The organism is Pseudarthrobacter woesei (assembly GCF_055412745.1).
This window is the reverse complement of record NZ_JBVAYU010000003.1, coordinates 1-57,671: the sequence shown is the minus strand read 5'-3', so window position 1 is coordinate 57,671 and position 57,671 is coordinate 1. Positions and strand designations below refer to the sequence as shown.

Here is a 57,671-nt window from a genome sequence, read left to right as displayed (position 1 = left end):
AAACGTCAGCTTGAACAGGAGTCCGGAGAAGAAGACGGGAGTGGCATAGCAGAGGATCGCGAAGATACGCAGCGCGGCGTCGGGGGCCTTGTCGCGCCGGTGCGCGGCGATCATACCCAGCGGGATGCCGACAAGCAGCGCCACGAGCACGGCGTTGATCGAGAGTTCGAGGGTGGCCGCGCCGTACGTGGCGAGCATTTCCGAGACCTTGCGGTTGTCGGACAGCGTGGTGCCGAAGTTTCCGGTGATCAGCTGTCCGAGGTACTCAAAGTACTGCACAAAGATGGGCCGGTCGTAGCCGGCGGCGGTGATCCGCTCCTGCAACTGTTCCGGCGGGAGCCGGCCGCCCAGGGCTGCCGTGATGGGATCGCCGGTGATCCGCATCAGGAAGAACACCATGGTGACCAGGATGAGGATGGTAGGAAAGATCAGGAAGAACCTGATCAGGATGTATTGGCCCAGTCCCCCGCCGGACGACTTCTTCTTTGACGGCAGGAGGCCGTCGGCGTCGGTTGGCGGCGCCTCAATAAATGTTGTCATTGGTACCTCAGTGTGTGATCCGGGAGCCTCGTGAGTCCCAGCATCTGTGTGTCCTGTCCCAGCACGAAAGGCGGGGCGCCGTGCAGGCGCCCCGCCTTTCGGCTGGTCAGAACCGGATGGGGAATTGGACCTACTTGGAAATCACACCAAGACGGGTCTTGAAGGAAGCGTCCAGGGTCTTTTCAACACCCTTGATGTCCTTGCCGGCGACCATCAGCTGGGCGCCCTGCAACAGCGGAAGCGTGGACAGGTCCTTGGCGACGGCCGTCTGGGCCTCGCCGAGAACCTTCTCGCGCTCGGACTTGTCCACGGTGGTCAACTGCTTGCCGATCAGATCCGTGACGGTGGAGTTCTCGTAGTGGTTCTTTAGGAAGTTGCCCGGGATGAAGAACGGCGTGAGGTAGTTGTCGGCGTCAGAGTAGTCCGGGAACCAGCCGAGCTGGTAGACCGGGTAGACATCCTTGGTGCGGTCCTTGTTGTAGGTGACCCACTCGGTGGACTGCAGGTCCACCTTGAACAGGCCCGACTTCTCCAGCTGCTCCTTGATCATGGCGTACTCGTCACCGGAGGACTTGCCGTAGTGGTCGGGGTTGTACTGCAACTTCAGCGTAATTGGACCGGTGACGCCGGCATCTGCGAAGGCCTTCTTGGCCTTGTCCAGGCTGGGCTTGCCGCTGCCGTCGCCGTACATGTCCTTGAGCGGCTTGATAGCACCGACGAAGCCGTCGGGAACGACGGAGTACGCGGGCAGGTAGGTGCCCTTGTAGACCTGGCTGGCAATGGCGTCGCGGTCCACGATGTTGGCCATCGCCTGGCGGACGGCGAGAGCCTTCTTGGGATCGGCGTCGGCTGCCTTGGCGCCGAACGGCATGGTGTCGAAGTTGAAGACGATGTAGCGCAGTTCACCACCGGGTCCCTTGTGGACCTTGACCTTGGAATCCTTCTCCAGGTCAGCGGCATCGGTCGCGGTCAGGCTGCGGCCGGCGACGTCGATGTTGCCCTGCTGGACGTCCAGCTTCAGGTTGTTGGAGTCCGCGTAGTACTTGATGGTGGCACTGTCGTTGGCCGGCTTGCCGAGCAGTCCCTTGTAGTCGGGATTCGCCTTGAGGCTGACGAGCTCGTTCTTCTTGTAGCTCTCGATCGTGTACTGACCGGCGAAGGGCTTGGCCTTGACGATTTCGTCGTCGCCCATCAGCTTGTCGGCCGGGAAGACCTCTTCGTCGATGACGGGTCCGGAGTTGGCTGCGAGGACGCCCGGGAAGACCTGGTCATTGCCGGCCTTCAGTGTGAAGACCACGGTGGAGTCGTCCTTGGCCGTGACCGAGGCCAGGTTACTGAACAGGGACGCGGGGCCGTTGTCGTCGGCGATCTTGACGATCCGGTCGACCGAGAACTTGACGTCGGAGGACGTCAGCGCGTGGCCGTTGGCGAACTTGAGCCCGGACTTGAGCTTGACGGTGTACTCCGTGGGGGTGGTGAAGGACGCGGACTCCGCGATGTCGGGGGTGGCGTCAGCCGTCCCCGGCTTCGAGTTCATGAGGAACGGGTAGATCTGGTTCATCACCATAAAGGAGCCGGCGTCGTAGGAGCCGGCCGGGTCGAGGGTGACGACCTTGTCAGTCGTACCGTAGGTGATGTTGCCTCCGCCGGCGGCGCTGCCGGAGGACGTTGCGCCGCCGGACGGGCCCGTGCAGGCGGTCAGTGCGAAGGCTGATACCCCGGCGAGCGCGATGGCGCTCTGCAGGGCCTTTTTGTTCATTGCCATCTGTGAACTTTCTGTTCGATGAGTACTGGTGCGCGGCCCGGAAATGATTGTTCTCATGACTCGGCGGGCAGCACGCTGTCCTGATTCCTTGATTCAACCAGAAAACCACGCGGTGAATCGTTACATCTTGTGAGATGAGACACAAAATTTACACGAACCGGAGGAACTCATCATTATCTTCAGCAATCCTGCCCGGGTTCCGGCAGTCGGCGGCTGCCCGGCGACACGGAACGCGAGTTAAGACAGCCGGAGCACCGCACATCGAATATGTGCGGTGCTCCTGCAAAGAATGCCTTTTTGTTAGAGCGCTGCGCGCTGCAGTGACCGGGCCGTGTCGATGGTCGCCTGTCCCAGCACGCGGGTGCCCTGGTAGAGCACCACCGTCTGCCCGGGCGCGACACCGCGCAGCGGCTCCGTCAGGGTGACCACGAGGCTCCCGTGCTCGCCGCCGGCGGCGTCTGTCCCGCCGTCACCGGCGTCCGCGCGTTCCATGTGCGCCTTAGCCGGCACGGGGTCCCCGTGGGCGCGGACCTGGGCATAGCAGTCGAACTCCTCGCCGGTGTGCACCTCGGCGATCGGCAGCCCGGCCCAGGAAACCTTGATGCCGCGGATCTCGTCGATGGCCAGGAGGGCCTCGGGCCCTACCACCACCTTGTTTTCCTTCGGCCGGATTTCGAGCACAAAGCGCGGCTTGCCGTCGGCGGCGGGCGTGCCCAGCTTCAGGCCGCGGCGCTGGCCGACGGTGAAGGCGTTGGCGCCTGGGTGCTCGCCGACTTTCGCGCCGGACTCGTCCACGATGTCCCCGGTGGTCATCTCGATCTTCTCGGCCAGCCAGCCGGCGGTGTCGCCGTCGGGGATGAAGCAGATGTCGTGGCTGTCCGGCTTGTTGGCAACGGAGAGGCCGCGGCGTTCAGCTTCGGCGCGGACCTCGGCCTTGGACGGGGTGTCCGCCAGCGGGAACATGGAATGGCTGAGCTGTTCATGGGTCAGGACGCCGAGCACGTAGCTCTGGTCCTTGGCCCAGTCCGCGGCACGGTGCAGTTCGGGGTTGCCGCCGGCGTCGCGGATCACCTTGGCGTAGTGGCCGGTGCAGACGGCGTCGAAGCCCAGCGCGATCGCCTTCTCCAGCAGCGCGGCGAACTTAATCCGTTCGTTGCAGCGCATGCACGGGTTGGGCGTGCGTCCGGCGGCGTATTCGTCGATGAAGTCCTGGACGACGTCTTCCTTGAACCGCTCGGAGAAATCCCAGACGTAATACGGGATGCCGAGCACGTCGCAGGCCCGCCAGGCGTCGCGGGAGTCCTCGATGGTGCAGCAGCCGCGGCTGCCGGTACGCAAAGTGCCGGGCATCCGGGACAGCGCCAGATGGACCCCGACGACGTCGTGTCCCGCCTCGACGGCGCGGGCGGCGGCAACGGCGGAATCAACGCCGCCGCTCATGGCTGCAAGAACTCGCATACTGGCTTTCTCTAGGGTTCGGGGGTGTTGCCGGCATTGGCGGCCGCTCTTCGCCACGGCCTGTTCACGGCCGGCTATTTCCAGCCGGCTATTCACGGGCGGCAATTCGCGGCCGGGGCCGCAGGAATAACACAACGCCTGCCGCCCCATTCTATCGCCACGCCGGATCCTCCCCAAAAGCCCTTGACGGGGCCACGCCACCCTTCTAACGTCAGGATTACCGGTTTTAGAATCAGAGGCACGCACCAGCGGGATTCGAGGGGACATGGCGGAGAATATCGTGATCGTCGGCGGCGGACTGGCCGGCGCCATGGCCGCCAAGACCCTGCGTGCGGAAGGGTTCACCGGGCCGGTGATCCTGCTGGCCGAAGAGCCCCACAACCCGTACCTTCGCCCGCCGCTGTCCAAGGACTACCTGCTGGGCAAGGCGCAGGACGACGCCCTGCCGGTGGTGCCGGCTGGCTGGTATGAGGAGAACGGCGTCGAACTTCGGCTGGGCGCCCCCGCCACGTCCCTCGATCCGGCCGCCCGCACCGTGAGCCTTGGTGACGGCAGCCGGCTGGAGTATGGCTCGCTGCTGCTCGCCACCGGCTCACGCCCCCGGGCCCTTCCCCTGCCGGGCAGCGACCTTGATGGGGTCGGCACCTTCCGGACGGTGGATGACAGCCGCAGCCTGCGCAAGCAATTATCCGTCGGCGGCCGGAGCGTTGTGATGATCGGCTCGGGCTGGATCGGCATGGAACTGGCCGCGGCGGCGAGCGTCTATGGCAACACCGTGACCCTGCTGGGGCTGGAGGAGGTGCCGCTGGGGGCGGCGATCGGCCCCGAGTTGGGCGGGTTCTTCCGTTCACTGCACGAGGCCAACGGCGTCCGCTTCAGGCTCCCCGCCTCAGCCGCGGAGATCACGGGCCGCTCGGGACGCGTCACCGGCGTCGTCACCGACGCGGGTGAGGTCCTGCCCGCGGACCTGGTGGTCATGGCCGTGGGCGTGGTCCCGGCGGTGTCCCTGGCCGGGGCCGCCGGCATCGGACTGCAGAACGGCATCCTCACCGACGCCTCGCTGCGGACGTCCGCGCCCGGAATCTTCGCGGCTGGCGACGTCGCCAACGCCCTGCACCCGTTCACCGGTGAGCACCACCGCAGCGAGCACTGGTCCAATGCCCTCAACGGCGGCAAGGTCGCGGCCAGGTCCATGCTGGGCCAGGCCGCCGTGCTGGACGCGGTCCCCTACTTCTACACCGACCAGTTCGACGTCAGCATGGAGTACTCCGGTTTCCCGACGCTGATCACCGGGCCGCCCACAATCCGGGGCTCGCTCGAGGCCAAGGAATTCCTCGCCTTCTGGCAGCGCGACGGCCGGGTGGTTGCGGGAATGAGCGTGAACTGGCCGCGGTCTGGCAGGCCGCAGAAGATGATCAAGGCGCTCATCACCTCGAAGTCGGGGCTGCGCCCTGATGTTTTGGCGGACCCGGCCGTCCCGCTGGATCAGCTCCTTCCAGGGGCCTGACGGGCGGACTCACGGGCCACCGTTCCGGCCGTCCGGATGGTGGACTCGTGCCCGGCCATGCCGGCCTGGCGCGCACGGGAGACGGCGCCGGGCAGGGCGGCCAGCAGGGCGTCGACGTCGGCGCCGGTGGAGGAATGGCCCAGGGTAAAGCGCTGGGCGCCCCTGGCCGTGCTCTCGTCCAGGCCCATCGCCAGCAGCACGTGCGACGGCCGGGGAACCCCCGCCGTGCACGCGGAACCGGTGGAGGATTCCACCCCGGCCAGATCGAGAAGGAAGAGCAGGGAGTCACCTTCGCAGCCGGGGAAGGTGAAGTGCGCGTTGCCCGGCAGCCGGCCGGGACCGGGAGCCCCGCGGAGCACGGCCCCGGGCACCGCCTCGAGGACGCCGTCGATCAGCCGGTCCCGCAGCGCGGCGATCCGTGCGGCCTCTTCGGGCAGCTTCGCGGTGACGGCTCCGGCGGCCGCGGCGAAGGCCGCGATCGAAGCCGTGTCCAGGGTTCCGGAGCGGACGTCGCGTTCCTGTCCCCCGCCGTGCTGGACCGGGGTCAGTGTCACGGCGCGGCCCAGGATGAGAGCTCCGACGCCGACGGGGCCGCCGATCTTGTGCCCGGAGATGGACATGGCGTCAAGGCCGGCGCCGCGGAAGTCCACAGGAACGGAGCCGAAGGCCTGGACGGCGTCGGAATGCACCGGCACGCCTGCAGCGTGCGCCAGCTCCACGATCCTGGCGACAGGCTGGATGCTGCCGACCTCATTGTTGGCCCACATCACCGTGACCAGGGCGATGGACGAAGGATCGCGGGACAGCTCGGCCGCCAGTACCGCAAGGTCCACGACGCCACCGGCATCCACCGGCAGCCAGCTGACCTCGGCGCCCTCGTGCCGTTCCAGCCACTCCACGGTGTCCAGCACCGCGTGATGCTCGACGGCGGCGCACAGGATGCGGGTGCGGGCCGGGTTCTCGGCGCGCCGGGCCCAGAACAGGCCCTTGACGGCGAGGTTGTCGGCTTCGGTCCCGCCCGAGGTGAAGATGACTTCGGAGGGGTGTGCCCCGGCCGAGTCGGCCAGCACCTCGCGGGCGTCCTCGACGGCGCGCCGGGCGCGGCGGCCCGATCCGTGCAGCGAGGAGGGGTTGCCGGTCCGGGCCAGTTCGCGGGTCAGTGCCGCCAGAGCCTCCGGGGCCAGGGTGGTGGTTGCGGCGTGATCAAGGTATACGGGCACAGGACAATTCTACCCGCGGGCCCTAGCCGCGGCGTTGCCGGGCCGCCTGCGGCAGCGCAGGCCGGAGCCGCCCGGCAGGACCCGGTACTGGTGTACATTCGAGCGGTGAAAGCGTCCCTCTACCTTGTGCTGGCCACCCTGTTCTGGTCCGGCAATTTCGTCGTCGGACAGGCCGCGGTGGCCTCCATGACCCCACTGGAGCTGACCTTCTGGCGCTGGGCCCTGGCGGCCGTGCCGCTGCTGCTGCTGGCCCACTTCATCGAGAAGCCGGACTGGCGCGCGGTGCTGCGCCGCTGGCCGGTGCTGCTGTTGCTCAGTGTCCTGGGCATGAGCGGCTACACGCTGTTGCTCTACGGCGCGCTCGGATACACCTCTGCGATGAATGCCTCGCTCATTACGGCCGCGAATCCGGCCCTGATTGTGGTCATGGCGGTGGTCCTGCTCGGCGAGAGGACCACCCGCCTGGGCTGGCTCGGCATCTGCCTCGGCCTGCTGGGTGTGCTGCTGGTACTGACCCGGGGTGAACTGGAGCGCGTCTTCAGCCTCTCCATCAACACCGGCGAACTCCTCATGATCGGCGCGATTGTGGTCTGGGGATTTTACACGATCGTCGCCCGCCGGCTGGATGTGCCGGCGATCTCGGCCACCGCCGTGCAGGTGGTGATTGCGACCGTGACGCTGGCACCCTTCGCCGTCGCCATGAACGTGCAGTTTCCCGACACCGCGGCCGAAGGCTGGTCGCTGGCGTACATCGCCATATTCCCCTCGCTGGGCTCCTACCTGTTCTGGAACCTTGCGCTGAAGACCACCCCGCCGGGAACCGCCGGGAACTTTCTCAACCTGATGGTCGTCTTCACGGCCATCATCACGGTGCTGTTGGGGACCCCGCTCAGCCTCGTGCAGATCGTCGGCGGACTCATGGTGATCGCCGGTGTCCTGCTGACCGGAGCCAAGGGGCAGGCCAGGCTCAAAGTGGCCTGATTTCAGGGCCGGAGCCGGTTAATGGGCTTAGAGCGGCCTGATCCGGGCGCAGCACTGCGCCGGCTGCGCCGTGCCCCGCGTCCTGAGATCCTCGATGTCGAGCGCCTGTACGCGGTCCGGGTCGAGGCCGCAGCCCGCCGCGGCGCCGCCGAGGAAGGCTCCGTTCATGGCGCAGACCACCCCGGTATGGCCTTCGGCGAGCCGATGGAAAGGGCAGTTCAGCAGCACGAGGCCGCCGTCGCCGTCGCTCTCGGGACGGTACCCTTCCGAGGCAAGGAACCCGGCGAACGTGGCCCCTTCGGGTGCGGACCGGGCTGTTGCCTGGCCCCGCGCAAAGGCCGCCCGGACCAGCGCCTCCCGGGCGGAGACGCCGTCGGCCGCCGCATCTTCGATGGCGGAGACCATCAACTCGGCGGCAAGGTCGTAGTTACGGTCCGGCACCGAGGCGGCGATCTCCTGGACGGCGGCCACGTACAGCTTGGCCGGACGGCCCGAGCCTGGTCCTCCCCTGCCGCCCAGCTTCCGGAACTCCACGGCCAACAGGCCGTCCCGAACCAGCCGGTCCAGCTGGAAGGAAGCCGTGCTCCTGGGCAGGCCGAGGGCGGCTGCGGCATCGTCCCGGCTGACGGCTTCCGGGGCGGAGACCACGAAGTTGAACAACGTCCGGCGGCTCTCGTCGCCCAGGGAGGCGACGGCCGCAATCCTGCGGTTCCACGGGGCTCGGATCATGGAATCAGCCTAACTCTAAAAACAAGGTTCATTGCTTAATCTGCCGCACCATTCTAAAATCAAGTTATCCACTTTTAGAAGGAGAACCCATGAAATCCTCGCCAGCCCTCTCATCGGCTTCAAGCCCCCCGGCCACGGCCCCGGAGCGGCAGGCGTTCCTGCTGCTGCGCACCGTCTTCACCGTCGCCCCGATTGTTTTCGGCCTGGACAAGTTCACCAATCTGCTGGCCGACTGGACGATGTATCTGGCGCCGGTTGTCACGTCCGCGGTCCCCCTGCCGGCGCAGAGCATTATGTACATCGTCGGCGTAGTGGAAATCGTCGCCGGCCTGGCGGTGGCGCTAAGGCCTCGCTTCGGATCGCTGCTCGTGGCGGTCTGGCTGCTGGGGATTATCGTCAACCTCATCCTGCTGGGCAGTTTCTTTGACGTGGCACTCCGGGATTTCGGCCTGCTGGTGGGAGCGCTGGCGCTGAACAGGCTGTCGCCGAAGAGGGCCCCATGAACCGTTCCTGAACGTGGGCGGCCGGAGCCGTGGTCCGGCTTGGTCCGGTGCGGCTTGGTCCGGTGCGGGTCAGTCCGACGGCGGGACGACGGCGAGGCGGGCCGCGACGTCGGCCCGCGCCGCCGTGAGGCTGGCGGCGTCCGGGCATGCGACGGAGACGTAGACGGAGGAGCCCGCCTTGCTGAAGAGCCGGGAGTAGACGGCCGATGACCGGCCGCCAACCGGCGCTCCGCCCTCGAGCACGAGCACCTCGACGCTCGGGGCGGGCTTGCCCGGCTCCCCGCCCCAGCGCAGGGTGTCCGGCTTCAGGAAGGACGGCAGGATGGTTGGGTCCAGGTACTGGAAGAGTGCCTCCGTGGACGCCTTGTCATCCCCCGCGACGGTGAGCGGTCCCTGATTCGCTCGGACCCGGGCTGAAACCACGCAGCCGTCAGCCTTCAGATATTCGCTGACACCAGCCACATCCTGTGTGCCGGGCGTCCAGCCGGGGGCCCCGCGGAGCCCATCGGAGAGTTGGACGGGCACGCCGGCGGCCAGGCTATCCCCGGCGGCGAAGGACATGTCGCGTGCGGCGACGGCCGCGGAGTCGTGGCCGGGGGTCACGGTGGGGGTGGCCAGGGTCGGCGCAGCCGGAGTCGCCTTGGGCGCGGCCGGATCCGGGACTCCGACGCTGCAGCCTGCGAGAGTTGCGGCGATGATCAGCGCCGGCAACGCACTGATCCCCCGGTACGCCCGCTGCCCACGCAGGAAAACGGGCATGGTGACGCTTTTCGCTGCCAATCCTGCTTCCGGACAACTGCCCATGCCTGCTCCGCCGTCCAATGTGCCCTGCCGGTCAATCCGCCCGGGCCTCCGCACGATTCTAGACCGGCTGCACCCCGTGCCGACGATCCTGGCCGCCGTGCCCCGCTACGCCAGGACCCGGACAGCGCCCGGAACCACCTCGATGGTGAGCGGCAACGCCCCGATCCGCTCGCCGTCGGCATAGGCCACAACATTGTCCGCCGCCAGTTCGACGCTGCGGACCCGGCGGATGTGCACCGACGGATGTCCTGTGTGGCCGCCGGAAAACACCTTCGGGAACACCGCCAGAAGGCCAATCCTGGACAGCGGCCCCACGATGAACAGGTCCAGGTAGCCGTCGTCGAGCACAGCATCAGGGGTGACCTTCATGCCGCCGCCAATCGACTGCCCGTTGGCGACGGAGATGAGCATCGCGCCCTGTTGCCAGCGCTCGCCGTCGGCCGTCACGGTGTAGTTGATCGCACGGAAGGACGCCAGTTCGCGGAGCATGGCGAGGTTGTAGCGGCCCTTGCCGCGCGGCCAGCGCCACGCGTTGGCGCGTTCGTTGACGGCGGCGTCGAACCCCGCGGAGACCACGCCGGCGAACCACCGGGACGCCCCGCCTGAACCGATCCGCCCGACGTCGATCAGCCGGCCGCCGGTGGCCAGGGCCGCCAGCAGTTGTTCACAGGCGGCGGAGACGTTGTGCCGCGGGAGGCCGAGCGCGCGGGCCATGTCGTTCCCGGTGCCGGTCGGAACGATCCCCAGCGGCACCGAGCCGTACGGGGCCCCCGAGCGGGCGAGCGCATTGATGCCCAGGTGGACCATGCCGTCGCCGCCCACCACAACGAGGGCGTCCACCCCGGATGCCAGAATCTTATCCACTGCGTCGGCGAGTTCCGCGTAGCTGTCCCTGCACAGGAGCACCACCTCGGCCCCGCTGGCGCGGAAGCAATCCGCCGCCTCCCGGCCGGCATGCTGCCCGCGGCCGAAGGATGCCCGCGGGTTGACGGCGACGGCGATAATCATGGCCTGAATTATGCCAGCAGCCGGGAACCATCCACGCCCGCGCGGTCGTTATTCCCCTAGCCGGTTAAACTGGCCACGCCGGACATCCAGGATGGACGGGCGCGATCAACCGGCACTATCAACGCAAAGGATTCTTGCTTGACGCAGGGCAACAGCTCGCATTACCAGGTCCTCCGGATCCCCGTAACGGCGACGGAGAAGGAAATCAAGGTGGCCTACCGGAAGGCCGCCCGCAAGTCGCACCCCGACCACGGCGGCGACCCCGCGGCCTTCCGGCAGGTGACCCTTGCCTACGAGACCCTCATCGATGCGAAGCGCCGCGCCGACTACGACCGTTCCTACGGCAGCGGATCCCGCGACTTCAGCGCGGGTCCGGCCGGAGAGGAAGCACATTTTGATGCCCCGGCGGCCGGAAGCCGTGCCTCCGCTACCGTCCGCCACCCCAACACGCCACGGAACACGGCCGCCGATGCCCCCGTCTACGTCCCGTCTTTCGAGGAGATGGCGCAGGCCGGCGGGGTGCCGCTGATCCCGGCGGATCTGGCAGGCCAGCAGGTCCACGGAATGCCGCGGAAGCGCGGCATCTTCGGGGCCGAAGCGAGGATCCAGCGGGAAATGCGGACTGTTCAGCTCATCAGCCGCCAGATCCTCCCCGCAATCCCGGCCGCACGGCTCATCAATGGCCTGCAGTCCCCTGCCGACATCAACCACATCGACCATGTTCTGCTGTCCGGCTACCGGATGGCGATCATCGGCTCCATGCTGCTGCCGCCGGGCGCCTATGCCTGGAACGGCAGCGCCCTGACCCACGGCGGCCGGGCCATCGCCCCGCCCCAGCTGGCCCAGGTGGTGCGCCGGATGCAGGACATCTTCCCGGAACTCAACGTCACCGGCTGGACTGTGGTCCACAGCACGGACGGCAACCTGCACGAACCGGTCATCGACCACCACCGCCCTCCCGGCCGGGACAACAACAGACGGGACAACAACGGACGGGACAACAACAGACGGGACAACAACAGCCATGGGCTGGTCCAGGTGGTCAACGCCGCCGGCCTGGCCCGCGGGCTCAAGCAGTTCCTGAGCTCCGGCCCGGCCCCGAACACCGTCAACGTCCCGGTGCTCGCCCGGCTGCTTCGCGGGATGCACTAGAAGCGCCGGGCCGCCGCGGTTCCACCGCGGCATTGACCACGACGGCGGCTCGCTAGGATGGGAGCGTGTTCCGCATCCTCTTCCACACCCCCGAAATTCCCGGCAATACGGGCAACGCCATCCGGCTGGCTGCCATCACCGGCGCCGAACTGCACCTGGTCGAACCGCTTGGCTTTGATTTCTCCGACGCGAAGCTGCGCCGGGCCGGACTGGACTACCACGACCTCGCCGTCGTGACGGTCCACCCGGACATCGAGGCGGCCTGGCAGGCCCTCAGGCCGGAACGGGTCTTCGCGTTCACATCAGACGGGGAGGCCTCCTATACGGAGATCAGCTACCGGCCTGGCGACGTGCTGCTGTTTGGCCGTGAATCCGTCGGCCTGCCGGAGGAGCTCAAGCACGACCCCCATGTGACCTCGCGCGTCCGCCTGCCGATGTTGCCGGCACTGCGCTCGCTGAACCTGGCCAACGCCGCCTCCATCGCCGTCTACGAGGCATGGCGCCAGAACGGGTTCGCCGGAGCCAAGCTGTAGGCGCAACCTTTCCCATGGTCCACCCATCCGCCTCCGCTGCTGTCCCGAATCACTTCTGAAGCCCGGTTCAGCCAAAGGGCGCAGATAGCGGCGAAGGGAGCGAGGAGCGGCAGGTGATAACAGTGCAGTTGGAACGACGTCCGGCCCATCGGGTTGCGGGCCACCACGGCAGAAGAACAACCCATCCTGGCCCACGATCGGCGGCGGGCACCTTATGCTTGAAGGTGATGGAAACTCCCAACGCCCCGAACCCAGAGGCCACCGCTCCCCCGGGCACTCCAGCCGACGTGAACCGCCGGCTCGGCGCACTGCTGGAACTGGTCGCCCGCGGCGACCAGGCCGCCTTTGCCGAGTTCTACGAACTCACCTCGCGGCGTGTTTTCGGCATGGCCCGGCGTGTACTGATCGATGTGGAACTCAGCGAGGACACCACCCAGGAAGTCTTCCTCCAGGTCTGGCAGAATGCCTCCAAGTTCAATCCCGAGGCCGGAAGCCCGCTCGCGTGGCTCATGACAATCTCGCACCGCCGCGCCGTGGACAAGGTCCGCTCCTCCCAGTCATCCACTGACCGGGAAGCGAAATACGGCGCCAGCAGCCAGGAGATCGACCACGATTCGGTCTCCGATGCGGTGGGCAGCCGGCTCGAGGCCGAGGCCGTGGTCCGTTGCCTGGAGACGCTGACCGACACGCAGCAGGAATCCGTGCGGCTTGCCTACTACGGCGGCCTCACCTACCGGGAAGTGGCAGAGAAACTCAATGCCGCGGTCCCCACCATCAAGTCCCGCATCCGCGACGGACTTATTCGACTGAAGACCTGCCTGGGGGTGAGTTGAGATGACCGACATAAACGCACAGAACAACGGCCGCGTCCCCAGCGGCTTTGCGGCCGATATCGCCACCGACCTCGCTTCTGGCCGCGCCGTTGACCTCGCCGAGGTCTACGCGCTGAACGCCGTCGACGACGTCGAAGGCGCCGCCATTGAGGACTACGTCGCCTCGGCCCCGCCAGCGGAACGCAGCGCCTTCAACGAACGCGTCCGCCAGGCCCGGGAGACGCTCGCCACAAGTTTCACCTCCGAGGAAGAACCGCCCGCCGGCCTGCTGGACCGGATCATGGTGTCCCTGCCGGCCCAGGCCTCCGGGCAGGTGCCCGGCGGCCACTCGCACCAGGCTCCTCCGAGGGTTCCGCCGGTCGTGGCCCGCCCCGTCCGGGAGACTTCCGAACCGTCCGTCACCGATGAGCTCGGCGCCGCCCGCCGGCGCCGAGAAGAGCGACGCAGGCCGCAGGGCATGCGCAACTGGCTGGTCGGCGTCGCGGCCGCAGCCGTTATCGCCTTCGGCGGAGTCGGCGTCGGCGCCTATATGGCGAACCAGAACGACCCGCTCAACCAGGTGCTGCAGGCGGGGGACGTACGGCAGGCGACAGTGAACGTCACCGGCGGCGGTACGGCCACCGTGTCCGTCTCCTCCTCGAGGGATGCCATCGTGGTAAAGATGAACGACGTCCCGGCACCGCCGCCCGGCAAGGTCTACCAGATGTGGCTGATCCCCAGGGACGGCTCGGCCCCGGTGTCACAGGGGTTGATGGACGCCGAATCGCTGTCCAAGCCGGCCGTCGTCAAAGGCATCAGCACCGCCGCGGCCCTGGGCATCACGGTGGAACCGGCCGGCGGCTCGACGTCGCCCACCATGCCCACCGTGGCCGCCGCTCCGCTGGGCGCATAGCGCCGGGACCACCCACCAACAAAGCCGCGCAGGCCTTGACCTCCAGAGGGTCAAGACCTGCGCGGCTTGTAGTTTAAGCCGGAACTGATGTTGGCAGCCCAGCCGGCTAAATGATGACCGACAGCAGCATGATGAAGCCGAAGCTGACCACGGAGATCAGTGTCTCCATCACGGACCAGGTCTTGAAGGTCTGGCCTACCGTAAGTCCGAACAGTTCCTTGACCAGCCAGAACCCGGCGTCGTTGACATGCGAGAGGAACAGCGAGCCGGCGCCGATCGCGAGGGCAAGGAGGGCGGCGTGCGTCGGGGTGAGCGAGCTGGCCAGCGGTGCGACGATTCCGGCGGCCGTTACCGTCGCCACGGTGGCAGAGCCGGTCGCCAGACGCAGCGCGACGGCCACGATGAAGCCCAGCACAAGGACGGACATGTTGGTGCCCTCGGCCCATTTCTTGACGGAGTCGCCGACGCCGGCGCCGATCAGGGTCTGCTTGAAGCCGCCGCCGGCGCCCACGATCAGCATGATCCCGGCGATGGGACCCAGGCTTGCGCCGATCTTGGAGGTGATCATGTTGCCCGTAAACCCCACGGCATAGCCGAACGTGAAGATCGCGAGCAGCACGGCCAGGGTCATGGCGACAAGGGGCTGGCCGACGAAATCGAAGACGGTCCGGATCCAGGGGGCTGTCGCGGCGTCGGGCCAGATGATGTCCACAACGGCTTTGAGGAGCATAAGGACCACCGGGAAAATGATGGTGAGCAGGGTGACGAGGAAGCTCGGCTGGCGTTTAACGCCCTGCATGTCCGCGCCGTGCTGGGTGTCGATGCCGCCCGCGACGGCGGGGGCGCCGACAGGCACCCATTTGGCGGCCAGCCGGGAGAACAGCGGTCCGCAGATGATGACCGTGGGGACGGCAACGAGGAGGCCCAGCGCCAGCGTGGTGCCGAGCTCGGCCTTGACGGCGCTGATCGCGATCAGGGGTCCCGGGTGCGGCGGCACGAGGCCGTGCAGCACGGAAAGACCCGCCAGCGCCGGGATGGCAATGCGCATGAGCGGCATTTTGGAGCGCTGGGTCACGAGGACGATGACCGGAAGCAGCAGCACCAGCCCGATTTCGAAGAACATCGGGAGGCCGATGATGACCGCGACCAGCGTGATGGACCACACCAGTTTGTTCCCCGTGGCCTTGGCCAGCAGCGTGTCCACCACCCGGTTGGCCCCGCCGGAATCCGCCAGCAGCTTGCCGAGCATGGCTCCGAGGGCGATCAGCAGGCCGACTTCTTTCAGGACGCCGCCCACTCCGTCTTCGAAGTTCTTGATGACCAGGGCCGGTTCCACGCCGGAGGCAAGGCCCACGAAGGCCGAGCCAAGAATGAGCGCGAGGAAGGGGTGGAGCTTGAACTTGGTAATCAGCACCACGATGACGGCGATGCCGAGGGCTGCGACCACCATGAGGCGGGTGTCGAGGCCGGTCCAGGCCTCGACGGCAGCCGGAAGCTGGGTGGGTATCAGAGAATTCACAACGTGTTCCTAGGGTGGTGACTGGTGGATGACTGCCCTGGCGGCTGGTTGAGCCGCTCAGGGCCTGCCGGCGTCGGCGGGCTCGAGCTGCAGCCGGTCGATGATTTCCTGGGCTTCCTCCGCGGGCGTCGCGGAGACACGAAGGGTGATGACGTTTTCGTCCTCCGTGGGCGCCTCGAGCGCCTCAAACTGGGACTCGAGCAGGGCCGGGGGCATGAAGTGGCCGTGCCGGGATGCCAGCCGGTCCGAGATCCGGCCCTTGCTGCCGTCGAGGAAGACGAACACCACGCCTTCGGCGCGCAGGACATCCCGGTATCGCTTCTTCAGTGCCGAGCATGTGACGACGCCGGGGAGCCCGGACCCGGTGTGCTGCCGGATCCACCCGGCGATGCTTTCCAGCCAGGGCCAGCGGTCCTCGTCCGTCAGCGGCTGGCCGGCGTGCATCTTCGCCACATTGGATTCGGGATGCAGATCATCGCCTTCCGCAAAATCCCAGCCCAGCCGGCCGGCCAGCAGACCGGCCACGGTTGACTTTCCTGATCCCGAGACGCCCATGATGACCAGTACGGGGTGCTGCGCAGTCTTCGCCATTAAAGTCTGCCTTCCTCAATTAAATATGATTTAAACAGAGGCCAGCTTATGGGAGACGACAGCGGGGAGCAACACTAGAAACCGGCGATGGTCCCCGGGCCATTGACTGTTACGACGTGGAATGCCTCGGCACTGCGACCAGCCGGGAGTCCGCCGCGTTCCGCGGTCCGGAGCATCAGTGACCGGACGGTGCGGTCCATGGTCTCGACGTCCGGGTGTTGGCTGGCGTGGACGTGGATCGCGGCGAGTTTGCTGTCAACCTGCCCGGTGACGTCGACGAAGTGGTTCTCGCGTTCCTCCGGCCCGGCGAAGAGCCACAGATACGGCAGCTTGTAGGCCTCCAGCCCGGCTTCGGCCAGCTCCGGATAGGCGAAAGGATTCTCCAGCGCCGGATACACCGCCCGGGTCACGGCCTCCCCCACCGCCAGATGGTCCGGGTGGCTCTTCTGGATCCGGTTCCAGTTCCGTTCCGGGTGCATCGAGACCACAACGTCGGGCCGGAGCTGCCGGATCAACCGCACCACGTCGCGGATCACCTCGTGTGTGGGCTCAAGGTGGCCGTCATGCTGATGGAGGTAGTGGATGTCCGTGACGCCGACCAGGGCCGCGGCGCGGCGCTGTTCCTCATTCCGCAAGCCGATAATCTCGTCCCGTTTCTCCGGATCGAAGCGGCCCGCGTCGCCGTCGGTCATGATGCAGTAGCTGACCTCGACGCCGGCGGCGGTCCAGGCCGCGACGGTGCCGGCGGCGCCGAAGTCGATGTCGTCGGGGTGTGCGGTGAAACAAAGCACCCGCTCCATCCGGTGGTGTTCCGGATGGAACGGGCTTTGCGCCGAAACAGCGTCGGTACTCAAGAGATCAGCCTCTGCGCTTCTTGATTTCTTCGGTGGCTTGCGGCAGGACCTTGAAGAGGTCTCCGATGATGCCGAAGTCGGCGATTTCGAAGATGGGCGACTCGGCGTCCTTGTTGACGGCCACGATCAGCTTGGCGGTCTGCATGCCGGCCTTTTGCTGGATGGCCCCGGAGATGCCGGCGGAGATGTACAGCTGGGGCGAGACGGTCTTGCCGGTCTGGCCGATCTGCGCGTCGTGGCCGATCCAGCCTGCGTCCGTTGCGGCGCGGGAGGCTCCGATCGCGGCGCCGAGCGCGTCCGCGAGGTCTTCCACGGGCCCGAAGTTGCCGTCCACCCCGCGGCCGCCGGCCACCACGATCCGTGCCTCGGCCAGGTCCGGGCGGCTGCTGGCGGCCTTCTCGTTGCGGTCCGTGATCCTTGCCGAAGCCGCGGCGGCTGCCTCCGGCACCTCCACGGTGACGGTTGCCGGGGCCGTGCCGGTGACGGCGGGTTCAGGAGTGATGCTGTTGGACTTGACGGTCAGGACCGCCACTGGGGTGGTGGCCCTCGCCGTGGTGGTGTATGAACCGGCCAGCACGGACTTGTGCGCCGTTCCGTCCGGGTCCACGGCAACGACGTCGGTGATGACGCCGGCACCAAGCTTGATGCCCAGCCTCGCCGCGATCTCCCTGGCCTCGGCCGAGTTCTCGGTGAGCACGACGGTGGCGCCGGAGGTCTGCACCGCGGCCGCAAGATAGGACGCCTTGGGCCCTATGAGGTAGTCGTCGAGGTCCGTCGCGGACGGGAGGTGGACCGTCTGGACGCCGTAGGCGGCCAGGGCCGCCGCGACGACGTCGTGCAGTTCGCCGTTGAAGGCCACCACGGGCTCGCCCAGGGAACGGGCGATGGTGAGCAGCTCGAGGCTGGTCTTCTTGAGGGCCCGGCCGGGGTTGTCGATGAATACGAGTACTTTTGCCATGTGGAAATCCCCTTAGAGCAGCTTCTGGGCGGCCAGGAAATCGACCAGCTGGATGCCGGCGTCGCCTTCATCGGTGATGATGGTGCCGGCGGTACGCGCCGGGCGTACCTCGGCGGAGTCGACGGCGGTCCAGGACCCGGACCGTCCTACCCGCGCGGGGTCGACGCCGATATCCGCCAGGGTCAGGGTGGTGATGGTCTTCTTCTTGGCCGCCATAATGCCCTTGAAGTTCGGGTACCGGGGGTCATTGATCTGGTCCGTGACAGAGACGAGGGCAGGCAGCGTGGCCTCGATCGTGTCCGCGTGGGCGTCGCCGTCGCGGCGGGCGGTGAGCCTGGCTCCGTCGAGCTCCAGCGAGGACGCGAAGGTCACCTGCGGAAGACCCAGGCGCTCTGCGAGCTGGGCCGGAACCAGTGAGGTCTCCCCGTCGGTGGAGGCCATGCCGGTCAGGATGAGGTCCGCGGGGATATCCGTTCCGAGGTGGCGGATGGCCGCGGCCAGGGCCAGCGACGTGGCGGCGGCGTCGGAACCGGCGAGGGCCTCGTCGTTGAGATGAACACCCTCCGTCGCACCGATCTGCAGGGACTTTTTCACCGCGTTGACTGCACCGGCGGGGCCCATGCTCAGCGCGATCACCTTATTGCCGGCCGCCTCGCCGCCGCGGGCCTCGCTGAGCTGGAGTGCGGCTTCGAGGGCGTACTCGTCCAGCTCGGACAGGATGCTCTCGGAGCGGTCGGTGGTGCTGCCCGCGCCGCTCAGGTGCCGGTCGAACTGAGCGTCAGGGACGTGCTTGACCAGCACGATGATCTTCAAAATCTCTTCCACTGTGTGTACAGCAGCCTTCCATGCGGGTGGGCAGCCAGCCCGGTGGGTCGTGGCCATGGAGCGCCCGGGGGTGCCGGGTTGCTCCTAGCTAACCATATAGCGGGTCCCGGCGCGGCTCCGGTTAAGGCCAGTGTCAGTGCGCTTGCGGCTCCCTGCGCTTGCGGCGGGGGGCCGGCGCACGGAGACCTCATTGACGGCGGGAGGCCGGGCGGCACCTGCTGCCGCCCGGCCTCCCGGAGTTGCTGCCAAGGCTCTGCTGTTCGGACTCTACTGGTCGGCTGCCGCGCCGAGCGTTACGTCAAGTTGCTTCTGCTGTCCGCTCCTGAGGACCGTGACCTTGACCGTGGCTCCGGCGGCCTGCTCGCGCACTGCCGCGGTGAGCTGGTTCGGGTCGCTGATCTGCAGATCCTGGAACTTGGTCACAACGTCGCCAACCTTGACGCCGGCCTTGTCCGCGGCGGAGCCGGATTCAACGGTGGCAACCTCCGCTCCCACCGAGAAGGCGGAGGCCGAGGAGCTCGCCGTCTTGGGCTTCACGCTGACGCCGAACTGGCCGTGGCTTGCCTTGCCGTTGCTGATGATCTCCTGGGCGACGCGCTTGGCGTTGTTGATGGGGATGCTGAAGCCGACGCCGATGTTGCCGCTGCTCGCGGTATCGCCCCCGGCCGAGGCGATGGCGACGTTGACCCCGATGATCTCGCCCTTGGTGTTCACCAGTGCGCCGCCGGAGTTGCCGGGGTTGATGGCAGCGTCCGTCTGGATGACGTTGATCGAGATTGTTCCCTGGTTCGCCGTGCTGGGGCTCTGTCCGCCGCCGGGAGGCGCGAACTGGAAGCCCTGGTCGCCGCCCTGGGAGTTGTCGGCCCCTTCCTTGGGAGCCGCGGAAGAGGCGACGCTGATGGTGCGGTTGAGCGTCGACACGATGCCGTCCGTCACCGTTCCCGTGAGGCCAAGCGGCGAACCGATCGCGACGGCGGTGTCCCCGACGTTCAGTTTGCCCGAGTCGCCGAGCGTGGCGGGGATCAGGCCGGAGGGGTTGTCTATCTTGACGACAGCGAGGTCGGACAGCGGATCAGTGCCGACGATCTTGGCACTGTAGACCTTTCCGTCGCTGGTCCGGACCTCGATGGTGGCGTCGGCCGCCTTGCCGTCGAGCGTGACGACGTGGGTGTTGGTGAGGACGTGGCCCGCGCCGTCCAGGATGATGCCGGAGCCGGTGCCGCCTTCGCTGCCGCTGGTGGCCTTGATGGTCACGACACTGGGGCTGGCTTTCACGGCAGCCGCGGTGATGGCGTTGACGTCGTCCTTGTTGTTCACAATGACGGGGCCGGCCTGGGTGCTGTTGCTGGATCCCGTGGACGTGATGGTGCGGTCGCCCAGCAGCTGGGTTGTCCCGGCGACCACGCCGCCACCGACCAGGCCGGCGGCCAGGATGCTGGCCACAAGGGTGGGGACGCCGAAGGCCGCCTTGCGCTTCGGGGCATGGGCCGGGTTGGTGGCGTATGGCGAACCCGCCGGTGGCTGGTTACCGGAGTAGGAGCCGTAAGGGGCCTGTGCGTGCTGCGGCTGGCCGCCGGGGTTCTGGGACTGGCTGAAGGCCGGGTAGCCGGCACCCTGGCCGTAAGCGGCGGCGGTGTGCTCCGCGCCGAACTGCCCGGTTTGGGGCGTCTGGGTCTGGGGTACCCCGGTTTGGGGCGTCTGGGTCTGGGCTGCGGCCGGCCGGCCGTAGGACGGCTGATGCTGCGGGTAGACCGGCTGCGGGGCGTCCGCGGGCCGGTCCAGCCGGAGGGTCGGATTCGCGTCCGCTGAGTCCGGCGCGGGGAGAGCCTGGGGGTGCTCCGAAGGGACCTCATTGGGCTTCGCGGGCTCTCGGCTCGGTGTTGATGGCTCCGGTGTCGCGCCCTGCGCTGGGTTCTCAGTCATCAGACTTCCTTTCATCCTTGTCTGCGTTAACTATGGACGCTCTCACTGATACTAGAGCGGACATTTGCTGGGAGGTTCCTGAACGCCGGGGCCAGGGCCCCCGGCCGCGCGTTTTGAACCCTTCAGCGCTTTTCGCTGGTGGCATATTCCCACTGGTGGACGGCCCATTGGGTGCACCATAGAATCAAATGGAATCGCCACAGCGACCTGCGGCTTTGCATCTGCGTGGGGGCGCTGCTGCATTCTGTGACGACTGGTTCGGCCGAACTGGTCGCAGAAGTGCTGAAGGGTTGCACATGCGGTCTAAGTTGAAACGTTTCCTTGCAGTTCTTGGCGTGGCCGGACTGCTGGCGCTTCCGGCCGCCCCGGCCCTGGCCGAAGATCCGGTGACCCTTGACCCCACCACGAAGATTGTTGACTCCGCAGGGGTTCTCGGCGACCGCAAGGGCGAAGTCGAGCAGGCAATCAAGACGCTCGGCACCGACCACGCGATGACCTTCCACGTCGTTTACGTTAAGAAGTTCGAGAACCCGACAGACCGGGTGGCTTGGGCGACAGCGGTGGCTGAAAAAGCAAGCCTTGGCGCGAATGCCATGATGCTGACCGTTGCCACGGACACCCGGCAGTACCTGCTGAGCAAGCCGTCCAACAGCAAGATCACCAATACCCAGCGCGACAGCATTGTGAAGAACGCGGTGGATCCGCAGCTGCGAAACGGCGAGTACGCACAAGCTGCCATCGACACGGCCGCGGCCATTGGCGATGCGGCCGGCGGCGGGGCCGGAAACGTGCCGTCCGAAGCCGGGGCAGGAACCGCCGTCCTCGTCGGCGTGGGCGTGGTCGCGGCGGGCGGCGCGGGTGCCTACCTCTATTTCAGCAACCGCCGGAAGAAGGCCGCGCAGGCCGCCGGCGCCGGTCCCCAGGCCGCCGACGTTGACCCGCTCGCCGGGCTCTCAGTCGAGGAACTGCGGCGCAAGACCGGCTCACTCCTGATCGAGGCGGACGATTCAATCAAGTCCAGCGAGCAGGAGCTTGGCTTCGCCCAGGCACAATATGGCGACGCCGCCGTTGGGAACTTCACGAAGGCCCTGCAGGAAGCAAAGGGCCACATGTCCGAGTCGTTCAAACTGCAGCAGCAGCTCGATGACCATATCCCGGATACCGAGGAGCAGCAGCGGACCTGGCTCGGCGAAATCATCCGCCGTACCGAGGCTGCCCTCGCCTCCCTGAGGGAGCAGAAATCGGACTTCGATTCCCTTCGTGAGCTCGAAAAGAATGCCCCGCAGGCGCTTGCCGCCGTGAGTGCCGGAGCCCATGAGACCGGGGCCAGGATTGCCAGCGCCGAGCAGTCGCTCACCGAGCTGCGCGCCAAGTACGCCGAGAGCGCCCTCGTGCAGGTTGCCGACAACATCAGCCAGGCCAAGGAGCGGCTGGCTTTTGTGCAGAACGCCTCCGTGACGGCCCAGGAGAAGCTCAGCGCAGGGGAAGGGGGCCTCGCCGCCGTCGCCGTCCGGGCCGCGGAAGAGAGCCTGCACCAGACGAACGTGCTTCTCGGCGCAATTACCAAGGTCGCCGGCAACCTCGACGAGGCACGCAGCGGGCTCGAGTCCGCCGTCGCGGATATCTCGCAGGACCTCGCGCAGGCCAGGGCCATGATCCAGTCCGGGGCGCACCCTGAGCTGGCGGGTCCGGTCGCCGGAGTTGAAGCAGCCCTGGCGCAGGTCAAGGCCGAGATCCAGGGCGGCAAAATCGATCCGATCGCCACGCTGGAGCGCGTCGAAACGGCGCACCAGTCGCTGGATGCTTCGCTCACCGGGATCCGCGACCAGCAGGAACAGTCCCGGCGCGCGCAGGCCTCGCTTCAGCAGAGCATCATGTCGGCCCAGGCGCAGATCGGCGCGACCTCCGACTACATCACCGCCCGACGCGGCGGGGTGGGCACCGAAGCCCGCACCCGGCTGGCGGAGGCCCAGCGGAACCTGGACTATGCCCTGTCCATCTCCCGCACCGACCCGGTCACCGCCCTGCAGTACGCCCAGCAGGCCCACTCGCTGGCGGCACAGGCGGCGCAGCTGGCACAGTCCGACGTGGACCACTTCGACGGCTTCGCCAACCAAGGCTACGGCCGCGGCGGGATGTTCGGCGGCGGAGGAGGCGGCGGTCTCGGCGGCGCCATCCTGGGCGGCATCCTGATCAATTCCATCCTGCACGGCGGAGGCGGAGGCGGCGGAGGAGGCTGGGGCGGCGGCGATTCCGGCGGAGGCTGGGGCGGCGGGGACTCGGGAGGCGGTTGGGGCGGCGACGGCGGCGGCGGCGACTTCTAGCCTACCGCCCCATCCAACACACCGCCCACAACGGACTAGGCGCCGGCGGGAAGCTATCCGCCGGCGGATAGAAGCGGTACATTTCACTGTTCACCGAATTCAGTGGGAACCACTGAGCAGGACGAAAGGTAACACCATGAAGCAGTCCATTTTCGGCCGCATGGCGCAGCTGGCGAAAGCCAACATCAACTCCCTGCTGGACCAGGCTGAGGACCCGCAGAAGATGCTGGACCAGATGGTCCGGGACTACACGAACAGCATCGCCGAGGCCGAGTCCGCGGTGGCCCAGACCATCGGCAACCTGCGCATGCTCCAGGACGATTACCACGAAGATGTCAAGAACGCCAAGGACTGGGGCAACAAGGCACTCGCGGCGTCGCGCAAGGCCGACGAGTACCGCGCCAAGGGCGACGTCACCGATGCCGAGAAGTTTGACAACCTCGCCAAGGTGGCCCTGCAGCGCCAGATGTCCGCGGAGAATGAGGCCAAGTCCGCGGAGCCGAGCATCGCGTCGCAGACCGAGGTAGTGGACAAGCTCAAGCACGGCCTGGACCAGATGAAGGGCAAACTCAACGAGCTCACCGGCAAGCGCAACGAGCTCGTAGCACGCTCCAAGACCGCCGCCGCCCAGTCCCAGGTGCACGATGCGCTCAAGAGTATTGACTTCATGGATCCCACCTCGGAGGTGGGCCGCTTCGAAGAGAAGATCCGCCGTGAAGAGGCCAAGGTCCGGGGCCAGCAGGAGCTCGCCGCCTCCAGCCTGGATGCGCAGTTCAACTCGCTCGAGGATCTCGGCGAGCAGACCGAGATCGAGGCACGGCTTGCCGCGCTGAAGTCCGGTGGGGGGCCCGCAGCGATCGGCGCCGGCGAAAGCCGGTCCGCCGCCTCCACCGTGGACGACGCCGACTTCGACAAGCTCTAGGCACAACCACCGGCGGGCTCCCGCCGGTCCCTGAGGCCGGACCCCGGACCCATCGCCAGCATCACACGACGGTTCCAGGGGGCCGGCCTCTGCTGTGCCCCGCCGGGTACTGCCGTGCACGGCCCGCGGCCGCGCGTGTACCGTGGATTTATGTCTTCGGAATCCACCTCTTCGACCCTTGTCTGGCTTCGCGATGACCTCCGGCTGGACGACAACCCTGCACTGGCCGCAGCGGCGTCGCTGGGACGGCCGCTGACCGTGGTCTACATCCTCGACGAAGCCTCGCCCGGTGTCCGTCCTCTCGGCGGGGCTTCGAAGTGGTGGCTGCACCATTCCCTCACGGCGCTGGCCGATGACCTGGCGGCCACAGGATCGCGGCTGCTCCTCCGCAGCGGCCCGGCCGACGGCATCATCCGCGGGCTCGCCGCGGAAACAGGCGCCTCAGCGCTGTTCTGGAACCGCCGTTATGGCGGTCCGGAACGTGCAGTGGACGCCGGAGTCAAGAGCTGGGCTGCGGACCACGGCCTCAGTGCCGAAAGCTTCCAGGCCAGCCTCATGTTCGAGCCCTGGACCGTCCGCACCGGCGCCGGCGGCCCCTACAAGGTGTTCACCCCCTTCTGGAAGGCCTGCCTGGACGCCCCCGAGCCGCGGCTGCCCCTGGAGGCACCAGAGACGCTTCCGGCTCCTGCCCGGGACGCAGCGGGCCACCTTCCCGCGGGCGATGACCTCGCCGGCTGGGGGCTGCTCCCCCGCCGGCCGGACTGGAGCTCCGGACTCGCCGCGACCTGGACCCCGGGGGAAGCCGGGGCACACAACCAGCTTGACAACTTCCTCGACGGCCCGGCCGACGAGTACGGGACCGGCCGGGACATTCCCGGCACCGAAGGCACCAGCCGCCTCTCCCCGCACCTGCGCTTTGGTGAAATCAGCCCGTTCCGGGTCTGGCACGCCCTCCGGGAGCGCTACCCCAGGGGCGGACCGGCCGACGTCGGAATCTTCCGCGCCGAACTTGGCTGGCGCGAATTCTGCTGGCAACTGCTGTACGAGAATCCCCAGCTGGCCACCCGGAACTACCGGCCGGAGTTCGACCGCTTCGCGTGGCAGACGCCGTCGGAGGCCGAGCTGGCGGCCTGGCAGCAGGGCCGGACGGGGTATCCGCTGGTTGACGCCGGCATGCGCCAGCTGTGGCAGACCGGATGGATGCACAACCGGGTCCGGATGGCGGCGGCGTCCTTCCTGGTGAAGAACCTGCTGGCCGACTGGCGGCTGGGCGAGGCCTGGTTCTGGGACACCCTGGTCGATGCCGATGCCGCGAGCAACCCGGCGAACTGGCAGTGGGTTGCCGGCTCCGGCGCCGACGCCTCGCCGTATTTCCGCATCTTCAATCCGGTCACCCAGAGCAAGAAGTTCGACGCCGGTGCCCGCTACCTGCGGGAGTACCTCCCGGAGCTGGCCGGGCTGGACGGCAAGACAATCCATGAACCGTGGAAGGCGGACGGCGCCGCACCGGACTATCCGGCGCCGATCGTCGGGCTCGCGGAATCCCGCGCGCGGGCGCTGGATACTTACCAGCGGCTCAAGGACGGCTAGGGCCGGCTCCGCCCCAGGTCCCGTTCAAGCTGGGGCCCTCGGGCTGACGTCCCGGGTCGCAGGCCGACGGAACAGGACAACAAGAAAGGCCCAGGCAACAAGAAAGGCCCGGATCATCAGATCCGGGCCTCTCTTGTTCTTCTTCAGTTGCGGGGACAGGATTTGAACCTGTGACCTCTGGGTTATGAGCCCAGCGAGCTACCGAACTGCTCCACCCCGCGTCGCAAGATCAACAGTACCCTACTTTCAGGGCCGCCCGAGCCACTCCCCCGGCGGCGGTCCCCGCCCGCGGGTTCCGGGGCCGATCGAGTGTGGATCGGGCCTGCTTCCCGGTAGCGGGTGGCAAATCCGGACGGCCCCGCGCGCCGTCCGGGGCGCCTTTCAACCCGATTCCGGCCCCTGGGCCCGGCGCCTGCGGCGTTTCCGTGCCAAAGTGCCCCCTGCCCGCATCCAACGCTTGCCCGCGGCCGCCGTGGCCGGTCCGGTGCTGGCCGCTTAAAGCAGAAGGCCCGGAACACTGTTTCCAGTATTCCGGGCCAACCCTTGAGTTGCGGGGACAGGATTTGAACCTGTGACCTCTGGGTTATGAGCCCAGCGAGCTACCGAACTGCTCCACCCCGCGTCGCAAGATCAACACTACCGCCCGGTGAACTTGGGGCCAAATCGAGGTGGCGTGATGTGCATCTCAAGCCGCTGGGGTCAAGCACCGGCCCGGGCGCCGGGTACGGGAAAGGCCGGGTTTCCGCTCCGGTAGAGCAGGAACCCGGCCTCATTCTGTCCGCTAGTTGCTCGGCGTCGGCGACGGCGTGGCCGACGGCGACGCGGTGCCGCCCGGCGACGGGGTGGCTGACGGCGTTGGCACCGGAGTCACCGCGACCTTGCCCTCGGCGTCGAGCGCCCGCTGCAGGGCCGCCGAGAGCTTCCTCTGCTGCTCGCCGTAGGCTGCGAAGTCGCCCTTCGCGAGGGCTTCCTGGCCGGCCTTGATGGCCGCGTTCGCCTCGTCCAGGGCCGCCTTGAGCTCCACCCTGGCGTCCGCGTTGCCCGTAACCGGCGGTGTCGCGCCGCCGCCGGGAGCGGGAGTGGCCGGCGTCTGGCCGTTGTTGGCCGCGTCACCGGCCGTGGCACCGGAGCGGCCGCCGAACAGCTGGTTCAGTGCCTCATCCAGGGTCGGTGCGAAGCCGATCTTGTCGCCAAAGGCCACCAGCACGCGCTGCAGGGTGGGGTACGAGGTTTCACCGGTGGACCTCAGGTAGACGGGCTGGACGTAGAGCAGGCCGCCACCGACCGGCAGCGTCAGCAGGTTGCCGTTGAGCACTGCCGACGCTCCCTGGCGCAGCAGGTTCAGCGCCTGTGAGACGGTGGGGTCGGAGTTGAACTTGTTCTGCGCCTGGCCTGGGCCGGGCACCTGGGCCTCCGGCGGAATCTGCAGGAGCCTCAGCTGGCCGTAACTCTCGGCCTTGACACCCTTTTCCTTGCCGGCGTCGGAATCCGCTGCGAGGAAGCCGTAGAGCACGTTGCGGGCGGTGCCGTTGACCACCTGCGGGATGAACGAGGAGGTCAGCTGGAAGGCCGGCTTGTCCTGGTCCGGCATCTTCAGGGACATGTAGAACGGCGGCTGCTTGACCTCTTCCTTGACGGTGGGATCGTTCGGGACCGACCACGCGTCGTTATTGGTGTAGAAGTTGTCCGCCTGGGTGACGTGGTAACGTCCCAGCAGCTCGCGCTGGACCTTGAACAGATCCTCGGGGTAGCGGACGTGGCTCATGAGCGCCCCGGACATTTCCGAGTACGGCTTCAGCGAGGTCGGGAACACGTTCTGCCATGCCTTTAGCACCGGGTCCTGGTCATCCCAGGCGTACAGCGTCACTGAACCGTCGTAGGCATCCACGGTCGCCTTGACCGAGTTGCGGATGTAGTTGACTGAGCTGTTCGGCAGGGCCGTGGTGCGGCCCGCCGTCGTCTGCGAGTCGGTGGTGGCTGCCGAGAGCTGCTCCTGCTGCGAGTACGGGTAGTACTGGCTCGTCGTGTAGCCGTCCACGATCCATTTCACCCGGCCGTCGACCACGGCAGGGTACGCGTTGCCGTCCACCGTCAGGTACGGCGCGACCTTCTCGACACGGTCCTTCGGGTTGCGGTCGTAGAGGACCTGGGAGTCGGCGTTGACCCCGTCGGAGAGCAGCAGGTCCGAGGACTGGAACTTGATCGAGTACAGGATCTTGTTGAAGAAGCTGCCGACGTTCGGCCCGCCGTTTCCGGTGAAGGTGTACTGCGTCTCGCCGTCGCCTTCTTTGGCCGCCGGACGGTCCTGCTCGCGGTTTGGGGCCCCGTCGGGAGCGCCGACGATGGAATACTCGGGCGAGTTCTCACCGAAGTAGATCCGGGGCTGGTAGGTCGAGTCGTTGCCGAGCACGCCGGTGGAGGGGATGCCCGCCTGCAGGAACTCGGGCTTGCCGTCGGCGGTGAACTTGTTGCCCTTGGCAGCGACGACGCCGTAGCCGTGGGTGTAGACGACATGGCGGTTCAGCCAGGACTGCTGGTTGGCGCTCAGTCCGTCCGGGTTCAACTCCCGCACCGCGATGACGGTGTCCTGGATCTTTCCGTCCACCTCGTAGCGGTCCACGTTCAGGGCACTGGGAAACTGGTAGTAGGGCCGGTACTGCTCGAGCTGCGAGAACGCGTCCGAGATCAGGTTCGGGTCCAGCAGGCGGATGTTCGTCGTGGTCTGCGCATCCGGGGCCAGGGCGCCCGTGGTGGCGTCGGTGGTGGCGTCGTACCGCTTCTCCTGGATCTTATCGAGGCCATACGCGGCGCGGGTCATGCTGATGTTCCGCTCGATGTACTGCTTCTCCAGCGTCTGCTCCGAGGGACGGACCTGGAACTGCTGGATCACCCAGGGATAGACGCCGCCGGCGAGGATCGAGGTAATGACGAGCATGGCGGTGCCGATCAACGGCAGGCGCCACTTGCCGATGACGGCGGCAACAATGAAGAGCACGGCGACGAGGGCCGCGGCCACGGCGAGGATGGATTTGGTGGGGATGACGGCGTTGACGTCTGTGTACAGCGCCCCGGCCCAGCGTCCCCCGCTGTTCTGCACCGCAGCGTAGCGGTCCAGCCAGAAATTGGTGCCGAGCAGCACCAGGAAGACGGCGCCGGTGACAGCCAGATGGATCTGGGCCGCGCGGCTGGTGAAGATACCGCGTTCCATGATCCGGATGCTGCCGTAGAGGTAGTGGGTGAGGATGCCGGCGACGCCGGCCACAATCGTGACGCTGATCAGGAAGCCGGTCACGAAGCCGAGGAACGGCAGGGTCATCAGGTAGAAGCTGATGTCGAGTCCGAACTGCGGATCTGCCTGGCCGAAGGGCTCCTGGTTCAGGAACAGCAGCACTTTCTGCCACTGGCTCGCGGTGGCGCTGCCGGCGAAGAGGCCGAACAGCACGGGCAGGCCGATCATAACGACGCGCCGGATCGGCTCGAGCTGGACCTGGTAGCGGTTCAGGTTGTCACGGATGTCCGAATCCGGCGCGTACACGGGACGCGCATGGTAGGCGATCCTGATGGCGAAGAAGACGGCCGCGAACATCACGGCGAAGCCGATCAGGAAAATCGCGATGCGCGAGAGGTTCTCCGTCAGGAAGACTTCAAAGAAGCCCAACTGCTGGTACCAGAGAACGTCCGTCCAGACATTGGCGAGGAAAATGAAACCGACCACAATCAAGGCCACGACAATCAACGTCGGCGTCAGTGCGCCTCGTCGTGTCTGCGGTCTTCCGGGCGGGACAGGGCTGGCGGGACGGGACAAACTCGGTACCTCATAGCTGGTCGTCAGGTATTGGTTTTTAGTTATCAGTCGGTGCGGTGTTGCGACATACGGTGTTGCTGCATTGTATCCACGACGGGCACCGCCCCGGCAGGGCAACGGCGGACGTCATCAGTGCCACGAGTGGCGGCTGAGCTTAGTTCCGGGGTCAGTCTAGTTGCTGGTGCAGACAGGAAGACCTGATGTGTCGGCACCGGACGCGGTCAGTTCCACAGCCTTCCGCGCCTCGGCCAGATTCTCGACCCGAACCACCTGCAGGCCGTCAGGGATGTGGCCGACGACGTCGCCGCAGTTTGCCGCCGGCGCCAGGAACATGGTGGCCCCGCCGGAGCGGGCACCGTGCATCTTCTGCGCGATTCCGCCGATCGGGCCCACGGCGCCGTCGGGGGTGATGGTTCCGGTTCCCGCGATGTGCTTTCCGCCGGTCAGGTCACCCGGGGTCACCGTGTCCACGATCCCGAGGGCGAACATCAGCCCGGCACTGGGGCCGCCCACCTTTTCGAGGGAGATCTTGACGTCGAAGGGGAACGTGAACTTGTACTGCAGCATCACTCCGAGCACGAAGCGGCCGGCGCTTGTCCTGCTCGGGGTGATGATGGCCGGCGCACTGCTGCCGCCGCGGTCGACGACGACAGTCACCGGGGCACCGTTGCCGGCTGCCAGTTCCGCCTGGACGACGCCCAGGGACGAGATCGGTTTGCCATTGATGGACACCAGTACGTCGTCGTCCTGGAGCTTTCCGCTCGAGGCGGAGCCGTCCGGGACACCGGCGATCTGCATCTTCTGCTCGAACGGGATGTTTAGTTCGTTCAGTGCAGAGGCGACGGCGTTCTCCTGCGAGGTGGTCATCGCGACGGCGCTCTCCTGCTGGGACTGCTCCTTCGTCACACCGGTGGGGTAGATGAGTTCCTCGGGGTAGACGGCCCGGGTGCCGCCGATCCAGGCCGAGAAGGCTTCGAAAACGGTGACCGGGCCATTGGGCCCGCCGTCGACGTAGACCGTGGTGAGGTCCAGGTTTCCCTTCGCCGGAAAGGCCTCGTGTCCGGTCACGGTGATGACCGGTTTGCCGTTGTCGTTACCGAGGGTATTAAACGTCGGTCCGGGTGATTCGACGACGTACGGGACGGGCAGGCTCACCGCGGTGATGCCCAGGCCCGCTGCGAGCAGTCCCGAGACGAGCAGGGCCGAGGACCGCTTGTCCCGTGTCCTGGCGGCACGGGGTCCGGTGAGCTGGACCCTCCGGCCCTTCGCCTGGCCTGCTGCCGGCTCGCCGGCGGGCTGCCCACCCTGGGTAATCGTCAATGAAGGACCTCTCCGTGCCGGCGCCTGGGGACCCTGCGGACCCGTGAACAGCGCACCGCGGCCGCGGCCTCAGCCGCAGGCTGCCGCCTGCCAATATTCCAGTTTCTAACAGTACGCGCTCGCTTGCCGGGACGGGTCTTTGCCTACAGCGAACGTGGCGCGGTTTCGGCAGACAGCCCCGCTTGCCGCGGGGTACCGTGAACGTGAGAAGCAGCCACACCGACGATCGGCGGGATCATGACCTCCAACCCACTCAATCCGTCCAATGGCGACGAGGAACCCAAGGATCCGCTCGCAGAGATGCTGAAGAACCTGATGGGCGGCCAGGGCATGGGCAATATCGACCCCGCCGAGCTGGCCAAGGCCGCCGGCCTGCCGGATGATCCGAATCTCCTCGCGCAGATGTTCTCGCAGGTCCAGGCGATGATGGGCGCCACCTCGGAGGGCCCGGTCAACTGGCAACTGGCCCACGAAAACGCCCGTCGGGTGGCCGCGAGCGGCTCCGACCCGTCGGTCACCGCCCAGCAGTCCCGCGAAGTCGATGAGGCCCTGCGGCTCGCCGAGCTGTGGCTTGATCAGGTCACCGGGCTGCCGGCCACCGGCCTGATCGGCAGGGCCTGGTCCCGCGCGGAGTGGGTCGAGGAGACCCTCGGGACCTGGAAGCGACTGACCGAGCCGGTGGCCAACAGCATCGCGAATGCGCTGTCCGCCGCCATGACCGAGCAGATGCCTGAGGAAATGAAGTCCATGATGGGCGGCGCCTCCTCGATGCTGCAGAACATGGGCGGGGCAATCTTTGGCATGCAGCTGGGTCAGGCAATCGGCGCCCTCTCGGCCGAAGTGGTCAGCTCCACCGACATTGGGGTACCGCTGGCCGACCTCGAAATGGCACTGCTGCCGTCCAATGTGGCGAAGTTCGGCGAAGGCCTGAGCCTGCCCGAGAACGACATCCGGCTTTTCCTGGCCGTCCGCGAGGCGGCCCACACCCGGCTCTTCGTGCAGGTCCCGTGGCTGCGGGGGCACCTGCTCGGGGCGATCGAGGCGTACGCCCGCGGCATCCACATCGACACGTCGAAGATCGAGGAACTCGCCCGCGAGCTGGATCCGGGCAACCCCGAAGGCATCCAGGATGCCCTGTCCCAGGGCGTCTTTATGCCGCAGCGTACCCCGGCGCAAGAGCAGGCCCTCGAGAAGCTCGAGACCGCCCTCGCCCTCGTGGAAGGCTGGGTTGACGAACTGACCTGGGCCGCCACGGAGAAGCTGCTTCCCTCGGCCGCGGCGCTCCGCGAAACCGTCCGCCGTCGCCGCGCCACCGGAGGCCCGGCCGAACACGCGTTCTCGTCCCTCGTGGGGCTGGAGCTGCGGCCGCGCCGGCTGCGCGAGGCCGCCACACTGTGGGCCTCGCTCAAGGCGGAACGCGGCATCGAGGGACGCGACGCCATCTGGCAGCACCCCGACCTGCTGCCGACGGCGGAGGATCTGGATGATCCGACGGGCTTCAGCGGCCGCCGGCAGCTCGCCGAGGCAAGCGGCACCGAGGTGGACGACGCCTTGCAGAAGCTCCTCAGCGGCGGCTTCGATGAGCCCGAGACCGGGACTCCGGCCGACGGGGCGGAAGGGGAAACCGGTGCAGCCGGGGAGGCCGGTCCTCAGGAACCCGGCCCGGACGAAGCTCCCGGCCGGGGCGATAGCTCCAAGTCATAGCGGATGAGTAGGTTTGCCCCGGCCGGAACGTCAGTTCCGGCCGGGGCTTTCTGCTGCCCGCCGTCGTAGTCTCGCTATGCCGGCAACCTCGCCGTCAGCCGGAAACGCCGCCGGCGTCCTCGTCGCAATCATCGGCGTCGCCCGGCGTCAGGCCCCGCGCGGCCGCGAATGAGACGCCCGCCAGGAAAGCCTTGGCCCGTCCCGTTTCGGGGTAGGCCTCCAGCAGGCGCCAGAACGCGGCGTTGTGGCCGGCCACCAGCAGGTGCGCCAGTTCGTGCAGCAGGACGTAGTCGATGACCCACTGCGGCATCGGCTGGAGCTTGTCGGAGAGCCTGATGGTGCCGTCCGACGGCGTCGCGGAGCCCCAGCGCGAGTTCTGGTTGCCCACCCAGCGGACCGAGGACGGTACGGCGCGGCCGCCGAAGTACTTCGCGGACAGCTCGGCGGCATGCGCGGCCAGCGCGGCGTCGCTGCGCGGACGCCGCTTGCCCGCACGCGTTCCACGCTCCCCCTGGAGCCGGAGCTTTTCGAGCATCCGGTGCACCCATTCGCGCTCCTGGGTGCGGCTGAAGGACGCCGGAATGGCGACAACGGCGGTGCCGTTCTCCCAGAACGCGGCGACTGTCCGGCGCCGTCGGGCCGAGCGGCGCACCTCCACCGGGGCGCCGTCGGCCGTGGTCAGCGGCGCGGCCGCCGGTGTGGCACGGGAGGCGGGACGGCTGCTTGCGCTGCCGGCCATCAGAGGGTGGTGCTTTCCACCAGCACCGCCAGTACCGCTTCGCCGTATTTTTCCAGCTTCGACGGACCGACACCGGCGAGCTTGGCCAGCTGTTCGAGGGATTCCGGCCGGGCCTCGGCGATGGCGGTCAGCGTGGCGTCGGTGAAGACCACAAAGGCCGGAACGTCCGCCTCGAGGGCCACATCCTTGCGCCACTGGCGCAGCGCGTCGAAGGTCTGTTCCTCATAGGTTGGCGGGCACGCGTTGCAACGTCCCACCTTGCGCTCGGCACCGGAGGAGAGCATTGTTCCGCAGACCCGGCACGACGCCGGCACGGCGGCCTTCCGGCGCGGCGCGGCGCCCTTGCCACGGACGGAGGAGCTCGCCACCGAGTCCGGGCGCAGCCCGTCCAGGAAGCGTGAAGGCTTGCGGTTCACGCGGCCGCCGGGAGTCCTGGCGGTGGACCAGGACAGGAACAGGTGCTCCCTGGCGCGGGTGATTCCCACGTAGAGCAGGCGGCGTTCCTCGTCCACCGATTCGGGGCTGTCCGCGAAGGAGATCGGCATGAGCCCCTCACTGAGCCCGACAAGGAAGACGGCATCCCACTCAAGGCCCTTGGCGGAGTGCAGCGAAGCCAGGGTGACGCCCTGTACGGTCGGGGCGTGCTGGGCCAGGGAACGATCCTGGAGTTCATTGACGAAGTCGGAGAGGCTGAACTGTTCCCCCCGGCTGATCACCAGTTCGTCGGCGAGCGCCACGAGGGCCGCGAGCGATTCCCAGCGTTCCCGGAGCGCGCCGCCGCTATGCGGTGCGGCGTCCGTGTAGCCCAGCGAGGTCACGATGTCGCGGACCAGCTGGCCGAGCGGCTCGGGTGTGGCGGTCTCCGCGACGGCCCGGGTGGCCGCCCGGAGCTGGAGGATGGCGTCGCGGACTTCCTTGCGGGCGAAGAACCGCTCGCCGCCGCGCAGCTGGTAGCCGATGCCGGCCGAGGCCAGGGCCTGTTCGTAGGCTTCGGACTGGCCATTGGTGCGGAACAGCACAGCAATCTGGCTTGCCGGGGTGCCGGCGTCGAGCAGCGCGCGGACCTTGACGGCGACAGTGGCAGCCTCAGCTTCGTCGTCGGTGCACTCGGTGAACTGCGGCACGGGCCCGGCCGGGCGCTGGGCCAGGAGCTGCAGGGGCGTGGCCCAGGCGGCATCGGCGACGGGGCCGCCGCTGCGCCGGCCGGCCAGCAGCTCGTTGGCCAGTCTCACCACCTGCGGTGTTGAACGGTAGTCGCGGATCAGCTTGACGACGTTGGCGTCCGGGTACATCGCCTTGAAGCCGAGCAGGTGTTTCGGGGAGGCGCCGGTGAACGAGTAGATGGTCTGGCTGGCGTCGCCCACCACACACAGCTCATCGCGGCCGCCCAGCCACAGTTCCAGCAGCCGCTGCTGCAGCGGCGAAACGTCCTGGTACTCGTCGACGACGAAGTGCCGGTACTGCTCACGGACCGTCGCCGCCACCTTGGGGTCCTCCTGCAGGATGCCCACGGTAATCAGCAGCACGTCCTCGAAGTCGATCACGTTGCGGTCCGTCTTCACGTCCTCATAGGACTGGAAGACGCGGGCGACGGCGGTCAGGTCGAAGCCGCCGGGGCTCCCGCGACCCTGGGCCTTTTCCAGATAGTTGGCGGGGGTCAGCATGGACACCTTGGCCCACTCGATCTCGGAGGCGAGGTCCCGGATGGAGGCGCGGTCGGTGCTGAGCCGGAGCCTGCGGGCCGCCTCGGCGATCATCTGGGCCTTGTGGTCCAGCAGGTTCGGCAGGGCCCCGCCGATGGCCTGGGGCCAGAAGAACTGGAGCTGCCGCAGCGCCGCAGCGTGGAAGGTGCGGGCCTGGACGTTGCCGACGCCGAGGTCCCGGAGCCGGCTGCGCATTTCGGCCGCGGCGCGCGAGGTGAACGTGACGGCCAGAAGCCGTTGCGGGCTGTACACGCCCGAGTGCACTCCGTAGGCGATGCGGTGGGTGATGGCGCGGGTCTTGCCGGTGCCGGCGCCGGCCAGCACGCACATCGGTCCCTGCAGGGTGCTGGCCACCTCGCGCTGTTCGGCGTCGAGGCCGCCCAGGATACGTTCTTCCAGCGAGCGGTTGTCCTGCGCCGGGCGTTCGCTGCCCGGCCCGTCATCCTCGGACAGGGTCAGGGGCAACGCGCTGGCGTTGAAATTCTCTGTGGTCACTTTACTGGGTCACTTTGCTGGGTCACTTTTCCGGGTTATTTGCTGCGCCATGCGGCCGTCATTCGCCCGGCCGGTCCCGGATGACGCCGCCGTACCAGTGCTCGATGAGGGCCCGGGCTATGGAAAGCCGGCTGGAGATGACGATCTCGCCGCTGAGCACCGCGTCCTGCAGTTCGCTCCGGCTGAACCAGCGCGCCCTGGTGACCTCGACGCCGTCGGGCCTTGCCTCGGTGTCCGGGGTCGTGGCGGTGAAGCCGAGCATCAGCGAGGCAGGGAAGGGCCATGGCTGGGATCCAAGGTACTGGCTCGCGGTGACCCGCACCCCGACCTCCTCGCCGATCTCGCGGACGACGGCCTGTTCCAGCGATTCCCCCGGCTCGACGAAGCCGGCCAGCGTGGAGTAGTTCCGGGCATCGAGGGGGCCGCCGCCGCCCAGCAGGAGGCGGCCGTCGGGTCCCACCACGGTGACGATGATCGCAGGATCGGTTCGCGGGTAGTGCTCGGAGCTGTCCGCCGGGCAGCGGCGGACCCAGCCGCCGGCCTCCGGCTGGGTTGCGGTGCCGCAGCGCGGGCAGTGCGTGTGGCTGGCATGCCAGTTGGCGATGGCGCTGGCTTCGATGAAGAGGGCAGTGTCCGTGGTGTTCAGCCCGGCGGCGACATCACGGAAGCCGGCCCACTGTGCGCCCGGGGGGATACCCGCGATGTGTGCCTCGAACTCCTCGGCCTGGACCTCGAACTGCTCCGGCAGGAGGAAGAGAACCAGCTGCGTGCCGGCGTCGAGGGCGGAGCCGGGCAGGGCAGAACCCAGGTAGATCAGTTGCTCCGGGGCGTAGGCGGTCCCCTGCAGATGGTCCGCCAGCTCGGCAGCGTCCAGAAGCACCAGGCTGTTGCCGTTGATGAGGGCCTGCCGGCCGGACAGCACCATGGCCCGCGCGGTCCCGGAGCGGATGAGCTCAGCCAGCATCCCCGGCTCTATCCTGGCGGCGGATCCGCGGTCAACCAGAGCAGGACGCACCGGCAGGACAGTGTCCGTCAGCCGGTCCGCGGGCAGGCTGTGTTGGGGGGAGATTGGCGTGTTCACCTGTGGTGGGTTCGTTGACGCCGGTGACTCCGCATGACTCATGTACCCACCGTACTGACTCCCGCTGACAATTGACATTTGCCGCCGGCCATGGCGGGAGCTATGCGGGCGCCGTCACGCCACCGTGTGAGCGGCGGCACGGCAACGTGCGGGCGGGCCGGCCTGGCAACGTGTGAGCGGCGGCACGGACCGGCCTGGCGCAGGGAAATGCGGGTGCTATTTATTCCCCATCTTTCAGACTCGCCGTGGTGCATCGCCGTTGTGGGCGCCGCTCAATCTACCGTGGAAGAGTGAGAAGACAACCAATCGAACTGGCAGCTGTGGCAACCGCGGCAGTCCCCGGGCTGACCCCGACCGCCGTTAGCTCTGCGCCCGACGATCCGGCGGACTTCGATTCGGCTCTTCTCCTGGACTCCGAAGGCAAGCGCTGGCGTGTCCGCTCGCCCCGGCACCCCGAAGCCAGCACACGGCTGGAGACGGAATTTCTGGTACTGCGCGCCTTCGTTCCCGGCATCCGTGCCGAGCTTCCCTTCCTGATGCCCACTGTGGCCGGAACCGTGCGGCAGGGGCCGCTGAGCACCTTCGTCTACTCGCATCTCGCAGGCTCCACCCGCTCCGTCGAGGAACTTGGCGCCGGGTCCGCTGCCCTGGCCCGCGAAATCGGCGGCGCCCTGGCCGCCATCCACGACCTCCCCCAGACCCTGGTCAACAACGCCGATCTGCCGAGTTACACTCCCAATGAGTTCCGCCAGCGCCGCCTTAACGAACTCGACCAGGCCGCGACCACGGGCAAGATCCCGCCATTGCTGCTCCGCCGATGGGAGCACGCGCTGGAGGATGTCTCACTGTGGCGCTTCAACCCCTGCGTCGTCCACGGCGATCTCCACGAGGACAACCTGCTGGTCGACGGCGACCGGGTGACCGCCGTCACCGGCTGGACGGACCTGCGGATCGGCGATCCGGCGGACGACATGGCCTGGCTGGTGGCCTCCAATGACCAGGACTTCGTCGACGCGGTACTGGAGCACTACACCTCATGCCGGCGCGACGTTCCCGATGCCCATCTGCTGCGGCGTGCCGCACTCTCGGCCGAATTCGCCCTGGCCCAGTACCTGGTCAAGGGGCTCGCGGCCGGAAACCAGGACATGATCGACGACGCCGAGTCCATGCTGGGCGCACTGGCCGAGGACGTCGCCGAACACGGCGGGCAGCCCATCAGCGTGGAACCGCTCCGGGCTCCCGCGCCCGGTATTGGGCAGCCCGGCCTGCTGGCGGATCCGGACAGCAGTCCGACGCCGGCCGTGAGCAAGGTGACGCTGCTGGCGCCGGATTCGGTGTCCGGGCTGGCTGCAGCCCCCGCCGGCAGCGCCATGCCGGCAGTGCAGGTGACGCCGATCCCGCCCGCCGCCCTTAACGCCGCCGACGACGCCGCCAACGACGTTCCGGTTGGCAACGGTGCGGGTTCTGCCGTTTCGGTATCGGCCATCCCAGGGAATGAGCCCGACGCCGATGACACCTCGACGCAGTCGATCGCCGTCATCCAGTCGGCCGCCGCGGACGAAGCAGGTTCTGCGGCCGCGGCTGACTCCGCGGATGACACCTCGACCGCCGCCATCTCCGTGGTCCGGGCGAAGTCGACCTAGTACGAACGAAGGACTAGCGGGCATTTTCGCTAGTTTGCCGGGGGTTGGGCAAAGCCGGGACCCTGTCGCTCCGGGAGGACATGTCCATTCTCCGCGCCCGGGACCGGGCAAAACCGGAATATGTCCACCCGCCGGCCCCGGCGCGGCGCATATCCGGTCCAGTGGACATTTTCGTTTACTTAGCCTGGCGCCGGCAGCCAGCGGTGGCACTCCTTCCCGGTTGCCTGCCCGCCCGGCCGCCCGGCCGCCTGCCGGCCCGGGCAAAGCCCGGATTCCCGCCCGCGTTTGGCGCCGGGCGCCGAAGCAACTGGGCAGGACCGTCACGGCATGGGCATGTGGGGCTGGTCCGGTCAGGCGTTGGGCGGGTCGGGCGGCGGGTGGGTCCGACGGCGGGGAGCCAGGCTGCTCCACGGGAGGACATGCCCAGTCTTCGCACCCGGGTCCGGGCATAACCGGACTATGTCCACCCGCCGGCCCCGGCGCGGGGCATGTCCCGTCCAGCGGGACCGGAATATGTCCACCCGCCAGCCCCGGCACCGGGCATGTCCCCGGGCCCGGTGATCCCGCCTTTGACCCAGACCCAGACGCCGACGAACCAACGAAAATGCCCGCTGGCCAGGCTGCGGTGGTGCCGGCGGCACGCCGGTCGCGGGCGACGCCGGTGGGCGGGGGCACGGCACGAGGACCTGTCCTCTTTGTGAGTCCTTTTGTGCGGAACTCACTGACCACCGCACGATAGCGCTTCACATCGGGACTCCGTTTCCCAGAAACCTGGAACTCCACCGCTCCGCGGGACGCGCCCGACAGGCGTCGAACCCGGGCACGGCGGGTCAGCGACGCTGGGCCGCTAGCTCCTGGCCTGCCCGAGGGCCGCGGCCACTATCCCTTCGAGCCGCTCCGCCGACCCCAGGTCATGCGGCCGGACTACCTGGTTGTCCGCAACGTAGTAGAACGCTGCCCGCACCTGGTGCAGCGGGACGCCCTTAAGGCGCGACCAGGCGAGCCGGTAGACGGCAAGCTGGACGGCCTTGACCTTCAGCTGGGAAGCCGAGGGCCGGCGACCGGTCTTCCAGTCCACGAGGTCCCAGCCGCCGTCGGCATCCCGGAAGACGGCGTCGATCCGGCCACGGACGACGACGTCTCCGATCCGCGTTTCCACGGGCACCTCGACATGCGCCGGGGCACGGTGTGCCCACTCGGACCGGCGGAAAGTCTCCACCATGGAGTCCAGGCCGTACGCCACGTCGATATGGTCATCCGAGCCGGCCTCCTCGCCGAGGTCCAGTATGCCGGTGGTGCCGAAATACTCCTCCACCCAGGCGTGGAAAGCCGTGCCCTTGCGGGCGGACATCCCGGGCTCCCGTGGAACCGGCCGCCGCAGCCGGGCGACGACGGAGCCTGCGTCCTCTTCCAGATCCACCAGAGTGGACGCCGAGATGTGACTTGGGAGGTGGACGTCGTGCATCGTGGTCCGCCGGGACCGGCGTTCCAGCAGCGTCGCGGCCTCGCGGGCCCAGCCCGCGGCAGGGCCGCGCAGCGGGCGCCGGGATTCCCCGCCGGCCTGGACTGCAGCCCGTTCAGCAATCACGGCCGGATCGAGGATGTCCGAATCGAGCGATTGCAGCACCCGTGCGGCAGCCGCTTCCATCGCAACCCGGCGGCCCGCGACGAGCCGGATCCGCGAGCCCGTCCGAGGGTCGATCGGCCCCTCGAGGGGGTCATACGGCCACCCTGCCACTTCGAGTTCCGCGGTCAGCGGGCTCTCCTCCGGCAGCAATTCCTCGTTGACGGAGAGCGGGTGGATTTCCGCGGCACCCTCGGCCGACAAAACCTCAAGCCCGGCCAGGAACGGCGACATTTCCGCCATCCCGGCCCGGGAGCCCACCCAGGCGGCGCTGGACACCCAGAGGACATATTTCGCCCGGGTGTAGGCCACATAGGCAAGCCGGCGTTCCTCGGCCTCCCCGTGGACCTGAACGGCGGACTTGAATTCCTTCTCGGCGTCGAGCCAGCCCTTCTGATCGGGGTGGTCGAGATCCCACTGCGGCAGGTCCGCACGGTCCCCGCGCAGCGGCCAGGGCAGGGCTGCGCTGCCGCTGCTCCAGCGCGAGTCCCGGCTGCTGGGAAACGCCCCGGCGTTGAGCCCCGGAACGAACACAACGTCCCATTCCAGGCCCTTGGACGCGTGTACCGTCAGGAGCTGCACGGCTTCGTGGTTCACTTCCGGCGCGGCCGCGTCGAGGCCGTTTTCCTCCGCGGCCGCGGCCTCGAGCCAGGCGAGGAAGGCGAGGACGTCGACGCGCCGGGAGGTGTGCAGGAATCCGGCGGCGGCGTCCTGGAAGGCATCCAGGTTCCGGCGTGCCTGGTGGATGCTGATCCCGGGCCGGGCCGCGACTTCGATGTCCAACAGCATGGCCCGCTCCACCTCGCCGAGCAGGGTGGTGAGGTCATCGCCCAGGTAGCCGCGCAGCTGGCGGAGTTCGGCCGAGAGCCGGTGGAGCCGTTCCTGGGCTTCGGGGCTCAGCCGCCGGCCGTTCGCGGACGTCCAGCCCTCGCGCGGCAGCCAGTCCAGCGCCTCGACCAGACTGGCGGCATCCGTGAGGTCGCCCTCGATCACCACCGCGTCCGCGCCGTCGTCGGTGTCGGTGTTGGTGTCGTCATCCGTCTCCGGGCTGCCGGGGCGTCCCCTGCGTCGGGCGAGGAAGCTCGACCAGTCGCGGAAAGCCATCAGATCTGCGGGGCCGATCCGCCAGCGCGCACCGGCCAGCAGACGCATCAGGGAGTCTGAGCGGCCCGGATCGGCCAGGACCCGGAGGGTTGCCACCAGGTCCACGATCTCCGGGGTATCCAGCAGACCGCCGAGGCCGACGATCTCATACGGGATCCCACGCACCTCGAATTCCCGGCGAATGCATTCCATTTGGGCGCGCCGGCGGCACAGCACCGCCATCGCGGGCGGCTCAGGCTCCGCTGCCGACCCGTCAAAATCGGTCACCCGGAACGTCAGGACATCGGCGGCGATCGCCGCGGCCTCGTCCTCGTCGGTACCAAAACGGCCCATCACCACGCGGCCCTGGACCGCGGCCGGGCTGGGCTGCAGCGGAGGGACCTCGACAGCCCCGTTGGTGGCCCGTGCCCCTGCGGCGCCGGTGTGAGCCGCGGCCTTGCTGAGCGGGGCGGAAATGACGTTGGCGGCGGAGAGGATGTTCCGGCCGTTGCGCCAGGCAGTGGTGAGGTACGACGTCGGAGCCGCGGCAACGCGCGGGGCCGTGGAACCCACAGCGTCGGAGTCGGCGTCCAGCCGGATCGGGAATTCGCGGACGAAGTGGAAGAGCTGGCCGGCGGACGCGCCGCGGAAGCCGTAGATCGACTGGTTAGGGTCCCCCACCGCGGTCACGGCGTGCCCGTCGCCGAAAAGCCTGGAAAAGAGGACTAGCTGGGCGTGCGAGGTGTCCTGGAACTCGTCCAGCAGCACCACCTTGTACTTTTGGCGTTCGGTTTCCGCGGCAACCGGAATCTCGTTGGCCACCCGGGCTGCGAGGGCGACAAGGTCACCGAAGTCCAGGGCGCCCCGGGCCCGTTTGGCGTCGGTGTATCGGCCGACCATGTCAGCGACGCTGGCCCGGGTGCGCAACAGGGCGCTCAACTCCCTTGCGGCCTGGCTGGGATTTTTCTTGGCGGTGGCGAGGTAGGGCAGCGCCTCGAACTCGCCGACGCGTTCCAGCAGCCAGTCGCGGACTCCGGCCGGATCCTGGAGATGCTCCGCGCATTCGCCTGCGAGTTGGATGACCGCCTTGACCAGGGTGGACTTGGCGGAGTGAAAGTGCTCGTAGTCGCCGTCGAACGCTTCCACCACCTCGCTGGCGAGCTGGAAGGACTGGGCGCCCCCAAGCAGCACCACGTCGCGTTCGACGCCGAGCCGGAGCCCGTAGTCGGACACGATCCCGCTGGCGTAGGAATGGTAGGTGGAGACCTTGGGCTCGAGAGCGTCAGTGCTCAGCAGCCCGGCAGGGAAGACGTTGTTCGCGGTGTCTTCCGCGGCAATGCGCGCCAGAGCGGCCAGCTTGGCACGGATGCGGGTGGCCAGTTCCCCGGCGGCCTTGCGGGTAAAGGTCACGCCGAGCACTTCCTCCGGCCGGACCCAGCCGTTGGCGACCAGCCACACCACCCGGTCCGCCATCGTGGCGGTCTTCCCCGAGCCGGCGCCGGCGATCACGAGCCGCGGCGCCAGGGGCGAAGAAATGATGAGGGACTGCTCGGCCGTGGGGCTGTTCTTCTCCCCCAGCATCCTGGCGACTTCCTCGGGGGTGAACCGCGGAGTGGGCAGGCGGACGGGTGGAGCGGCAGGACGGGCTCCGCTGCCGGTGAAGGGCTCCGCTGCCGGTGATGCGTCGGCGGTCATTCGGTCACCTGCTTTCCGCGGGCGCAAAGCGGGCAGACCTCGGGCAGCCGGCAGCCGTGGCCGCCCTGGCCGCCCTTGGAAGGGTCGTGGCGGGCCTCGAAGGTACTCCCGGACATGACCCGGGCAGCGTCGCCCACCATCTCAAGCGCCCAGTTGTCCGCCGGATCCAGCGGTTTCTGGGCTTGGACCCCGGGGCTCTTGGTGGTAGTGCCGAGCTGCGCCAGGACGGCGCCGCCCGGAAGCGGGGGCGGGCCGTCGTCGGGGCCGGCAAATCCTCCGGCGAGCACGGCCGCCTGGTACGCGCCCAGCTGGGGATGCCGCTCGAGATCGGCCTTGCCCGGCTGGCGTTTGCCGGTCTTGAGGTCCACAACCACCAGCCGGCCCTCGGCGTCGATCTCCAGCCGGTCGACCTGCCCGCGCAGCACCGCTGGGCGGGCAGGCCAGGGCTCGCCGCCGGCGCCGGTACCGGCTTCGCCGGTGCTACCGGCAGTTGCCGCTACGTCAGGGAGCTTGACTTCGAAGTCCTGCTCGACGCCGGCCAGGGACCGGCCCTCGCTGCGCATGAGCAGCACGTACTGGGCCAGCTTCCGGACCATGGATTCGGCGCGCTGGAAGTCCAGCTTGCCTTCCCAGTTGTCCTTCATCCCGAGCGCGGGCCAGCGGCGGACGAGTTCGGCGACGTATTCGCCGCCCGAGGCATCCGGGAGGTCCTGCGCGATGGCGTGTACAAGGGTGCCGAGGCTGCGGGCAAAGTCGGTTGCCGCCTCTCCGCCGGCGGCCTGGACGAACCAGTCGAGCGGCGATTTCTGCACCGTTTCAACCTTCGACGGCGAGACGTAGACGGTGCTCCCCGGCGGGACCACGGGCTCTTCGGAGGACAGCGGCGCAAGGCCCCACCAGTCGGCCGGGTGCGATCCCGGCACGTGCGGTTCCGCAGCTGCGAGGGCGCCGAGTACGGCGGTTGCTTCCAGGGCTTCGGGCGCATCCAGCTGGGCGTACTGGCGCAGTTCGGCCACGAGGGCGCGCAGGGTCAGCGGCCGTTCCACCGGGGTGAAACCGCGCCGGTCCTGGTCCGGGTCCAAGGGTGCCACATAGTCGAGGAAAGAGGAGGGCTGTTCGTCCTCCGAGGAGACGGCGGTGCAGATCAGCACCTGCCGGGCCCGGGACACCGCGGTGGAAAAGCTGCGCAGCTCGTCATAGCGGATTTCGCGCAGCCGGCTGAGCGGATCCAGCTGCAGGGCATACTCCACCCCGTGCTCGACGGCGTCCGCGAACAGGGTGCTGCCGAGCAGCTCGCCGCGGAGCCTGGTGTTGGGCCACACGCCTTCCTGCAGCCCGGGGACGATCACGACCGGCCATTCCCGCCCGGCGGCGCTGGCCGGGGTCATGAGTTCCACGGCTTCCTCCAGCTGTGCCCTCGCGGCCAGGGTGTCCATCGGGAGCTCTTGGCTGAGCAGGTACTCCAGGAACTGTTCAGGCCCGGAACCGGGCAGCTGGTCCACATAGCGTTCGGCGGTGTGGAAGAGGGCCATCATGGCATCGAGGTCCCGGTCTGCGCGGGCGCCGGCCGCTCCCCCGGCCAGCGCCGCCTCGGTCCAGCGCGGGGCGAGGCCGGTAGAGTTCCACAGCGCCCACAGCACCGTTTCGGCGTTCCCGCCCGGCGCCTCCGCGGCTTCCCGGCCGGCCTGGATCATCCGGGCCACCCGGCGTGCGGAGTGGCCCTCGATGCCGATCGTGGCCAGGGCACCGGGCTCCAGCAGCGCCTCGACGAGGAGCACGTCACTGGTGCGCCCGCCGCCGCCCAGGATGTCCTCACGGCGCAGTGACTGGCGCAGCCTGCGCAGTTCGATCGAGGTGGCTCCGCCAACCCGGGAGGTCAGCAGGGAGACAGCAGCCTCGGCCGTGAGCATGGCAGGGTCCAGGGCAACCGTGTAGGCGTCCAGCAGCGGCCGCACGGCGACTTCATCGCGGACGGCTGATTCGGCCACCGGAATCCGGACCGGAATGCCCTGGCCGGCGAGGTAGCGCTGCAGCTGGCTGAGCTGGCCGCCGTTGCGGACGATGACGGCGATGTCGCTGAGTTCGCGGCCGTCGTTGAGCTGGGCTTCCAGGATCCGCTGCGCCACGTAGCGCAGTTCGTGCACCGGCGACGGCAGCAGGTGCGCCTCAACGCAGCCCGCGGAGGAGCCGCCGTCGGGACGTGCTGCCGCAGGATCTGCCGGCTGTTCAGGCGGTGCCGGCTGTTCGAGCCGCCGCGCGGACTGCCCGCCGGCGCGTCGGGAGATGCGCCCGGCCACCGAGAGCCAGGCCTCGGCCACGGCGGGGGTGTGGCGGTGGGCGGTCCAGAGCGGCCGCTCCAGGACGGTGCCGGCGGCGTGTGCCAGCAGGCGGGGCAGTTCGGCCACGAGGTCCGGGCGGGCGCCGCGGAATCCCTGGACGACGGTGTCCGGGGATGCGGTGACGATGGCGTCCTTGCCGGCGGCGATGTCCGCGAGCAGTTCGAAGATGGCGGGGTTGGCTTCCTGGATGTCGTCCACCAGCACCAGCTGGAGCCGCTCCCGCTCGGCGGCGAGGAAATCCGGCGCGTCCTGGAAGATCTGGCGCGCGGCGGTGATGATGCCGGCCGGGTCGAAGGCTTCGGGCATCCGCAGGTCCAGGACGTCGCGGTATTCGGCATACAGCGCCGCCGCGGCGACCCAGTCCGGCCGGTGGCAGCGCCCCGCGAGGACAACAAGGTCGTCGGCGGTGCGGCCCGATTCAATGATCCGGTCGAAGAGCTGGCGGACTTCCTGCCGGAAGCCGCGGGTCTGCAGGGCTGCCCCCAGGTCCAAGGGCCAGGGCAGCTCCAGCCCCGGCTGCGCGTGCCCTTCAAGCAGTTCCTTGATGATGAGGTCCTGCTCCGGGCCGGAGAGGAGCTTCGGCGGACGCGGCAGCGGCAGGATGCCTTCCGCCTTGGCGCGCCGGATCAAATCGAAGGCGTACGACGCCCAGGTGCGGGCCGGCGTCGTACTCAGACTCCGGTCCAGCCGTGCGGTGAAGCGGTCCCGGAGTGAATCGGCGGCAAGCCGCCCGGGCGCCAGGATGAGCATTCGTTCCGGGTCCAGGCCGTCCCGCTGCGCGCGGCGGACGGCGGCCTCGACCAGTACCGTCGATTTGCCCGTGCCCGGTGCCCCGGGGACAAGGACGGGGCCGGAACCGTGCGGGACGTCGACGGCGGCAAACTGGTCGGCCGAGAGCACGGGGACTGCGCTGTGCTGCTTGCGCGGCGGCAGCAGGCGAAGGGATGAACCGGATGTGCCGGATCTGCCGCCACGGAATGCGCCCTTTGTAAGCAGTGCGGTCCCGGGCGATTTAGGCTGCGGCGAATCAGGGGTTTGGCTGGGGATGCTCACACAGTCATTTCATCATCAGGGGCCGACAGTTTATGCGAGGATCGCCCCAGTCGCTCGGCAATGGCGTCAATTCGGTCGAAGTCGCCATCGGACGGGGCCCATCGCGCGGCCATGATGTCCACCCGCCAGCGCCCCTCTCCGCTGCGGAGGTATTCCGCATAACTTCCCAGCAGCGGCGTGCCTTCCAGGATGTACAGGGTGAGCGCCTCGCGCTCGTGGCCGGGAGGCGCGTCACCGCTGGCCTTGAGAACCCGCCACCACGGGACCATGCTGCCGTGATGGCTCATCACCGAACCCACCTGCCGGGCCCCGCCGGACCCGAGGAGTTCGGCGACGTCGCCGTAGGCCACGGCTGCGCCGGCGGGGATGAGTGCCACAAGTTCCAGCACCGCCTCCACATACTCCATCCGCATGACGCAAGCCTAGCGGCCGGGGGCATCGGAGCGGGCGGCCGCCCTGCCGGCACGGCCCCTCCGGCCGCTAGGCGCGGGCGATGACATGCCGGGCCGCTATGCCGGGCCGGGGCGCGGGGTGGTGGCGCAATACCGTCGGTGGCAGCAGGTAGCGTTGAAGCATGAGCACCTGGAACACCCTCCCCCGCGCAGCCTTCGACCTTGAAACCACCGGCCGGAACTCCCGATCAGCGAGAATCGTCACAGCATCGGTCACCGTGGTGGACTCCGACGGCGGAATTATCAAGGAGCACGAATGGCTCGCGGACCCGGGCGTGGAGATCCCGACGGAAGCCAGCGACATCCACGGCGTCACCACCGAGCAGGCACGCCGCGAAGGCCGTCCCGCCGCGGAGGTGACGCGGGAAGTTGCCGCCGTGCTCCAGGAGTTGTTCGACACCGGTGTCCCGGTCATCGCCTTCAACGCCAGCTACGACTTCACCGTGCTCGCCGCCGAATCGGCCCGCTACGGGGTTCCCCAGCTGAGCCGTTTCCCGGTCCTGGACCCGTACATCATGAACAAGCAGGTGGACCGCTACCGCAAGGGCAAGCGCACACTCACCGCCCTCTGCGAGGAGTATGGCGTCAACCTGGACAACGCACACACCTCGGCGGCCGACGCGCTGGCCACCCTGCGGATGCTCGACGCCATGGCCGGGAAGTTCCCCAAGCTGCGGATGCCGGCCAGCCACCTGCACCAGCTCCAGATTGAGTGGGCCTCCTCGCAGGCCGCCGATTTCCAGACGTACCTGCGCAAGACCAAGCCCGCCGCCGTCATCGAAGGCGAGTGGCCGGTACTGCCGCCCGAGGACGCCAGCCGCGGCGAGTTCTAGGGCTCCAGGACTTCTTAAAACGAAACGTTCGAGCGCGGGCCCACGATTGCTAGACGCCTGAAGCCCGCAACACCAGCGATTGCGACCGAACTCACACACCCCCGAGCCTCAAGCCACCGCCCCCGGCCACGCCAATCATTCCGCTGGACCCGTCCCGCGTTGCCCAGATCACTGCCGATCACGCGAACGTGTGAAGAACATTCGGTGACATCAGTAATCGACCTGTACTAATTCGGATTCAATGGGCCCCCGAGTCAGGTGACACACTTATATTTCGCGGATTGCCTGCCCAAACGGGTACCCAAGCCCGCAAGCCGGGGACCGTTCCGTGGTCCCCGCGATCCCTGAACTTCCGATGAAAGTGATTTGCGTGATGAAATCCAAAGCGATGAAGTGGCTGACTACCGTTCCTGTGGCGATTGCCGTTGCCGTCTCCCTGGCGGCGTGCGGCGGCGGAACAGCCGCGCCGAGCGGAACGCCCAGCGACGCCCTCGCCGGGAGCGACCAGACGTCCCTGGACAAGTACACGACCAAAGACGTCACTCCCCTGGACAAGATCGATAAGTCCAAGCTGGGCCTCCTGAGCGATGGAACCCTGACAGTCGGAACGCTCTCGGACGCACCGCCGAACATCTTCATCGACAAGTCCGGCAAGTTCACCGGCTACGACAACGAGCTCCTGCGCGCGGTCGCTGCAAAGCTGGACCTCAAGGTCGAGTTCAAGGCGACCGGCTTCGCGTCCCTGCTCTCCCAGGTCCAGAACAAGCAGTTCGACCTTGGATCCTCCTCGATCTCCACTACGGACGCGCGCCGCAAGACCGTGGGCTTCACCAACGGCTACGACTTCGGCTACATGGCCGTTGTCGCCAAGAAGGACGACAAGGTCAAGGGCTTCAAAGACCTGACCAAGGACACCCGCATTGCCGTGGTCCAGGGCACCGTGCAGGACGACTACGTCACGAACACCCTCCAGATCGAGCCCGTCCGCTTCGAGGACTACAACACCGCCTACGCCAACCTGAAGAACGGCCAGGTGGACGCATGGGTCGCCCCGTCCCAGCAGGCCACCGGCCAGGTCAAGGACGGCGATGGCACGGTCATCGCCGAGTCGGTTGTGAACACCCAGAACTTCACCTCATATGCAGTGAACTCGGAAAACCAGCCGCTCATCGATGCCCTCAACTCCGGCCTGGACGCCGTGATCGCCGACGGCACCTGGTCCAAGCTGACCAAGGAATGGTACCCGGACCGCGAGACCCCGGCCACTTGGTCCCCGGGTTCCAAGGCCGTCACCGTCCCGAAGCCCTAGTCCATGGATGCCCTCGATCAACTCGTAAAGACCTTCTTTGACTGGGAGGCGATGGCAGCTGTCGTACCGAACATGCTTACGGTCGGCCTGCCGAACACCCTGATCCTGGCGGTTTCCTCGGGCGTGCTCGGGTGCATCCTGGGCATGATTCTGGCCATCATGGGCACGTCCCGCAACAGTGCGCTCCGTTGGCTGTCCAGGATCTACACGGATATCTTCCGCGGGGTGCCCGCGATCGTGGTCATCCTGCTCATCGGGATCGGGCTCGGACCCGTGATCAGGCAACTGACCGGTTCAACAAACCCGTTCCCGCTCGGAATCCTGGCACTGACACTCATGGCGTCGGCCTATATCGGCGAGATCTTCCGCTCGGGCATCCAGAGCGTGGAGAAGGGCCAGCTGGAGGCGTCCCGGGCACTGGGATTCAGCTACGGCTCCTCCATGCGCCTCGTGGTGATCCCGCAGGGCATCCGCCGAGTGCTCCCGGCCCTGGTCAACCAGTTCATTTCGCTCATTAAGGATTCGTCCCTGATCTACCTGCTGGGCCTGCTGGCCAGCCAGCGTGAAATCTTCCGGATCGGCAACGACGCAGCGGCCAACACAGGGAATCTTTCCCCACTGATCGCCGCCGCTGCGATGTACCTCATACTGACCGTTCCACTCACCCATCTGGTCAATTACATCGATAACCGGCTGCGCACCGGCCGTCCGGAGAAGCCCCAGCCGGACGACGCCGCGGCCCTGATCGGGAAGGGAGCACAGCCATGAGTGAATTCGCCTCCGGCTCGCTGACCGGCAAGAACCTGCACCTGTCCTTCGGCACAAACCACGTTCTCCGCGGCATCGACCTGCACGTCGAGAAGGGCACCACCGCGTCGGTGATCGGCCCCTCCGGGTCCGGTAAGTCGACCCTGCTCCGGGTGATGAACCGCCTGATCGAGCCCGACCAGGGCGACATCCTGCTGGATGGCCGCTCCGTCCTGAAGGACAACCCGGATGAGCTGCGCCAGCGGATCGGGATGGTGTTCCAGCAGTTCAACCTGTTCCCGCATAAAACCGTGGTGGACAACGTCTCGCTCGCGCTGCGCAAGCTCCGCAAGCTGCCGGCTGAACAGGCACGGGTCCAAGCCCTCGAGCAGTTGGACCTGGTCGGGCTCAAGCACAAGGCGGACGCCCGCCCGGCAAACCTCTCCGGCGGGCAGCAGCAGCGCGTGGCGATCGCCCGTGCGCTGGCCATGAAGCCCGAAGTGATGTTCTTCGACGAGGCCACCTCCGCCCTCGACCCGGAGCTCGTCAAAGGTGTCCTGGCGCTCATGGCCGACCTCGCCAAGGGCGGCATGACCATGGTGGTGGTGACCCACGAGATGGGGTTCTGCCGAAACGTCTCGGACACCGTCACCTTCATGGATGCCGGCGTCGTGGTGGAGTCCGGTCCGCCGGAGCAGCTCTTCACGAACGCGCAGACCGAACGGTTGCAGGGCTTCCTCTCTGACGTCCTGTAACACCGCAGGGCTGCAGCTTAAACTTTGGGCACCCGCCGCGGCGGGTGCCCATTGTATTCTAAGGACGACGTCGGAACAGGCGCAGCCTCCGGGGACTACGCCTTCGCGGCAGCCGCCGCCTTCGCCGCGGCGGGCAGGGCGTCGAAGATCCGGTTCATCGCGGCGTCGTCGTGCGCGGCGGACAGGAACCAGGCTTCGAAGACCGACGGCGGCAGGTACACCCCGGAATCCAGCATGGAGTGGAAGAACGGCGCGTAGCGGAAGACTTCCTGGCCCTGGGCGTCGTCGTAGTTGTGCACGCCGCGGGCGGAGGTGCCGAACGCTACCGAGAACAGGTTCCCGGCGCGCTGGATCGAATGGTCGACGCCGGCCGTCTCCAGCGCCGACGACAGCGCCGCAGAGAGCTCCAGTGAGCGGGCATCCACGAAGGAGTAAACCTCCGGGGTGGCGTGGGTCAGGGTCGCGACGCCGGCGGCCATGGCCACCGGATTGCCGGACAGCGTGCCGGCCTGGTAGACCGGGCCCAGCGGGGCGAGGTGGTCCATAACGTCGGCACGTCCGCCGAGGGCCGCCGTCGGCATCCCGCCGCCGATGACCTTGCCGAAGGTCAGCAGGTCCGGGGTCCAGGGCTGGGCCGTGTCAGCCGCACCGCCGGTCAGCCCCCAATAGCCGGAGTAGCCGGTCCGGAAGCCGGTGAGGACCTCGTCGAGAATCAACAGGGAACCGTGTTCGCGCGTGATCCGGGACAGGCCGGCGTTGAAGCCCTCGCCGGGGGTGACCACGCCCATGTTCGCGGGCGCGGCCTCGGTGATGACGGCGGCGATGTTCGCACCGTGTGTGGCGAAGGCCGCTTCGACGGCGGCCAGGTCGTTGTAGGGCAGCACGAGGGTCTCGGCGGCGGTGGCCGCGGTGACGCCGGCGGAGCCGGGCAGGGCCAGGGTGGCCAGGCCGGACCCGGCGGCGGCAAGGAGGCTGTCGAGGTGGCCGTGGTAGCAGCCGGCGAACTTGACGATGAGGTCGCGGCCGGTGAAGCCGCGGGCCAGCCGGACGGCCGTCATGGTCGCCTCCGTGCCGGTGGACACCATCCGGACCCGCTCGGCGGCGGGGACTCGGTCCTTGACGATTGCCGCGAGGTTGGACTCGTCCGGCGTCGAGGCGCCGAAGGACAGTCCGCGGTCGACGGCGGCGTGCACGGCCGCGAGGACTGCCGGGTGTGCATGTCCCAGCAGCGCCGGGCCCCAGGAGCAGACCAGGTCCACGTACTCGGCGCCGTCGGCGTCGGTGAGGTAGGGGCCCCTGGCGGAGACCATAAACCGCGGCGTCCCGCCGACGGAGCCGAACGCGCGGACCGGCGAGTTGACGCCGCCCGGCATCAGTTGGCGGGCGCGGTCGAAGAGTTCCTCGTTGCGAGGGTGGCTGGAAGTCATGGTCCCTATTCTTTCAGTCGCGTTCAATGGAGTGGCGCAGCCCCGGCCAGCAGGGTGGCCACCCGGGGTGCCACCTCGGTGCCGAACAGCTCGATGGACCGCATCATGGCGGCGTGCGGCAGGGTGCCGTTGCTGTATTTGAGGTCGAAGCGGTCCACGCCGAGGTTCTTCTTGAGCAGCGCGATCTTCGCGGCGACGGTGTCCGGCGAGCCAACATAGAGAGCGCCCTCCGGCGTGCACATGGCGTCGAACTCGGCGCGGCTCCCCGGACCCCAGCCGCGCTCGGCGCCGATCCGGTTGCGCTGGCCGAGCCAGTGCGGGAAGAGCTCTTCCCGTGCTTCCTCGTCGGTGGCGGCAACGTGGCCCGGTGAATGGGTGGCCATCTGCTGCATCGGGTGGCCGTACTTGACCATGGCCTCGCGGTACAGGTCCGCGAGCGGCGCAAACGACCGCGGCTGGCCGCCGATAATGGCGAAAATGATCGGATAGCCGTATTCCGCGCAGCGCAGCACCGATTCGGGGGTCCCGCCGACGCCGATCCAGGCCGGCAGCAGGTGGTGCTCCAGCGGCGGGTAGACGCTGAGCCCGTTGAGGGCCGGCCGGGTGCGGCCCTCCCAGCGGATGGGCTCCTGCGCCCGGGCCTTGTCGAAGAGTTCAAGTTTCTCCTCGAACAGGACCTCGTAGTCGGCCAGGTCGAGGCCGAACAGCGGGAAGGATTCCACGAAGGAACCGCGGCCCAGCATGATCTCGGCCCGGCCGTTGGCGATGGCATCCACGGTGGAAAAGCGCTGGAAGACCCGGATGGGGTCATCGGAGCTCAAGACGGTCACGGCCGAGCCGAGCCGGATGTTCCTGGTCCGGGCCGCCGCGGCGGCCAGGAACACCTCGGGGGCAGAGACGGCGAAGTCGCGGCGGTGGTGCTCCCCCACGCCGAAGGCATGAAGCCCCACCTCATCGGCGAGCTCTGCCTGTTCCAGCAGCTGGCGCAGCACCTGCGCATGCGGGACGGGATGCCCGTCGGGGAAGACCCCCACGTCGCCAAAGGTGTTCAGGCCCAGCAGGATGCGGCCCGGGCCCACGGGGGCGGTGGGGCTCGCTGCCTGGCCAGACGCGGTTGACGCGGTCATCAGGACTCCTTCAGCCAGCCGGCGAGCTCGCTCGCCCAGTAGGTCAGGACCATGTTGGCCCCGGCGCGTTTGATGCCCAGGACGGACTCGGTGATCGCGGCGCGGCGGTCGATCCAGCCGTTGGCGGCGGCGGCTTCGATCATCGAGTATTCCCCGGAGATCTGGTACGCCGCGACCGGCACCGGGCTCATGGCCGCGACGTCGGCGAGGATGTCGAGGTAGCTCATGGCGGGCTTCACCATCACGATGTCGGCGCCTTCGGCGAGGTCCAGCTCCACTTCGAGGATCGCTTCGCGGCGGTTCGCCGCGTCCATCTGGTAGGTGCGGCGGTCGCCCTTTAGCTGCGAATCGACGGCCTCGCGGAAGGGTCCGTAGAACGCCGAGGCGTACTTCGCGGCGTACGCGACGACGGCGGTGTTGGTGTGGCCGGCTTCTTCCAGCGCCTGCCGGATCACGGCGACCTGGCCGTCCATCATGCCGGAAGGCCCGAGCATGTGGGCGCCGGCTTCGGCCTGGGCAACGGCCATCCTGCCGTAGATCTCCAGGGTGGCGTCATTGTCCACGTAGCCGTTGGCGTCGAGGACCCCGCAGTGGCCGTGGTCGGTGAATTCGTCAAGGCAGACGTCGCTCATGATCACAAGGTCGTCGCCCACCTCGGCGCGGACGTCCCGGATGGCCTTGTTCAGCACGCCCTCGGGGTCCAGCGACGCGGTGCCGGTGGCGTCTCGGACCGCGGGGATCCCGAACAGCATGATGCCGCCGACTCCGCGTTCGACGGCTTCGGCTGCGGCTCGCTTCAGCGAGTCGGTGGTGTGCTGCTGCACGCCTGGCATCGAGGCAATGGGGTTCGGCTCGGTGAGGCCTTCACGGATGAAGGCGGGCAGGATGAGTTCCGCGGCCGAGAGGCGGTGTTCGGCCGTCAGCCTGCGCATGGCCGGGGTGGTGCGGAGCCGGCGGGGGCGGTGGGTCGGGAAGCTCATTGGGTGTCCTTTGCTGAGTGCGCTGCGGCTGACTGTCGAGGTGGGGACGGTTGGGGATCCAGGGACCGGACGACGGCGGCCACCAGGCCGGAGGCGGTGGGCTCCCCGGCGACGGAGGCAACGGTGAGCCCGAGGGACTCCGCCGCCGCCGCCGTCGAGCGTCCGATGGCGACGAAACGGCAGTCGCCCAGCGGGGCGAGGTCCGCGTGGATGCGGCGCGCGGCGCTGGGCGAGGCGGCGACGACGGCGTGCATCCGGCCGGCGCCGATTTCGGCTTTGGCCTCGGCAGCGGTGAGCACCGCGGCCGCGGCACCGTTCGCAGGATCATGGTGTTGCAGTGCCGGCTGGCTGGCGGGGAGGCCTCGGCGCGGATCGGCCGGGTAGTCCACGGTGTTGTAGGCGGTGACGGCCTGGACTGACGCGCCTCGTGCTTCGAGGCCCCGGCGGAGCCGCGGGTCGGCGATGTCCGCCTGCGGCAGGAGCACGCTGCCCTGGTTTTCGGGCCAGATGTCAAGCAGGCCTGTTCCGGATTGCTGGCCCGTGGGTGCAAGGTCGACGCTGATGCCCCGGGACTCCAGGACACGGCGTGTCGCCGGGCCGATCGTGGCCACCAGGATGCTGCCGGGCAGCCAGGCGCTGAGCGAGGTGCCGCGCTCGGCGGCCTTCGCCTCAAGGGCCTGGACAGTGGTCACGCTGCTGATCACGAGCCAGCTGTAGGCCCCGGCACCCAGGGCATCGAAGGCGACGTCCAGGGAATGCTGGTCGCGGGCCTGCTCAAAGTCGATCAGCGGCAGCAGCAGGGGCTCTGCCCCGACCCCGCGAAGGGCCGAGACGAGCTCCCCCGCGCGGTCCGGGCTGCGGGCAACCAGCACGCGGGCACCGTCGGGCACCCTCATTCCGGGTTTACTGTGCCGTCCCATGAGCTGATGGATTCCGCGGTTCAGGAAGCGGCCAGGTCCGCGATGTCGGCGGCTCCGCGCGCCAGCAGGACCTCGGCCAGCTCGATCCCCAGCAGGGTTGCGCCGACTTCAGTCAGCCCGTCGGTGGCCTTCTTGTCCCGGATTGAGGCGGTGCCGTCGACGGCGCAGACCACGGCCTCGAGGTACAGCATGCTGCCCTTGCGGTATGCGTGGGCGCCCACCGGTGCGGCGCAGCCGGCCTCGAGGCGGGCCAGCAGTGCGCGCTCGGCGGTCACGGCCAGCCGGGTGTCCGGATCGTCGAGGGCGGCCAGGGCCTGCGCCAGCACGCCTTGCGAGCCTTCCGTGGACCCTGCCTTGCGCGGCGCATCGGCGCTGCGGCATTCGATCGCGAGCGAGCCCTGGCCGGCGGCCGGCAGCATAATGTCGGGTTCAAGGTATTCGCTGACGGCGTCGAGCCGGCCGATCCGGTGCAGTCCGGCGGCGGCGAGCACAACGGCGTCGAGGTCGCAGCTCCTGCCGTCAACGACGGCGTCGGTGCCGTTGCCCGGCAGCCCGGGGACGCGGCCAAGGCGGGTGTCCACGTTGCCGCGGATGTCGCGGATGTCCAGGTCCGGGCGGGCAGCGCGCAGCTGGGCCGCGCGTCGCGGGGAGCCGGTGCCGACGGTGGCGCCGGTGGGCAGGTCGGCGAGCTTGAGCCCGTCGCGCGCGCAGAGCACATCGCGGACGTCGACGCGTTTCGGCGTGGCCGCGAGCGTCAGCCCGGGTGCCGCGCCGGTGGGCAGGTCCTTGAGCGAGTGCACTGCGATGTCGCATTTTTCCTGCAGCAGGGCATCGCGCAGGGCGGCGACAAAGACGCCGGTGCCGCCCATCTGGGACAGCGAGCCGGTGAGCACATCACCGTCGGTGCGGATGTGGACCAGCTCTACCGGGAACCCGCCGACAGCGGCCAGCTGGTCCGCGGTCTGCTGGGTCTGGGTGAGCGCCAGTTTGCTGGCGCGGGTGCCGATCCGGACGGTCACGGGGTTTTCCGACCCGCAGCCGGAGCAGGCGTGCCCGCCGCGGAGGCGTCCGCCGGGTAGGGATCGTGGCCGGTGCCGGTGGTCGTATCGGCTCCGGCGATGGTGGGCTTGTCGCCGCGGAAGTTGGCGCAGCAGCCCGGCCGGCAGACGTCGTACCAGGGGCCCAGCGTGGTCAGGTGCGGGCGCTCGGCGATGTTGTTCGTGGCCGTCCGTTCACAGATCAGGTCCACGATGCCGGCGACGAACTTGCGGTGCGTGCCGGGGGTGGGGACGCGGGTCGCGGCGAGCCCGAGCCTGCCGCAGGTTTCCAGCGCCTCGGTGTCGAGGTCCCAGACGACTTCCATGTGGTCGCTGACGAAGCCCAGGGGAACGATCACGATGCCCTTGACACCCTGGCCGGCGAGTTCCTCGATGGCGTCGTTGATATCGGGTTCCAGCCACGGTGTGTGCGGGGCGCCGGAGCGGGACTGGTAGACGAGGGACCACGGAGCGGTGTCGCCGGTCTCGGCCTCCACCCGGCGGATGACCTCGGTGCCGGAAGCGAGGTGCTGGGCGACGTAGGCGGAGTCTGCCTCGAAGTGGCGCGGTTCGCCCTCGGAGCGCCCGGCGGCTTCGGCGTCGCGGGTGGGGATGGAGTGCGTGGCGAACAGGATCTGCACGGGCGCGTCCGGGGTGCCGGCAGCGGCGAGCCGGGCGCGGACGTCGGCGAGGCCCCTGGCGGTGCCTTCGACGAAAGGCTCCACGAATCCGGGGTGGTCGAAGTACTGGCGTACCTTGTCGACTTCGAGCTTCCCGTCCAGGCCGGATTCGGTCAGCGCGATGCCGATGTCCTCGCGGTACTGGCGGCAGCTGGAGTAGCAGGAGTAGGCACTCGTGGTGACCATAAGGACCTTGCGGTGCCCGGCGTCGTGGATGTCCGCGAGCGTCTGCGGGATGTACGGGGCCCAGTTGCGGTTGCCCCAGAACACCGGCAGCTCGATCCCGCGGGCGGCAAGTTCGTTCTCGATGCCGGCCTTCAGCTTGCGGTTCAGCTCGTTGATCGGGCTGATGCCGCCGTTGGCGCGGTAGTGGTGCGAGACCTCTTCGAGCCGCGCGTCCGGGATGCCGCGCCCGCGCGTGACGTTGCGCAGGAACGGGATGACGTCATCCTGGCCTTCGGGTCCGCCGAAGGAGGCGAGGAGCACGGCGTCGTACTCCTTGGGGGCCATCCGGCCCGACTCGGTAGCCTCGTTCACGGAGGTGGCGGCGGCGGTTTCCCGGGACTCCAGGGGGCTCATGCAAGGACCTCGGCAATCTCGGCGGCCGTTACCCGGCGGCCGGTGTAGAACGGAATTTCTTCGCGGACGTGGTGGCGGGCTTCGGTGGAGCGCAGGTGGCGCATCAGGTCCACGAGGTCCACGAGTTCGGGGGCCTCGAGGCCCAGGATCCATTCCCAGTCACCGAGGGCGAAGGAGGAGACGGTGTTGGAGATGACCTGGGGGAAGTCGCGGCCCAGCATGCCGTGGTCCCGGAGCATCGCGCCGCGCTCGGCGTCGGGCAGCAGGTACCACTCGTAGGAGCGGACGAAGGGGTAGACGCACAGCCACTCCGCCGGTTCCACACCGCGGGAGAAGGCCGGTGTGTGGTTCTTGGCGAACTCGGCCTCGCGGTGCACGCCCATGGCGGACCAGGCGATCTCGGTGCCGGCGAACAGCTTGCTGCGGCGGATGTCACGGACCGCCCGCTGGAGCGCTTCGGGCTGGGGCCCGTGCAGCCAGATCATGATATCGGCGTCTGCGCGCAGGGCGGAGACGTCGTAGCTGCCGCGGTGGATCACTCCCGCCCCGGCCAGCCGTGCCGTGAGGGCATCGAACTCCGCGGCAGCATCGACGCTGCGGAGCACGTCGGCGGATCGCTTGAAAACCGTCCAGAGGGTAAAGAACTGCCCGGCTGATTCTTCGCTTGCTGATCCGGTTACTGATCCGGTTTTAGTGACAGATTCGGCAGAAGTGTGGCTCATGGATACCAGTCTGCCTCCTCGCTGAGGCTAAGTCGAAAAACATCACTTCTACAACGCGTAGAAGTGTCCGAGTTCACACTTTTCGGCGGTGGGAGCTCAGACCCGGCGCATCCGCAGGACGACTGCGCCGGCGATCAGGGACAGGGCGACGAGGCTGATGCCCCAGCCGAGCAGGGGCGAGGCTCCCGCCGGCTCCCGCGATGAGGTGGCCTCCAAGGACATACTGCCCGAGCGCGGTGCGGCCGACGGCGGGGCGGAGCCACCCGGCGCGGGCGTCGTCGCGGCCGCGGCGGACGGTGTGCCGGCGGCTTCCGAGGGTGCGTGAGGTCCGGCCGGCGCCTCGCCGGGCGCCTCGGGCGCCGCCGGTGCCTGGGCCTCGACGGCTGCC

General features: G+C 68.2%; 44 protein-coding genes, 2 tRNA genes and 1 pseudogene (1 of these 47 running past the window's edge). 16 read left to right on the top strand and 31 right to left on the bottom strand.

Annotated elements, in window-relative coordinates:
• The 3 genes from ACZYZE_RS05755 to mnmA all read right to left on the bottom strand — a co-directional run.
• A protein-coding gene (locus ACZYZE_RS05755) for an ABC transporter permease (RefSeq protein ID WP_459316863.1) crosses the window boundary here: on the bottom strand, window positions 1-540 show its 5' end (the start). It extends 552 nt beyond the left edge of the window; only the first 540 of its 1,092 coding nucleotides appear in the window; its start codon is at window positions 538-540; its stop codon lies beyond the left edge, outside the window.
• Window positions 541-670: 130 nt separating this feature from the next.
• The gene (locus ACZYZE_RS05750; RefSeq protein ID WP_463906758.1) at window positions 671-2,305 is read right to left on the bottom strand and encodes an ABC transporter substrate-binding protein; all 1,635 of its coding nucleotides are present in this window, start codon (window positions 2,303-2,305) and stop codon (window positions 671-673) included.
• 300 nt (window positions 2,306-2,605) lie between these two features.
• On the bottom strand, window positions 2,606-3,745 hold the full coding sequence (gene mnmA / locus ACZYZE_RS05745) for a tRNA 2-thiouridine(34) synthase MnmA (RefSeq protein ID WP_459317075.1): 1,140 nt from the start codon (window positions 3,743-3,745) through the stop codon (window positions 2,606-2,608).
• A 283-nt stretch (window positions 3,746-4,028) separates the two neighbouring features.
• Between mnmA and ACZYZE_RS05740 the strand changes: the two genes are divergently transcribed.
• Window positions 4,029-5,270, top strand: a complete 1,242-nt coding sequence (locus tag ACZYZE_RS05740) for an NAD(P)/FAD-dependent oxidoreductase (RefSeq protein ID WP_463906755.1) — start codon at window positions 4,029-4,031, stop codon at window positions 5,268-5,270.
• Here the strand turns inward: ACZYZE_RS05740 and ACZYZE_RS05735 are convergent.
• A complete protein-coding gene (locus ACZYZE_RS05735) occupies window positions 5,249-6,490 on the bottom strand; it encodes a cysteine desulfurase family protein (protein ID WP_463906753.1) in 1,242 nt (413 codons plus the stop codon). The two genes, ACZYZE_RS05740 and ACZYZE_RS05735, sit on opposite strands and share 22 nt — an antisense overlap.
• 105 nt (window positions 6,491-6,595) lie before the next feature.
• Between ACZYZE_RS05735 and ACZYZE_RS05730 the strand changes: the two genes are divergently transcribed.
• Window positions 6,596-7,471, top strand: coding sequence for a DMT family transporter (locus ACZYZE_RS05730; RefSeq protein ID WP_463906751.1), 876 nt, complete (start codon window positions 6,596-6,598; stop codon window positions 7,469-7,471).
• A 27-nt stretch (window positions 7,472-7,498) separates the two neighbouring features.
• Here the strand turns inward: ACZYZE_RS05730 and ACZYZE_RS05725 are convergent, their stop codons facing one another.
• Window positions 7,499-8,200, bottom strand: a complete 702-nt coding sequence (locus ACZYZE_RS05725) for a helix-turn-helix domain-containing protein (RefSeq protein WP_463906750.1) — start codon at window positions 8,198-8,200, stop codon at window positions 7,499-7,501.
• An 89-nt stretch (window positions 8,201-8,289) separates the two neighbouring features.
• Here ACZYZE_RS05725 and ACZYZE_RS05720 point away from each other — a divergent pair, with 89 nt between their 5' ends.
• On the top strand, window positions 8,290-8,703 hold the full coding sequence (locus tag ACZYZE_RS05720) for a hypothetical protein (RefSeq protein WP_463906748.1): 414 nt from the start codon (window positions 8,290-8,292) through the stop codon (window positions 8,701-8,703).
• 69 nt (window positions 8,704-8,772) lie between these two features.
• Here the strand turns inward: ACZYZE_RS05720 and ACZYZE_RS05715 are convergent, their stop codons facing one another.
• Both ACZYZE_RS05715 and ACZYZE_RS05710 read right to left on the bottom strand, forming a co-directional pair.
• Window positions 8,773-9,462: a hypothetical protein gene (locus ACZYZE_RS05715; RefSeq protein WP_463906746.1), complete on the bottom strand. Its 690-nt coding sequence runs from the start codon at window positions 9,460-9,462 to the stop codon at window positions 8,773-8,775.
• A gap of 150 nt (window positions 9,463-9,612) precedes the next feature.
• Entirely contained in the window at window positions 9,613-10,515 is a 903-nt protein-coding gene (locus ACZYZE_RS05710; protein ID WP_463906744.1) for a diacylglycerol/lipid kinase family protein, read from the bottom strand.
• A gap of 138 nt (window positions 10,516-10,653) precedes the next feature.
• Between ACZYZE_RS05710 and ACZYZE_RS05705 the strand changes: the two genes are divergently transcribed.
• The 4 genes from ACZYZE_RS05705 (at window position 10,654) to ACZYZE_RS05690 (ending at window position 13,925) form a co-directional block, all read left to right on the top strand.
• Complete coding sequence (locus tag ACZYZE_RS05705; RefSeq protein ID WP_463906741.1) at window positions 10,654-11,667, top strand: J domain-containing protein; 1,014 nt, start codon at window positions 10,654-10,656, stop codon at window positions 11,665-11,667.
• A gap of 65 nt (window positions 11,668-11,732) precedes the next feature.
• Complete coding sequence (locus ACZYZE_RS05700; protein WP_459316873.1) at window positions 11,733-12,200, top strand: tRNA (cytidine(34)-2'-O)-methyltransferase; 468 nt, start codon at window positions 11,733-11,735, stop codon at window positions 12,198-12,200.
• Window positions 12,201-12,427: 227 nt separating this feature from the next.
• Entirely contained in the window at window positions 12,428-13,033 is a 606-nt protein-coding gene (gene sigK, locus ACZYZE_RS05695) for an ECF RNA polymerase sigma factor SigK (RefSeq protein WP_459316874.1), read from the top strand.
• 1 nt (window position 13,034) lies between these two features.
• Complete coding sequence (locus ACZYZE_RS05690; protein ID WP_459316875.1) at window positions 13,035-13,925, top strand: anti-sigma factor; 891 nt, start codon at window positions 13,035-13,037, stop codon at window positions 13,923-13,925.
• A gap of 106 nt (window positions 13,926-14,031) precedes the next feature.
• Here the strand turns inward: ACZYZE_RS05690 and ACZYZE_RS05685 are convergent, their stop codons facing one another.
• The 6 genes from ACZYZE_RS05685 to ACZYZE_RS05660 all read right to left on the bottom strand — a co-directional run bounded on the left by ACZYZE_RS05685 (window position 14,032) and on the right by ACZYZE_RS05660 (window position 20,595).
• Window positions 14,032-15,375 carry a GntT/GntP/DsdX family permease gene (locus ACZYZE_RS05685; protein WP_459317076.1) on the bottom strand — a complete coding sequence of 448 codons (1,344 nt, stop codon included), beginning with the start codon at window positions 15,373-15,375 and terminating at the stop codon, window positions 14,032-14,034.
• Window positions 15,376-15,501: 126 nt separating this feature from the next.
• On the bottom strand, window positions 15,502-16,035 hold the full coding sequence (locus tag ACZYZE_RS05680; RefSeq protein ID WP_459316876.1) for a gluconokinase: 534 nt from the start codon (window positions 16,033-16,035) through the stop codon (window positions 15,502-15,504).
• Between the two features lie 74 nt (window positions 16,036-16,109).
• Entirely contained in the window at window positions 16,110-16,889 is a 780-nt protein-coding gene (locus ACZYZE_RS05675) for a PIG-L deacetylase family protein (RefSeq protein ID WP_463906737.1), read from the bottom strand.
• 4 nt (window positions 16,890-16,893) lie between these two features.
• The gene (locus ACZYZE_RS05670; protein ID WP_459316878.1) at window positions 16,894-17,847 is read right to left on the bottom strand and encodes an electron transfer flavoprotein subunit alpha/FixB family protein; all 954 of its coding nucleotides are present in this window, start codon (window positions 17,845-17,847) and stop codon (window positions 16,894-16,896) included.
• 12 nt (window positions 17,848-17,859) lie between these two features.
• Window positions 17,860-18,660 carry an electron transfer flavoprotein subunit beta/FixA family protein gene (locus tag ACZYZE_RS05665; RefSeq protein WP_459317077.1) on the bottom strand — a complete coding sequence of 267 codons (801 nt, stop codon included), beginning with the start codon at window positions 18,658-18,660 and terminating at the stop codon, window positions 17,860-17,862.
• A gap of 279 nt (window positions 18,661-18,939) precedes the next feature.
• On the bottom strand, window positions 18,940-20,595 hold the full coding sequence (locus ACZYZE_RS05660; RefSeq protein WP_463906735.1) for a S1C family serine protease: 1,656 nt from the start codon (window positions 20,593-20,595) through the stop codon (window positions 18,940-18,942).
• 296 nt (window positions 20,596-20,891) lie between these two features.
• Here ACZYZE_RS05660 and ACZYZE_RS05655 point away from each other — a divergent pair, with 296 nt between their 5' ends.
• The 3 genes from ACZYZE_RS05655 (at window position 20,892) to ACZYZE_RS05645 (ending at window position 25,431) form a co-directional block, all read left to right on the top strand.
• Window positions 20,892-22,919 carry a TPM domain-containing protein gene (locus ACZYZE_RS05655; protein ID WP_463906733.1) on the top strand — a complete coding sequence of 676 codons (2,028 nt, stop codon included), beginning with the start codon at window positions 20,892-20,894 and terminating at the stop codon, window positions 22,917-22,919.
• A gap of 136 nt (window positions 22,920-23,055) precedes the next feature.
• Window positions 23,056-23,841 (top strand): PspA/IM30 family protein, encoded by a 786-nt coding sequence (locus ACZYZE_RS05650; RefSeq protein ID WP_459316881.1) that lies wholly within the window; start codon window positions 23,056-23,058, stop codon window positions 23,839-23,841.
• 150 nt (window positions 23,842-23,991) lie between these two features.
• A complete protein-coding gene (locus tag ACZYZE_RS05645) occupies window positions 23,992-25,431 on the top strand; it encodes a cryptochrome/photolyase family protein (RefSeq protein WP_463906731.1) in 1,440 nt (479 codons plus the stop codon).
• A 147-nt stretch (window positions 25,432-25,578) separates the two neighbouring features.
• Here ACZYZE_RS05645 and ACZYZE_RS05640 read toward each other — a convergent pair.
• From ACZYZE_RS05640 to ACZYZE_RS05625, 4 genes are all read right to left on the bottom strand, one after another.
• Window positions 25,579-25,652, bottom strand: a tRNA-Met gene (locus tag ACZYZE_RS05640).
• Window positions 25,653-25,979: 327 nt separating this feature from the next.
• Window positions 25,980-26,053, bottom strand: a tRNA-Met gene (locus ACZYZE_RS05635).
• Between the two features lie 159 nt (window positions 26,054-26,212).
• Window positions 26,213-29,236, bottom strand: coding sequence for a UPF0182 family membrane protein (locus ACZYZE_RS05630; RefSeq protein ID WP_459316883.1), 3,024 nt, complete (start codon window positions 29,234-29,236; stop codon window positions 26,213-26,215).
• A gap of 171 nt (window positions 29,237-29,407) precedes the next feature.
• Window positions 29,408-30,556, bottom strand: a complete 1,149-nt coding sequence (locus ACZYZE_RS05625; protein WP_463906727.1) for a YlbL family protein — start codon at window positions 30,554-30,556, stop codon at window positions 29,408-29,410.
• 237 nt (window positions 30,557-30,793) lie between these two features.
• Here ACZYZE_RS05625 and ACZYZE_RS05620 point away from each other — a divergent pair, with 237 nt between their 5' ends.
• Window positions 30,794-32,260 (top strand): zinc-dependent metalloprotease, encoded by a 1,467-nt coding sequence (locus tag ACZYZE_RS05620; protein WP_463906724.1) that lies wholly within the window; start codon window positions 30,794-30,796, stop codon window positions 32,258-32,260.
• A 94-nt stretch (window positions 32,261-32,354) separates the two neighbouring features.
• Here ACZYZE_RS05620 and ACZYZE_RS05615 read toward each other — a convergent pair whose 3' ends face one another.
• The 3 genes from ACZYZE_RS05615 to nudC are packed head-to-tail and all read right to left on the bottom strand — an operon-like array spanning window position 32,355 to window position 36,320.
• Window positions 32,355-32,999: a M48 metallopeptidase family protein gene (locus ACZYZE_RS05615; RefSeq protein ID WP_459316886.1), complete on the bottom strand. Its 645-nt coding sequence runs from the start codon at window positions 32,997-32,999 to the stop codon at window positions 32,355-32,357.
• On the bottom strand, window positions 32,999-35,197 hold the full coding sequence (locus ACZYZE_RS05610) for an ATP-dependent DNA helicase UvrD2 (protein ID WP_463906723.1): 2,199 nt from the start codon (window positions 35,195-35,197) through the stop codon (window positions 32,999-33,001). The genes ACZYZE_RS05615 and ACZYZE_RS05610 overlap by 1 nt, the downstream gene beginning before the upstream one ends.
• A gap of 58 nt (window positions 35,198-35,255) precedes the next feature.
• Entirely contained in the window at window positions 35,256-36,320 is a 1,065-nt protein-coding gene (nudC, locus tag ACZYZE_RS05605) for an NAD(+) diphosphatase (RefSeq protein WP_463906721.1), read from the bottom strand.
• 248 nt (window positions 36,321-36,568) lie between these two features.
• Between nudC and ACZYZE_RS05600 the strand changes: the two genes are divergently transcribed.
• Window positions 36,569-37,921 (top strand): macrolide 2'-phosphotransferase, encoded by a 1,353-nt coding sequence (locus ACZYZE_RS05600; RefSeq protein ID WP_459316889.1) that lies wholly within the window; start codon window positions 36,569-36,571, stop codon window positions 37,919-37,921.
• 847 nt (window positions 37,922-38,768) lie between these two features.
• On the opposite strand, the gene ACZYZE_RS05595 is transcribed toward ACZYZE_RS05600, so the two are convergent.
• The 3 genes from ACZYZE_RS05595 to ACZYZE_RS05585 form a co-directional block, all read right to left on the bottom strand.
• Window positions 38,769-42,209: an ATP-dependent helicase gene (locus ACZYZE_RS05595; RefSeq protein ID WP_463907143.1), complete on the bottom strand. Its 3,441-nt coding sequence runs from the start codon at window positions 42,207-42,209 to the stop codon at window positions 38,769-38,771.
• Window positions 42,210-42,319: 110 nt separating this feature from the next.
• Complete coding sequence (locus ACZYZE_RS05590) at window positions 42,320-45,658, bottom strand: ATP-dependent helicase (RefSeq protein ID WP_463907141.1); 3,339 nt, start codon at window positions 45,656-45,658, stop codon at window positions 42,320-42,322.
• Window positions 45,659-45,711: 53 nt separating this feature from the next.
• Window positions 45,712-46,128: an MGMT family protein gene (locus ACZYZE_RS05585; protein ID WP_463906719.1), complete on the bottom strand. Its 417-nt coding sequence runs from the start codon at window positions 46,126-46,128 to the stop codon at window positions 45,712-45,714.
• Window positions 46,129-46,289: 161 nt separating this feature from the next.
• On the opposite strand from ACZYZE_RS05585, the gene ACZYZE_RS05580 reads away from it, so the two are divergent.
• The 4 genes from ACZYZE_RS05580 to ACZYZE_RS05565 all read left to right on the top strand — a co-directional run bounded on the left by ACZYZE_RS05580 (window position 46,290) and on the right by ACZYZE_RS05565 (window position 49,811).
• On the top strand, window positions 46,290-47,000 hold the full coding sequence (locus ACZYZE_RS05580) for a 3'-5' exonuclease (protein ID WP_463906717.1): 711 nt from the start codon (window positions 46,290-46,292) through the stop codon (window positions 46,998-47,000).
• Window positions 47,001-47,373: 373 nt separating this feature from the next.
• On the top strand, window positions 47,374-48,309 hold the full coding sequence (locus ACZYZE_RS05575) for an ABC transporter substrate-binding protein (protein WP_463907139.1): 936 nt from the start codon (window positions 47,374-47,376) through the stop codon (window positions 48,307-48,309).
• 3 nt (window positions 48,310-48,312) lie between these two features.
• Complete coding sequence (locus tag ACZYZE_RS05570; protein WP_459316892.1) at window positions 48,313-49,077, top strand: amino acid ABC transporter permease; 765 nt, start codon at window positions 48,313-48,315, stop codon at window positions 49,075-49,077.
• Entirely contained in the window at window positions 49,074-49,811 is a 738-nt protein-coding gene (locus ACZYZE_RS05565; RefSeq protein ID WP_463906716.1) for an amino acid ABC transporter ATP-binding protein, read from the top strand. The genes ACZYZE_RS05570 and ACZYZE_RS05565 overlap by 4 nt, the downstream gene beginning before the upstream one ends.
• Before the next feature lie 95 nt (window positions 49,812-49,906).
• On the opposite strand, the gene hemL is transcribed toward ACZYZE_RS05565, so the two are convergent.
• The 8 genes and pseudogenes from hemL to ACZYZE_RS05525 form a co-directional block, all read right to left on the bottom strand.
• Complete coding sequence (gene hemL, locus ACZYZE_RS05560; RefSeq protein ID WP_459316894.1) at window positions 49,907-51,238, bottom strand: glutamate-1-semialdehyde 2,1-aminomutase; 1,332 nt, start codon at window positions 51,236-51,238, stop codon at window positions 49,907-49,909.
• A gap of 23 nt (window positions 51,239-51,261) precedes the next feature.
• On the bottom strand, window positions 51,262-52,365 hold the full coding sequence (locus ACZYZE_RS05555; protein ID WP_459316895.1) for an LLM class flavin-dependent oxidoreductase: 1,104 nt from the start codon (window positions 52,363-52,365) through the stop codon (window positions 51,262-51,264).
• Entirely contained in the window at window positions 52,365-53,345 is a 981-nt protein-coding gene (hemB, locus tag ACZYZE_RS05550) for a porphobilinogen synthase (RefSeq protein ID WP_459316896.1), read from the bottom strand. Before hemB ends, ACZYZE_RS05555 begins: the two co-directional genes overlap by 1 nt.
• Window positions 53,342-54,241 carry a uroporphyrinogen-III synthase gene (locus ACZYZE_RS05545; protein ID WP_459316897.1) on the bottom strand — a complete coding sequence of 300 codons (900 nt, stop codon included), beginning with the start codon at window positions 54,239-54,241 and terminating at the stop codon, window positions 53,342-53,344. The genes hemB and ACZYZE_RS05545 overlap by 4 nt, the downstream gene beginning before the upstream one ends.
• A 44-nt stretch (window positions 54,242-54,285) precedes the next feature.
• Window positions 54,286-55,284 carry a hydroxymethylbilane synthase gene (hemC, locus tag ACZYZE_RS05540; RefSeq protein ID WP_459316898.1) on the bottom strand — a complete coding sequence of 333 codons (999 nt, stop codon included), beginning with the start codon at window positions 55,282-55,284 and terminating at the stop codon, window positions 54,286-54,288.
• Window positions 55,281-56,561 (bottom strand): ferrochelatase, encoded by a 1,281-nt coding sequence (locus ACZYZE_RS05535; RefSeq protein ID WP_459316899.1) that lies wholly within the window; start codon window positions 56,559-56,561, stop codon window positions 55,281-55,283. The genes hemC and ACZYZE_RS05535 overlap by 4 nt, the downstream gene beginning before the upstream one ends.
• Window positions 56,558-57,283, bottom strand: coding sequence for a hydrogen peroxide-dependent heme synthase (hemQ, locus tag ACZYZE_RS05530; protein ID WP_463906714.1), 726 nt, complete (start codon window positions 57,281-57,283; stop codon window positions 56,558-56,560). Before hemQ ends, ACZYZE_RS05535 begins: the two co-directional genes overlap by 4 nt.
• Window positions 57,284-57,379: 96 nt before the next feature.
• Window positions 57,380-57,671 (bottom strand): annotated as a pseudogene (locus ACZYZE_RS05525) (hypothetical protein); the annotation flags it as partial.

Coding starts and splice junctions, on each gene's coding strand:
- ACZYZE_RS05750 (WP_463906758.1), bottom strand. CDS start 2,305: ATGGCAATGAACAAAAAGGCCCTGCAGAGCGCCATCGCGCTCGCCGGG.
- mnmA (WP_459317075.1), bottom strand. CDS start 3,745: ATGAGCGGCGGCGTTGATTCCGCCGTTGCCGCCGCCCGCGCCGTCGAG.
- ACZYZE_RS05740 (WP_463906755.1), top strand. CDS start 4,029: ATGGCGGAGAATATCGTGATCGTCGGCGGCGGACTGGCCGGCGCCATG.
- ACZYZE_RS05725 (WP_463906750.1), bottom strand. CDS start 8,200: ATGATCCGAGCCCCGTGGAACCGCAGGATTGCGGCCGTCGCCTCCCTG.
- ACZYZE_RS05720 (WP_463906748.1), top strand. CDS start 8,290: ATGAAATCCTCGCCAGCCCTCTCATCGGCTTCAAGCCCCCCGGCCACG.
- ACZYZE_RS05715 (WP_463906746.1), bottom strand. CDS start 9,462: ATGCCCGTTTTCCTGCGTGGGCAGCGGGCGTACCGGGGGATCAGTGCG.
- ACZYZE_RS05710 (WP_463906744.1), bottom strand. CDS start 10,515: ATGATTATCGCCGTCGCCGTCAACCCGCGGGCATCCTTCGGCCGCGGG.
- sigK (WP_459316874.1), top strand. CDS start 12,428: ATGGAAACTCCCAACGCCCCGAACCCAGAGGCCACCGCTCCCCCGGGC.
- ACZYZE_RS05690 (WP_459316875.1), top strand. CDS start 13,035: ATGACCGACATAAACGCACAGAACAACGGCCGCGTCCCCAGCGGCTTT.
- ACZYZE_RS05685 (WP_459317076.1), bottom strand. CDS start 15,375: ATGGTGGTCGCAGCCCTCGGCATCGCCGTCATCGTGGTGCTGATTACC.
- ACZYZE_RS05680 (WP_459316876.1), bottom strand. CDS start 16,035: ATGGCGAAGACTGCGCAGCACCCCGTACTGGTCATCATGGGCGTCTCG.
- ACZYZE_RS05670 (WP_459316878.1), bottom strand. CDS start 17,847: ATGGCAAAAGTACTCGTATTCATCGACAACCCCGGCCGGGCCCTCAAG.
- ACZYZE_RS05660 (WP_463906735.1), bottom strand. CDS start 20,595: ATGACTGAGAACCCAGCGCAGGGCGCGACACCGGAGCCATCAACACCG.
- ACZYZE_RS05655 (WP_463906733.1), top strand. CDS start 20,892: ATGCGGTCTAAGTTGAAACGTTTCCTTGCAGTTCTTGGCGTGGCCGGA.
- ACZYZE_RS05650 (WP_459316881.1), top strand. CDS start 23,056: ATGAAGCAGTCCATTTTCGGCCGCATGGCGCAGCTGGCGAAAGCCAAC.
- ACZYZE_RS05645 (WP_463906731.1), top strand. CDS start 23,992: ATGTCTTCGGAATCCACCTCTTCGACCCTTGTCTGGCTTCGCGATGAC.
- ACZYZE_RS05620 (WP_463906724.1), top strand. CDS start 30,794: ATGACCTCCAACCCACTCAATCCGTCCAATGGCGACGAGGAACCCAAG.
- ACZYZE_RS05615 (WP_459316886.1), bottom strand. CDS start 32,999: ATGGCCGGCAGCGCAAGCAGCCGTCCCGCCTCCCGTGCCACACCGGCG.
- nudC (WP_463906721.1), bottom strand. CDS start 36,320: ATGAGTCATGCGGAGTCACCGGCGTCAACGAACCCACCACAGGTGAAC.
- ACZYZE_RS05595 (WP_463907143.1), bottom strand. CDS start 42,209: ATGCTGGGGGAGAAGAACAGCCCCACGGCCGAGCAGTCCCTCATCATT.
- ACZYZE_RS05585 (WP_463906719.1), bottom strand. CDS start 46,128: ATGCGGATGGAGTATGTGGAGGCGGTGCTGGAACTTGTGGCACTCATC.
- ACZYZE_RS05580 (WP_463906717.1), top strand. CDS start 46,290: ATGAGCACCTGGAACACCCTCCCCCGCGCAGCCTTCGACCTTGAAACC.
- ACZYZE_RS05575 (WP_463907139.1), top strand. CDS start 47,374: ATGAAATCCAAAGCGATGAAGTGGCTGACTACCGTTCCTGTGGCGATT.
- ACZYZE_RS05570 (WP_459316892.1), top strand. CDS start 48,313: ATGGATGCCCTCGATCAACTCGTAAAGACCTTCTTTGACTGGGAGGCG.
- ACZYZE_RS05565 (WP_463906716.1), top strand. CDS start 49,074: ATGAGTGAATTCGCCTCCGGCTCGCTGACCGGCAAGAACCTGCACCTG.
- hemL (WP_459316894.1), bottom strand. CDS start 51,238: ATGACTTCCAGCCACCCTCGCAACGAGGAACTCTTCGACCGCGCCCGC.
- ACZYZE_RS05555 (WP_459316895.1), bottom strand. CDS start 52,365: ATGACCGCGTCAACCGCGTCTGGCCAGGCAGCGAGCCCCACCGCCCCC.
- hemB (WP_459316896.1), bottom strand. CDS start 53,345: ATGAGCTTCCCGACCCACCGCCCCCGCCGGCTCCGCACCACCCCGGCC.
- ACZYZE_RS05545 (WP_459316897.1), bottom strand. CDS start 54,241: ATGAGGGTGCCCGACGGTGCCCGCGTGCTGGTTGCCCGCAGCCCGGAC.
- ACZYZE_RS05535 (WP_459316899.1), bottom strand. CDS start 56,561: ATGAGCCCCCTGGAGTCCCGGGAAACCGCCGCCGCCACCTCCGTGAAC.
- hemQ (WP_463906714.1), bottom strand. CDS start 57,283: ATGAGCCACACTTCTGCCGAATCTGTCACTAAAACCGGATCAGTAACC.